Annotated in this window: 54 protein-coding genes (1 of these 54 cut by a window edge); 36 read left to right on the top strand and 18 right to left on the bottom strand. The window is 33.8% G+C overall.

The window, feature by feature from the left end; all coding sequences use genetic code 11:
- Nucleotides 1-245 precede the first annotated feature (245 nt).
- Nucleotides 246-1,037, bottom strand: coding sequence for a tetratricopeptide repeat protein (locus U6A24_RS15810; protein ID WP_324180961.1), 792 nt, complete (start codon nucleotides 1,035-1,037; stop codon nucleotides 246-248).
- The gene (locus U6A24_RS15805) at nucleotides 1,034-1,600 is read right to left on the bottom strand and encodes an RNA polymerase sigma factor (RefSeq protein WP_324180960.1); all 567 of its coding nucleotides are present in this window, start codon (nucleotides 1,598-1,600) and stop codon (nucleotides 1,034-1,036) included. Before U6A24_RS15805 ends, U6A24_RS15810 begins: the two co-directional genes overlap by 4 nt.
- Before the next feature lie 102 nt (nucleotides 1,601-1,702).
- Between U6A24_RS15805 and U6A24_RS15800 the strand changes: the two genes are divergently transcribed.
- From U6A24_RS15800 to U6A24_RS15785, 4 genes are all read left to right on the top strand, one after another.
- Nucleotides 1,703-2,254, top strand: a complete 552-nt coding sequence (locus U6A24_RS15800) for a hypothetical protein (protein WP_324180959.1) — start codon at nucleotides 1,703-1,705, stop codon at nucleotides 2,252-2,254.
- 14 nt (nucleotides 2,255-2,268) lie between these two features.
- Nucleotides 2,269-5,004 (top strand): CHAT domain-containing tetratricopeptide repeat protein, encoded by a 2,736-nt coding sequence (locus U6A24_RS15795; protein ID WP_324180958.1) that lies wholly within the window; start codon nucleotides 2,269-2,271, stop codon nucleotides 5,002-5,004.
- 211 nt (nucleotides 5,005-5,215) lie between these two features.
- Nucleotides 5,216-5,425 carry a hypothetical protein gene (locus tag U6A24_RS15790; protein ID WP_324180957.1) on the top strand — a complete coding sequence of 70 codons (210 nt, stop codon included), beginning with the start codon at nucleotides 5,216-5,218 and terminating at the stop codon, nucleotides 5,423-5,425.
- Nucleotides 5,426-5,690: 265 nt separating this feature from the next.
- Complete coding sequence (locus U6A24_RS15785; protein WP_324180956.1) at nucleotides 5,691-5,879, top strand: hypothetical protein; 189 nt, start codon at nucleotides 5,691-5,693, stop codon at nucleotides 5,877-5,879.
- Between the two features lie 69 nt (nucleotides 5,880-5,948).
- Here U6A24_RS15785 and U6A24_RS15780 read toward each other — a convergent pair whose 3' ends face one another.
- Nucleotides 5,949-8,156: a RecQ family ATP-dependent DNA helicase gene (locus U6A24_RS15780; protein WP_324180955.1), complete on the bottom strand. Its 2,208-nt coding sequence runs from the start codon at nucleotides 8,154-8,156 to the stop codon at nucleotides 5,949-5,951.
- 236 nt (nucleotides 8,157-8,392) lie between these two features.
- Here U6A24_RS15780 and U6A24_RS15775 point away from each other — a divergent pair, with 236 nt between their 5' ends.
- The 4 genes from U6A24_RS15775 (at nucleotide 8,393) to lptB (ending at nucleotide 11,365) form a co-directional block, all read left to right on the top strand.
- Nucleotides 8,393-9,358, top strand: coding sequence for a KpsF/GutQ family sugar-phosphate isomerase (locus U6A24_RS15775; protein WP_324180954.1), 966 nt, complete (start codon nucleotides 8,393-8,395; stop codon nucleotides 9,356-9,358).
- Complete coding sequence (gene tatC, locus U6A24_RS15770) at nucleotides 9,358-10,194, top strand: twin-arginine translocase subunit TatC (protein ID WP_324180953.1); 837 nt, start codon at nucleotides 9,358-9,360, stop codon at nucleotides 10,192-10,194. The genes U6A24_RS15775 and tatC overlap by 1 nt, the downstream gene beginning before the upstream one ends.
- Nucleotides 10,191-10,541, top strand: coding sequence for a carboxymuconolactone decarboxylase family protein (locus U6A24_RS15765; protein ID WP_324180952.1), 351 nt, complete (start codon nucleotides 10,191-10,193; stop codon nucleotides 10,539-10,541). Before tatC ends, U6A24_RS15765 begins: the two co-directional genes overlap by 4 nt.
- An 80-nt stretch (nucleotides 10,542-10,621) precedes the next feature.
- A complete protein-coding gene (lptB, locus tag U6A24_RS15760; protein ID WP_324180951.1) occupies nucleotides 10,622-11,365 on the top strand; it encodes an LPS export ABC transporter ATP-binding protein in 744 nt (247 codons plus the stop codon).
- 1 nt (nucleotide 11,366) lies between these two features.
- On the opposite strand, the gene U6A24_RS15755 is transcribed toward lptB, so the two are convergent.
- Complete coding sequence (locus tag U6A24_RS15755) at nucleotides 11,367-12,125, bottom strand: CDP-alcohol phosphatidyltransferase family protein (RefSeq protein WP_407654060.1); 759 nt, start codon at nucleotides 12,123-12,125, stop codon at nucleotides 11,367-11,369.
- Between the two features lie 135 nt (nucleotides 12,126-12,260).
- Here U6A24_RS15755 and lnt point away from each other — a divergent pair, with 135 nt between their 5' ends.
- The 3 genes from lnt (at nucleotide 12,261) to U6A24_RS15740 (ending at nucleotide 16,371) form a co-directional block, all read left to right on the top strand.
- Nucleotides 12,261-13,841: an apolipoprotein N-acyltransferase gene (lnt, locus tag U6A24_RS15750; RefSeq protein WP_324180949.1), complete on the top strand. Its 1,581-nt coding sequence runs from the start codon at nucleotides 12,261-12,263 to the stop codon at nucleotides 13,839-13,841.
- 87 nt (nucleotides 13,842-13,928) lie between these two features.
- The gene (locus U6A24_RS15745) at nucleotides 13,929-15,797 is read left to right on the top strand and encodes an ABC-F family ATP-binding cassette domain-containing protein (RefSeq protein ID WP_324180948.1); all 1,869 of its coding nucleotides are present in this window, start codon (nucleotides 13,929-13,931) and stop codon (nucleotides 15,795-15,797) included.
- 22 nt (nucleotides 15,798-15,819) lie between these two features.
- A complete protein-coding gene (locus tag U6A24_RS15740) occupies nucleotides 15,820-16,371 on the top strand; it encodes a hypothetical protein (RefSeq protein WP_324180947.1) in 552 nt (183 codons plus the stop codon).
- A gap of 76 nt (nucleotides 16,372-16,447) precedes the next feature.
- On the opposite strand, the gene U6A24_RS15735 is transcribed toward U6A24_RS15740, so the two are convergent.
- The gene (locus U6A24_RS15735; protein WP_324180946.1) at nucleotides 16,448-17,044 is read right to left on the bottom strand and encodes a PAS domain-containing protein; all 597 of its coding nucleotides are present in this window, start codon (nucleotides 17,042-17,044) and stop codon (nucleotides 16,448-16,450) included.
- Nucleotides 17,045-17,287: 243 nt separating this feature from the next.
- Between U6A24_RS15735 and U6A24_RS15730 the strand changes: the two genes are divergently transcribed.
- Entirely contained in the window at nucleotides 17,288-17,974 is a 687-nt protein-coding gene (locus tag U6A24_RS15730) for an ABC transporter ATP-binding protein (protein WP_324180945.1), read from the top strand.
- 810 nt (nucleotides 17,975-18,784) lie between these two features.
- Here U6A24_RS15730 and U6A24_RS15725 read toward each other — a convergent pair.
- The gene (locus U6A24_RS15725) at nucleotides 18,785-18,934 is read right to left on the bottom strand and encodes a hypothetical protein (RefSeq protein ID WP_324180944.1); all 150 of its coding nucleotides are present in this window, start codon (nucleotides 18,932-18,934) and stop codon (nucleotides 18,785-18,787) included.
- Nucleotides 18,935-19,041: 107 nt separating this feature from the next.
- Between U6A24_RS15725 and U6A24_RS15720 the strand changes: the two genes are divergently transcribed.
- Nucleotides 19,042-20,499, top strand: a complete 1,458-nt coding sequence (locus U6A24_RS15720) for a sodium:solute symporter (RefSeq protein WP_324180943.1) — start codon at nucleotides 19,042-19,044, stop codon at nucleotides 20,497-20,499.
- Here U6A24_RS15720 and U6A24_RS15715 read toward each other — a convergent pair.
- Nucleotides 20,476-20,838 (bottom strand): CoA-binding protein, encoded by a 363-nt coding sequence (locus U6A24_RS15715; RefSeq protein WP_324180942.1) that lies wholly within the window; start codon nucleotides 20,836-20,838, stop codon nucleotides 20,476-20,478. The two genes, U6A24_RS15720 and U6A24_RS15715, sit on opposite strands and share 24 nt — an antisense overlap.
- Before the next feature lie 421 nt (nucleotides 20,839-21,259).
- On the opposite strand from U6A24_RS15715, the gene U6A24_RS15710 reads away from it, so the two are divergent.
- Nucleotides 21,260-23,632 carry a TonB-dependent receptor domain-containing protein gene (locus U6A24_RS15710; protein ID WP_324180941.1) on the top strand — a complete coding sequence of 791 codons (2,373 nt, stop codon included), beginning with the start codon at nucleotides 21,260-21,262 and terminating at the stop codon, nucleotides 23,630-23,632.
- A gap of 270 nt (nucleotides 23,633-23,902) precedes the next feature.
- Here U6A24_RS15710 and U6A24_RS15705 read toward each other — a convergent pair whose 3' ends face one another.
- The 6 genes from U6A24_RS15705 to U6A24_RS15680 all read right to left on the bottom strand — a co-directional run bounded on the left by U6A24_RS15705 (nucleotide 23,903) and on the right by U6A24_RS15680 (nucleotide 30,475).
- Complete coding sequence (locus U6A24_RS15705; protein WP_324180940.1) at nucleotides 23,903-24,910, bottom strand: 3-oxoacyl-ACP synthase III family protein; 1,008 nt, start codon at nucleotides 24,908-24,910, stop codon at nucleotides 23,903-23,905.
- A 251-nt stretch (nucleotides 24,911-25,161) separates the two neighbouring features.
- Nucleotides 25,162-25,416, bottom strand: coding sequence for a T9SS type A sorting domain-containing protein (locus tag U6A24_RS15700; RefSeq protein ID WP_324180939.1), 255 nt, complete (start codon nucleotides 25,414-25,416; stop codon nucleotides 25,162-25,164).
- 130 nt (nucleotides 25,417-25,546) lie between these two features.
- Nucleotides 25,547-26,179, bottom strand: coding sequence for a response regulator transcription factor (locus U6A24_RS15695; RefSeq protein WP_324180938.1), 633 nt, complete (start codon nucleotides 26,177-26,179; stop codon nucleotides 25,547-25,549).
- Nucleotides 26,172-28,226 (bottom strand): tetratricopeptide repeat-containing sensor histidine kinase, encoded by a 2,055-nt coding sequence (locus U6A24_RS15690; RefSeq protein ID WP_324180937.1) that lies wholly within the window; start codon nucleotides 28,224-28,226, stop codon nucleotides 26,172-26,174. Before U6A24_RS15690 ends, U6A24_RS15695 begins: the two co-directional genes overlap by 8 nt.
- A gap of 232 nt (nucleotides 28,227-28,458) precedes the next feature.
- Nucleotides 28,459-29,766: an ABC1 kinase family protein gene (locus U6A24_RS15685; RefSeq protein ID WP_324180936.1), complete on the bottom strand. Its 1,308-nt coding sequence runs from the start codon at nucleotides 29,764-29,766 to the stop codon at nucleotides 28,459-28,461.
- A gap of 43 nt (nucleotides 29,767-29,809) precedes the next feature.
- Nucleotides 29,810-30,475: a TetR family transcriptional regulator C-terminal domain-containing protein gene (locus tag U6A24_RS15680; protein WP_324180935.1), complete on the bottom strand. Its 666-nt coding sequence runs from the start codon at nucleotides 30,473-30,475 to the stop codon at nucleotides 29,810-29,812.
- A gap of 259 nt (nucleotides 30,476-30,734) precedes the next feature.
- On the opposite strand from U6A24_RS15680, the gene htpG reads away from it, so the two are divergent.
- From htpG to U6A24_RS15635, 9 genes are all read left to right on the top strand, one after another.
- Nucleotides 30,735-32,621 (top strand): molecular chaperone HtpG, encoded by a 1,887-nt coding sequence (htpG, locus tag U6A24_RS15675; RefSeq protein WP_324180934.1) that lies wholly within the window; start codon nucleotides 30,735-30,737, stop codon nucleotides 32,619-32,621.
- A gap of 155 nt (nucleotides 32,622-32,776) precedes the next feature.
- Nucleotides 32,777-33,010: a thioredoxin family protein gene (locus U6A24_RS15670; RefSeq protein ID WP_324180933.1), complete on the top strand. Its 234-nt coding sequence runs from the start codon at nucleotides 32,777-32,779 to the stop codon at nucleotides 33,008-33,010.
- Between the two features lie 67 nt (nucleotides 33,011-33,077).
- Nucleotides 33,078-33,806 carry a hypothetical protein gene (locus tag U6A24_RS15665; RefSeq protein WP_324180932.1) on the top strand — a complete coding sequence of 243 codons (729 nt, stop codon included), beginning with the start codon at nucleotides 33,078-33,080 and terminating at the stop codon, nucleotides 33,804-33,806.
- Between the two features lie 3 nt (nucleotides 33,807-33,809).
- Entirely contained in the window at nucleotides 33,810-34,073 is a 264-nt protein-coding gene (locus U6A24_RS15660; RefSeq protein ID WP_324180931.1) for a DUF2024 family protein, read from the top strand.
- A gap of 72 nt (nucleotides 34,074-34,145) precedes the next feature.
- Nucleotides 34,146-34,751 carry a MarR family winged helix-turn-helix transcriptional regulator gene (locus U6A24_RS15655; protein ID WP_324180930.1) on the top strand — a complete coding sequence of 202 codons (606 nt, stop codon included), beginning with the start codon at nucleotides 34,146-34,148 and terminating at the stop codon, nucleotides 34,749-34,751.
- 79 nt (nucleotides 34,752-34,830) lie between these two features.
- The gene (locus tag U6A24_RS15650) at nucleotides 34,831-35,817 is read left to right on the top strand and encodes a response regulator transcription factor (RefSeq protein ID WP_324180929.1); all 987 of its coding nucleotides are present in this window, start codon (nucleotides 34,831-34,833) and stop codon (nucleotides 35,815-35,817) included.
- Nucleotides 35,818-35,907: 90 nt separating this feature from the next.
- Complete coding sequence (locus U6A24_RS15645) at nucleotides 35,908-39,117, top strand: glycosyltransferase family 117 protein (RefSeq protein ID WP_324180928.1); 3,210 nt, start codon at nucleotides 35,908-35,910, stop codon at nucleotides 39,115-39,117.
- Nucleotides 39,118-39,209: 92 nt separating this feature from the next.
- Nucleotides 39,210-40,859: a serine hydrolase gene (locus U6A24_RS15640; RefSeq protein WP_324180927.1), complete on the top strand. Its 1,650-nt coding sequence runs from the start codon at nucleotides 39,210-39,212 to the stop codon at nucleotides 40,857-40,859.
- Between the two features lie 146 nt (nucleotides 40,860-41,005).
- Nucleotides 41,006-41,851 (top strand): DUF6503 family protein, encoded by an 846-nt coding sequence (locus tag U6A24_RS15635; protein WP_324180926.1) that lies wholly within the window; start codon nucleotides 41,006-41,008, stop codon nucleotides 41,849-41,851.
- Nucleotides 41,852-41,930: 79 nt separating this feature from the next.
- Here U6A24_RS15635 and U6A24_RS15630 read toward each other — a convergent pair whose 3' ends face one another.
- The gene (locus U6A24_RS15630; RefSeq protein WP_324180925.1) at nucleotides 41,931-42,986 is read right to left on the bottom strand and encodes a M12 family metallopeptidase; all 1,056 of its coding nucleotides are present in this window, start codon (nucleotides 42,984-42,986) and stop codon (nucleotides 41,931-41,933) included.
- Between the two features lie 265 nt (nucleotides 42,987-43,251).
- Between U6A24_RS15630 and U6A24_RS15625 the strand changes: the two genes are divergently transcribed.
- Genes U6A24_RS15625 through U6A24_RS15615 form a run of 3 tightly spaced genes read left to right on the top strand, consistent with a single transcriptional unit; the run spans nucleotide 43,252 to nucleotide 44,689 of the window.
- Nucleotides 43,252-43,713, top strand: coding sequence for a hypothetical protein (locus U6A24_RS15625; protein ID WP_324180924.1), 462 nt, complete (start codon nucleotides 43,252-43,254; stop codon nucleotides 43,711-43,713).
- The gene (locus U6A24_RS15620; RefSeq protein WP_324180923.1) at nucleotides 43,713-44,060 is read left to right on the top strand and encodes a DoxX family protein; all 348 of its coding nucleotides are present in this window, start codon (nucleotides 43,713-43,715) and stop codon (nucleotides 44,058-44,060) included. The genes U6A24_RS15625 and U6A24_RS15620 overlap by 1 nt, the downstream gene beginning before the upstream one ends.
- Nucleotides 44,061-44,077: 17 nt before the next feature.
- Nucleotides 44,078-44,689: an alpha-ketoglutarate-dependent dioxygenase AlkB family protein gene (locus U6A24_RS15615; protein WP_324180922.1), complete on the top strand. Its 612-nt coding sequence runs from the start codon at nucleotides 44,078-44,080 to the stop codon at nucleotides 44,687-44,689.
- Nucleotides 44,690-44,735: 46 nt separating this feature from the next.
- Here the strand turns inward: U6A24_RS15615 and U6A24_RS15610 are convergent, their stop codons facing one another.
- On the bottom strand, nucleotides 44,736-45,149 hold the full coding sequence (locus U6A24_RS15610; protein ID WP_324180921.1) for a hypothetical protein: 414 nt from the start codon (nucleotides 45,147-45,149) through the stop codon (nucleotides 44,736-44,738).
- A gap of 206 nt (nucleotides 45,150-45,355) precedes the next feature.
- Here U6A24_RS15610 and U6A24_RS15605 point away from each other — a divergent pair, with 206 nt between their 5' ends.
- On the top strand, nucleotides 45,356-46,213 hold the full coding sequence (locus U6A24_RS15605) for a helix-turn-helix domain-containing protein (RefSeq protein ID WP_324180920.1): 858 nt from the start codon (nucleotides 45,356-45,358) through the stop codon (nucleotides 46,211-46,213).
- An 8-nt stretch (nucleotides 46,214-46,221) separates the two neighbouring features.
- On the opposite strand, the gene U6A24_RS15600 is transcribed toward U6A24_RS15605, so the two are convergent.
- On the bottom strand, nucleotides 46,222-47,004 hold the full coding sequence (locus U6A24_RS15600; RefSeq protein WP_324180919.1) for a S1/P1 nuclease: 783 nt from the start codon (nucleotides 47,002-47,004) through the stop codon (nucleotides 46,222-46,224).
- A gap of 199 nt (nucleotides 47,005-47,203) precedes the next feature.
- Here U6A24_RS15600 and U6A24_RS15595 point away from each other — a divergent pair, with 199 nt between their 5' ends.
- The 5 genes from U6A24_RS15595 to U6A24_RS15575 all read left to right on the top strand — a co-directional run bounded on the left by U6A24_RS15595 (nucleotide 47,204) and on the right by U6A24_RS15575 (nucleotide 53,095).
- On the top strand, nucleotides 47,204-48,136 hold the full coding sequence (locus U6A24_RS15595) for an alpha/beta hydrolase (RefSeq protein WP_324180918.1): 933 nt from the start codon (nucleotides 47,204-47,206) through the stop codon (nucleotides 48,134-48,136).
- Between the two features lie 41 nt (nucleotides 48,137-48,177).
- The gene (locus U6A24_RS15590; RefSeq protein WP_324180917.1) at nucleotides 48,178-48,984 is read left to right on the top strand and encodes a Cof-type HAD-IIB family hydrolase; all 807 of its coding nucleotides are present in this window, start codon (nucleotides 48,178-48,180) and stop codon (nucleotides 48,982-48,984) included.
- Nucleotides 48,985-49,046: 62 nt separating this feature from the next.
- Complete coding sequence (locus tag U6A24_RS15585; protein ID WP_324180916.1) at nucleotides 49,047-50,882, top strand: M61 family metallopeptidase; 1,836 nt, start codon at nucleotides 49,047-49,049, stop codon at nucleotides 50,880-50,882.
- A gap of 83 nt (nucleotides 50,883-50,965) precedes the next feature.
- On the top strand, nucleotides 50,966-52,270 hold the full coding sequence (locus U6A24_RS15580; RefSeq protein WP_324180915.1) for a DUF819 family protein: 1,305 nt from the start codon (nucleotides 50,966-50,968) through the stop codon (nucleotides 52,268-52,270).
- Between the two features lie 93 nt (nucleotides 52,271-52,363).
- Complete coding sequence (locus tag U6A24_RS15575; RefSeq protein ID WP_324180914.1) at nucleotides 52,364-53,095, top strand: DUF4369 domain-containing protein; 732 nt, start codon at nucleotides 52,364-52,366, stop codon at nucleotides 53,093-53,095.
- Between the two features lie 79 nt (nucleotides 53,096-53,174).
- Here U6A24_RS15575 and U6A24_RS15570 read toward each other — a convergent pair whose 3' ends face one another.
- Entirely contained in the window at nucleotides 53,175-53,933 is a 759-nt protein-coding gene (locus U6A24_RS15570; protein ID WP_324180913.1) for a DUF3667 domain-containing protein, read from the bottom strand.
- Nucleotides 53,934-53,963: 30 nt separating this feature from the next.
- Complete coding sequence (locus U6A24_RS15565; RefSeq protein WP_324180912.1) at nucleotides 53,964-54,224, bottom strand: redox-active disulfide protein 2; 261 nt, start codon at nucleotides 54,222-54,224, stop codon at nucleotides 53,964-53,966.
- Between the two features lie 360 nt (nucleotides 54,225-54,584).
- Here U6A24_RS15565 and U6A24_RS15560 point away from each other — a divergent pair, with 360 nt between their 5' ends.
- From U6A24_RS15560 to U6A24_RS15545, 4 genes are all read left to right on the top strand, one after another.
- Nucleotides 54,585-55,433 carry a DUF5694 domain-containing protein gene (locus tag U6A24_RS15560; RefSeq protein WP_324180911.1) on the top strand — a complete coding sequence of 283 codons (849 nt, stop codon included), beginning with the start codon at nucleotides 54,585-54,587 and terminating at the stop codon, nucleotides 55,431-55,433.
- Nucleotides 55,434-55,845: 412 nt separating this feature from the next.
- Entirely contained in the window at nucleotides 55,846-56,619 is a 774-nt protein-coding gene (locus tag U6A24_RS15555) for a GNAT family N-acetyltransferase (RefSeq protein WP_324180910.1), read from the top strand.
- A 109-nt stretch (nucleotides 56,620-56,728) separates the two neighbouring features.
- Nucleotides 56,729-57,439 (top strand): class I SAM-dependent methyltransferase, encoded by a 711-nt coding sequence (locus U6A24_RS15550; RefSeq protein WP_324180909.1) that lies wholly within the window; start codon nucleotides 56,729-56,731, stop codon nucleotides 57,437-57,439.
- A gap of 135 nt (nucleotides 57,440-57,574) precedes the next feature.
- On the top strand, nucleotides 57,575-57,671 hold the 5' end (the start) of the coding sequence (locus U6A24_RS15545) for a hypothetical protein (RefSeq protein WP_324180908.1). The gene runs 449 nt beyond the window's last position; only the first 97 of its 546 coding nucleotides appear in the window; the start codon lies at nucleotides 57,575-57,577; its stop codon lies off the right edge, out of view.

Here is a 57,671-nt window from a genome sequence, read left to right as displayed (position 1 = left end):
GATAGGTAATTGGTGGTGGTTTTATGAAGTAAACTATTGGATATATTAGTTATATTTCAAATTAACCGTTCTTAAAAAAAGACTAAAATTAAAAATAAGAAAAAAGTTTGTTATTATAGTGATAGAGCGTCAAGAAGTTGTTTCGATTTATTAGTCATCTACAATATCTATATCCTAAGATCACTATAATTACTATAAGACACTATATTGTATCATTGGAAAAACAATTTTACAAAGTCGTCGTTTTATATTTTCTTAATTAACTCTTTTGCTTTTTGGAAGTTATAATTATTCTTATCAGAAGATATATTTTTTAGAGTTTCTCTTAATTTTTCTTTATCACCTTGTTTTAGATACACCAACACCCTATACCAGTTAGCTTTTTTACTATGTAAGGTGTTGGACTTCTCTAGTAGTTCGAATTGGTCAAGGGCGTTTTCAAAGTCTCTTATTTCTAAATAAGAAACCCCTGTATATATATAAGTTAAAGGATCTATAGATTTTACATTAGTACTCTGATAGGTCGAAAATGATTGTATTGCTTCTTCATATTTTTGATCTTCAAAAAATAATTGTGCCTTTTTAACAAGTTCATTTTCTTGCTCTCCCCTTGTAATTAAAGAAGGGATGTTATCCAACTCGACATAGTGGGCATATAATTTATCATATTTCGATTCAGAAAAAATAAAAATAGACAGTAAGATTGCAATAGCAGCTGCTACACCAACAAAATAGAATTTTCTACCACCAGAATTAGAGCGATTTTCGTCAATGACTTCTTTTATAGTTTCTTTTATAGATGCAGCTTCTTTACTTTTTAAGAAATCCCCTAATTCCTTTGCCTCTTCGCCTTTCAGGATACTTTTATCCCCTTCGATCCACTCTTCATCTTTATAGATAGACCTCATATCTCGTTGAAGTTTTAATTCTTCAGCAAGAGTCGCATCAAGGTTCGCCTTTTCTTCGAAAGTTCTTTTTTCTTCTGAAGACATGGCGCCGTCAAGATATTTATCTATTTCCTCCAAAAAATCACTCATACATCTTTTATTTTTTTATATCTCGGGTCATTTTTGATCAATTTGGTTAATTGCGATTTACAATTAAAAATTCGTTGTCTTACCACATTATCTGAATTATACCCCAATTGTTCCATAATATCTTTGTAGGGTACTTTTTGAAAAAACAGTTCGAGTAATTGTTTACAATTATCAGACAAATTCTTTAGCTTTTCCTGAAACAATTCCCATTTCTCCTGCTCTAAAATTGCCATGGTTAATTGGTCTTCTTCGCTAACTAGTGTAATAATTTCTTCTTTTGTTACCACACTTTTTTGCTTTTTTAGCTCCCTTCTCCATAAATTTCTGCAGGTTCCAAATAGATAGGCATCAAAAGAGCTTTCAATAGTAAAAGATTGGACTTTATACCGTGCTATTAATTGCATAAGAGCTTTCTGAAAAACATCTTCAGCATCAACAGTATCTCCATTATTTTTAAGAATAAAGCTTTTGACTTTTGGAAAAACTTTAGAATACAGTTGTTGTATTACCATTTTATTTCCAGAGGCCAACGCTTTTAAAAGATCTTTTTCTTCTTTGGGCATTAAAAAGTCTTTACCGATTATTTTTTTACTTTTGGTTGGTAACAAAATTACAATTAGGAAACATACTAATAAATATAGTAAACTAAAAAAGTATTTAAAAAAATGAAAAAATTAGCCCTTTTAATTTTAGCCACAATTTTTGTAATCGGAATACAAGGTTGTTCAACAAATGAAGAAGAAACTACATCCACCCAACAAGAAAACTCTATACCAGATTATGTGTTTAGTGCGGATTACCTATTAGGCAACAAGAATCTACCTCCGCGTCCTCAAAATAAAAATTTATGCTTTGAAAGAATATTTGTAGTATTTCCTAGCAATTCGACGGATTTAGACAATCTAGACTATCTGGAACGTGCCAGAAGATCCATGTTTAGCGAAATTTTGGCTGCCACTATACCATATTGTGACGATGTTTACGAATGGTATGTTCCATGCAATGAGACCCCGAATAGATATTGTGACCCATTTTTATGCGCTCCACAACGGTTTCCCAAATCAGAAGGTGAAAAAACACATGCTGCAGAAACTTTGAGTCTATCAGAAGATCCTGATGGCGACCCGGCTTGTAATACATGTGATGGCACTTCTGGTTGGGGACGTGCCAACAATGCTTCTTGCGAAGAAATTAAAAGATCTTTATTCCTTCGATAATTCAAAAATCAAGATTGATAAAGAATAATCAAATCATATTAATTCTGATATTTTCATTCCTGGCTTCTTTCAGTAGAGGCCAGGAAATTTCGTCTAAGCTAGATTCCATTCATAAACTTGATGGTTCGGATTACGAAAAACTGGATGTATATCACAATCTTTTCGACATCTATAAAAACAATAAAGATTACACTCAACTAGGACATGATGCTCACCAACTAGCAAAATGGATACATAAAGAAAAGAAGTGGGAAGAAGCTATTGCCATAGTAAAAACAGCATATCAGGCAAGAGAAAAAGCGCAACCTTATGATATTGAACTCCTGAAAAGAAGCTACTATAACTATGCGATCTATAATAAACGATATAATAATTATAGCATTGCAATCGAATTTTTTGAAAAAATGCTGGCTCTCAAGGGCACCAATTTCCTAAGAGGTCGAGCATATGCTATTATTGGTGAGTGTTATAGTATTTTGGGAGATTATTATAAATCTGTTGATTATCAAATTAAATCACTACAAAACTATAGTAAAAGTGATATTAAAAAAGGTAGACTTATTGATGGTAATATCATTATTGCGGTTACTTATGGTTATATTAGATCTGCAGAAAGTTCTAAAAAAGCTATTGAACACCTTAAAGAAGCCGAAACATTATTAAAAAAACGAGCAAAAAATAATCCTTATAAGTTATACCTAATTAACAACAACCTTGGCAACCTGTATTGTGAAGGGGTTAAAACCAAAGATTTAAACAAGTGTATTGAAAGCTATACCAAAGCCTTGGACCTACTAAAAGAATTAGAGCTTAAAGAAAAATACTCTAAACTTTATTATAATTTAGGACTAACATTTATTAAAATTGACAGCTCTCGATCTCAATATTACTTTAATAAAGCATTAAAATACTCAATTCATAACCCTTCTTTTAAGCCTACTATTTTTTTTGGACTTGGATTAAAAGAATTACACCAACAAAACTATGTTAAGGTTCATGAAAATTTTTCAAAAACCTTTTCTTTATTATTTGACAAAGAAGTAGATGATATCTATTGGCTTCCACAAAAAAATGATTTAGAAAAAGTAAAAGACAAAGTTGAGTTTTTAGAACTCCTTAAACGAAAACTCAAAGCTTGGATCGAACTTGGTAAATCCCAAAAAAAATCATCATTTTTTAATGAAGCTATTCAAACAACTTATGCTGCTGATGAGTTAATTAACCTTTTGATTAAGGAAAACTTATCAAGTCGAACGAAGTTGTTATGGAGAAGTCTAGCTTCTGAAATCTACGTTATGGGATTGGAAGCATGTGTTCAGCTTAAAAAACATGATGATGCGTTCTTTTTTATGGAAAAAAGCAAAGCACTACTTCTACTTCAAGAAATTACAAAAGAAAGAACAGAGCTGCCCTTACAGGTTTTAGAAAAAGAAAAAAAGTTAAAAAACGATATTCTTAATCTTAGATTACAGATTAGAGATTCTGACCAAAAAACTGGAGATTCTATCCAAGAAACATTAATGCTAAGTGAATCTAAATTAAAAAAATTCACTGATTCTTTATCTCATTTGTATGCAGGTTATTTTACAAATAATTCTATCCCCAAAATCTTATCACTTCCTCAATTGAGAGTAGATTCTAATGAGGTGATTTTGCAATATAATATGGCAGAAAGAAAAGCTGGTGTTGTACCTGACGCCTATGTAATGTTGATTTCAAATCAAAAAAATGAATTATTCAAAATTGGAAATGTAGACAAATTGCAAAAAAACATTTTTCAACTTAGGAAAATGCTTCGTAAACCTTTTAAAACCGAAGAAGATAAGCAAGCCTACAATAAAATTGCCTATGCCATATACAATTCACTGATCCCTAGTAGTATTCAGAACGATATTTTTGGTAAAAAGCTTACAATTATTCCAGATCACATTTTAAACTATGTACCCTTTGAGGCTTTAATGACAAACCTTAACAAAGACAATAGTTATTTAATCAACCAATCAGAAATTCAATACATATACTCTCTTTCTTTCTCTGAAGAAAATTCGAAAATTAAACGGAACGCAGAAAAAGATTTTTTGGGTGTTGCGCCAATTGAATTTCTAGAAGGCCTTTCTTCATTACCAGAAAGCAAAGCAGAGTTAGACAATGCCCAGGATTATTATTCTGGAAACCTATTATTAAAAAATGAAGCTAATAAAACAAACTTTAAAAAAGAGGCCAAAAACTATAAAATTTTACACTTGGCAACGCATGCAGATGCTTCAGATTCATTAAACCCCTGGATTTCTTTTAGAAAAGATAAACTTATCGAGTTAGAAATAGGCGGAATAGATCATCAAGCCGAATTAGTGGTATTAAGCGCATGCAACACCTCATTGGGTGAAGTTCGTCGGGGTGAAGGTGTTCTGAGTCTGGCGCGAGGATTCTTCAGATCTGGTGCTAATGCGGTGATCCCCTCTTTATGGAATACCAACGATAAAGCTACGGCCACTATCATCTCTGATTTTTATAAAAACCTTAGCGAAGGTAAAACGAAATCTGAAGCACTACGAACAGCCAAACTTAATTATCTTCACAACAATACTGAGGCTGAAGCTTCTCCATATTATTGGGCACCTCTTATACTCATTGGAGATAATGGGACATTGTTGCCCACTTCTAATAATCTAATGCCTTTATGGATAAGTATAATAGTACTTGTATTTTTCCTGGTAATTTATTACTTCTTCCGTCACAAAAAGAGATAACATAGATTACAATTGTATAAGATACTTGAAGGCAATCTTATTTACTTTTTCCTCCAAATCTATATGACAATATGCTTCCTTTTTCAAAAAGAATAAAAAAAATTACTTTTTCGTAGTAACATTTTAAACGCTCGTGAACATAGTAGTAAAGACATAAATCTTGAGTGTCTTTAAATGTTCAAGAAATATCTATTTTAAAAATTTCAAAATCATGTTAAAAAACATTTCAGAATTAAAAGGAGCAATTTCATTAAGTAAAACTGAACAAAAATCAGTTAAAGGTGGAGATGTGCCTAGACCTATCGAAACAGGACCTTGTGGCCCATTAGGAGGTACAATTAACCCAACTACAAACGCTGTATTCTGTGCACAAGTTGGAGGAGTTTATCTAGGAGGAGGAAAATGTATGATTTGTCATTAAATAACCGTACTAAATCTTTATAAATACTATTTGTGGGTATTATTAATGCTATGCTATAAAGTTCCATTAGCAATACCAGCAGTTATAATATGACAAATTAATTGGAAATTTGAGGTAGGCTCAATATATGTGATGGTTCTTAACTTTTTAAATCTAGAACATTATCATTAATAATTTGTCGATCTAAAATAAGCTGCATTCTTGCAGCTTATTTTTTTACTTAAACATTAATTCAGTTTTTATATAAATCATTAAATCAAAAGTTATGATACACAAAATTTTAAACGTACAGGGCACTCAAGTTCTTAGAAAAGATGATCAAAAAACTATTAACGGAGGAAACTTACCTCATTGCTTTCCGTACCTTCCACAAAATGGATGTTTTGTTGGGCCCGAAGAATGTAATTTATGGAACTTACCAACATGTCCAGGGGCTGGAGACGAAGAACTTTAATTGATAATTTATTTTTAAATACGCAAACAGGCTTTGAGTGAACTCAAGGCCTGTTCTAATATATATTTTCTAATTAGCTACTTCGCTTATAAACTTGATCCTATATAAACGAAGCTCCTCATCGTCATAATCCCCGTCAAATTCTTCAATAGCAATGTCTATTTTATCATTCTCGGCTTCCAAAAAATATTCATGAATTTCTTCTTGTTGATCTTCATCAAGAATTTCATCAATCCAATAGGTAATATTAAGCTTGGTACCACTATAAACAATGGCTTCCATTTCTTTTATAAACTCTGGCATTTCCATACCTTTTGCGGCAGCTATATCATCTAGAGGTAATTTGCGATCTACATTTTGTATGATGTATAATTTAAGTCCGCTATTTGCACCTGTACTTTTAACCACAAAATCATCGGGACGCATAATATCATTTTCTTCTACATATTTGGCAATAAGTGCAACAAATTCTTTACCGTATTTCTTTGCCTTCCCCTCTCCGACTCCATGAACATTACTACCAAGTTCTTCTATAGTAATAGGATATTTAAGGGCCATATCATCTATCGAAGGGTCTTGAAAAACTACAAAAGGAGGCACTCCTAACTTTTTGGCTACTGTTTTACGTAAATCTTTAAGCATTCCCACCAACTTTTCATCACTACCTCCTTTTGCTCCTCCTTTTGAAGCTGTTACAATAGAGTCATCTGTGGTTTCATCATATACATGATCTTCAGTCATCATGAAGCTTACAGGGCTTTTTAAATACTTTTTACCCTCTTCTGTGATTCTAATCACGCCATATGTTTCTATATCTTTACGCAAATAACCAGAGACCAGTACTTGACGTACAAGAGCCATCCAATATTTACTATCTCTGGATTTTCCACTCCCGAAAAAAGATTGTTGATGCGTCTTATGGGAAATAATAAGAGCATTACTTTTACCAATAAGCGTATTAACCAGATCTTTTGATTTATATATTTCTCCTGTTTTGCTTACAACTTCAAGCAAAAGTTTTACCTCATCCTGCGCTTCGTGCTTTTTCTTTGGATTCCTTACATTATCATCCATATCTGCACCTTCTCCATTCACCTCATCAAAATCTTCTCCAAAGTAATGAAGAATGAATTTTCTTCGAGAAATCGATGTTTCTGCAAAAGCTACCACTTCTTGTAATAGAGCATGACCTATCTCTTGTTCGGCAACAGGTTTACCGCTCATAAATTTTTCAAGCTTTTCAATATCCTTATAGGAATAGTATGCCAGGCAATGCCCTTCGCCACCATCACGACCTGCACGTCCAGTTTCCTGATAGTAGCTTTCTATACTTTTTGGCATATCATGATGAATTACAAATCGCACATCGGGCTTATCTATACCCATACCAAAAGCTATCGTAGCAACAACAACATCTACATCTTCCATAAGAAACATGTCTTGATGCTTTGCTCTAGTCTTGGCGTCCAATCCAGCGTGATAAGGAACAGCTTTAACTCCATTTACTTCAAGAGTTTGTGCTAGTTCTTCTACTCTTTTTCTACTAAGACAGTAGACGATTCCACTTTTTCCACCATTTTGTTTTACAAAACGAGTAATATCGGCATCTACATTTTTAGTTTTTGGCCTAATTTCATAAAACAGGTTAGGTCTATTAAAGGATGCCTTGAATGTTTGGGCATTGTTCATGCCCAAGTTTTTTAATATATCTTCTTGTACCTTGGGAGTTGCAGTAGCGGTAAGTCCGATAATAGGGATATCCTCTCCTATTCTTTTAATGATATTTCTTAGGTTTCGATATTCGGGTCTAAAATCATGGCCCCATTCACTTATACAGTGAGCTTCGTCTACTGCTAGGAATGAAATTTTTTCAGATTTTAAAAAGTCGACATATTCTTCTTTGGTCAAAGATTCTGGAGCAACATATAACAACTTTGTCACACCATTGGTAATATCATCTTTAACTTTTTTGACCTCAGACTTGTTCAAAGAAGAATTCAAAACGTGAGCAATCCCATTTTCAGATGAGATACTTCGTATTGCATCAACTTGATTTTTCATTAAAGCAATTAGAGGAGAAACTACTATTGCAGTCCCCTCACACATTAAAGCAGGCAGTTGATAACATAGGGATTTTCCTCCGCCTGTAGGCATTATTACAAAGGTATTTTGTTTGTCAAGAATACTTTGTATTACCTTTTCCTGTAGTCCTCTAAATTGACTAAACCCAAAATGCTTTTTTAACGCACTTTGCAGGTCAGTTTCATTCAAACTCATTAAATCTTTAACTTTTATATACCAATTAAAAAAAGGCTCACTAACACAAAAATCTATTTCCCCAAATACAGATTCTGTGGATATTATCAGTTTTAATTTTCGAATGCCAAATATACGCAAAGCATAAATTATTATGCTTTTTTTTGACAGTATTTAAAATTAATCAGGTATTGCATACCTTTGCGTAAATTAAAGATAATAAAATCTTTAGTTATAACACGCAAATTTTTCAAATTTTGAACACCCAAGATACTATAATCTCTTATGCGAAAAAAACGATCGCAGAAGAAGCTGCAGCCATTGCCTATTTAGAACAACTTGTTGATGAAGAATTTTCTAAGGCTGTAGAAACTATACATCATTCGAAAGGACGAGTAATCATTACAGGAATTGGTAAAAGCGCTATCATCGCTACAAAAATTGTAGCTACCATGAACTCTACTGGTACTCCTGCAGTATTTATGCATGCCGCAGATGCCATCCATGGAGACCTTGGAAATATTCTTGAAGATGATATTGTAATTTGTATTTCGAAAAGTGGTAACACCCCAGAAATAAAGGTATTGGTTCCATTGATCAAAAATTTTAAAAACACCTTAATTGGAATAACAGCAAACAAGGAATCTTTTTTAGGTAAGGAAGCTGATTATGTACTACATGCCTTTGTTGAAAAAGAAGCATGCCCTAATAACCTTGCTCCTACTACCAGTACAACAGCACAAATGGTGGTTGGAGATGCGTTGGCCGTTTGTCTGTTACATTTACAAGGGTTTTCTAGTCGAGATTTTGCCAAGTATCATCCTGGAGGCTCACTTGGAAAAAAACTCTACCTGCGAGTAAGCGATATCACTTCAAGTAATGAAAAACCTGAAGTGTCTCCTAGTTCTGACATCAACGAAGTAATTGTTGAAATGACTGAAAAAAGATTGGGTACGACTGCCGTAACCAATAATGGATCTATTATTGGTATCATTACTGATGGTGATTTACGTAGAATGCTTACAACCAATACTTCTTTTGAAGGGTTAACCGCCAAAGACATAATGTCTTCTAACCCGAAATGTATCAATAATGATGCTATGGCTGTTGACGCTCTGGAAATTCTGGAAGAGAATTCCATTTCGCAAATTCTGGCCGAAGAAAATGGAAAATACGTTGGCATTGTACACATCCATGATTTAATGAGAGAAGGTATTTTGTAATGGCAAATAGCACAAAAAAAGATCCTCAATCCATGTCTTTTCTAGACCATCTAGAAGAGTTACGTTGGCACTTAATAAGAGCTACAATGGCAGTCCTAATTGCCGGAATTGCAGCTTTCATTGCAAAAGAATTTATTTTTGACGTCCTTATCTTTGGACCCAAAAAGCCAGATTTTCCGACCTATAAAGGTTTATGTAATTTATCAAAACTTCTGGGTCTGGATGAAAGCTTATGCTTTAAGGAACTACCTTTTAGTGTTCAAAGTAGAAAAGTAGCGGGCCAGTTTTCGGTACATATTTGGACCTCGATAACTGCAGGTTTCATAATGGCATTTCCTTATGTGTTATATGAATTTTGGAGATTCATCGCACCGGCAATGTATGATAATGAACGAAAATACTCCAAAGGATTTATCATAATTTGCTCTTGCCTATTTTTTATAGGTGTTCTTTTTGGGTATTATGTAATAACGCCATTATCTATTAATTTTCTTGGAGGTTATCAAGTAAGCAAAGAAGTTCTTAACGAATTTGACATTGATAGCTATATTGCTTTATTAAGGGCCTCTGTAATTGCTTGTGGATTAATTTTTGAACTACCAGTAATCATGTTTTTTCTCACAAAAGTTGGTTTGGTTACTCCAGAATTCCTGAAAAAATATCGAAAATTTGCCCTGGTAATTGTACTAGTACTTTCCGCGATTATAACACCACCTGATATTGCCAGTCAAGTAATTGTAGCAATTCCTATTTTAATACTATATGAGGTTAGTATTTTTATATCAAAAATTGTAATTAAAAAAGAAAAGAAGAAACTCCAAAAACAATCAACATGAGTACTATAGTTGAAGAATTTAATACCTATAGAGAAAAGATGAATTCCAGAATTCTCGAGGATAATAATAAGGTTATTAAGCGCATATTTAATCTTGATACTAATGCTTTCATGGAAGGTGCTCTTAATGTGAAAACAAAAGAATTACTTGGTTTGGTTGCCTCTGCCGTATTACGTTGTGATGATTGTGTTCGATATCATCTTGAAACTTGTTATAAAGAAGGTTTAACAAAAGAAGAAGTAGTTGAAGCATTGAGTATTGCTACTCTAATAGGTGGCACCATAGTGATTCCACATTTGCGCCGAGCTTATGAGTTTTGGGATGCATTAGAAGCTTCAAATTCTTGAACACAACACACTTAAAAAGAATAGTGTAAATTTATGCGCCAAATTGGCAACACCCCAAATTAAAAGAAGTCATTTTTATTATGAAATTAAAAGCAGATAATTTAATTAAGTCTTACAAAGGTCGTAAAGTGGTTAAAGGGATTTCTCTTGAAGTAAATCAAGGTGAAATAGTTGGTCTTTTAGGACCTAATGGAGCTGGTAAAACGACTTCTTTTTATATGATCGTTGGATTGGTAAAACCAAATGGTGGTAAAATCACACTAGACAATACTGATATCACGAAATACCCGATGTATAAAAGAGCTCAAAACGGAATTGGTTACCTGGCTCAGGAAGCTTCGGTATTTCGAAAATTAAGTATCGAGGATAATATACTAAGTGTATTACAGCTCACTAAACTTTCAAAAAAGGAGCAACATGATAAAATGGAAGCTCTTATAGAAGAATTCGGGTTAGGACACATTCGAAAAAACCGCGGGGATCTTTTGAGCGGTGGTGAACGTCGACGTACGGAAATTGCTCGTGCTTTGGCAACCGACCCTAATTTCATCTTACTTGACGAACCCTTTGCCGGTGTAGATCCAGTAGCTGTTGAAGATATACAACGTATCGTTGCGCAGTTAAAAAATAAAAATATCGGTATTCTTATCACCGATCACAATGTTCAAGAAACACTTGCCATTACCGATAGAACCTATTTGATGTTTGAAGGTAGTATCTTAAAAGCCGGCATACCCGAGGAACTGGCTGAAGATGAAATGGTAAGAAAAGTATATTTAGGGCAAAATTTTGAACTTCGAAAAAAGAAGTTAGATTTTAATTAATCTAGTGTGTTTTTGTTTGTTTTTCTTTAAACACTACAGATATTAAAATATAGAGCAATATTGCTAATGGTATTGCAATGAATTTCAATAAAATTATCAGTATAACAGTAAGTATCAGAAAACCGTATCTGATTTTATTTTCTGCAAAACGCCACGTTTTAAACTTTAATGCAAAAAGAGGGATTTCTGCATTTAACAAAAAACAACTTAGTACAGTAAGAATAATCAAAAACCATTTGTTTATGATCATCTCAACTACCCATGCTTCTTGTTGAAATTTAAGTATTAAAGGTAGGCTAATAATTAAAAGAGTGTTCGCTGGTGTTGGCAGCCCAATAAACGATGTAGTTTGTCGTGTATCAATATTAAAATTGGCCAATCGATATGCCGAAGCTAGGGTAATCAACAAACCAAGTAGTGACAAATAAGACCAATCAAAACTTGCCATAATTTGATCCGAATTCCAAGATCCTGGTATTACATAAAAAGGTTTACCAAAAACCTGAGTTAATAACTGATACATCACTATACCAGGAGCTAATCCGCTGGTCACCATATCTGCCAAAGAATCCAATTGTAGCCCCAGCTCACTTTGAGTATTCAACAATCGAGCGGCCAGACCATCAAAAAAATCAAACCCGATACCTAGCATTACAAATAATGCCGTAAGTTCCAAATGACCTTGAACGGCAAAAATAACAGCAATACTCCCACAAAAAAGATTAAGCAAAGTAATAATATTGGGTATTTGTTTTCTGATGCCCATAAGATTTTCGATTTTGTGTAAAAATAGCAAACTATTGTTACCAAACTTAACAAAAAAGAAGTATTCAATTTTATTAATTGTAACTAAATAAGTTTAATTTCGTTACTATATAGTGTACATCTGTATTATATGAAAAACATCTTACTGTCTATTTCCTCAGGACTTCTTCTCGCAATTAGTTGGCCCACATATGGTTTCCCATTATTTCTTTTTTTTGGATTTGTTCCTCTCTTACTAGCAGAACACAATATTCGCCAAAATAAATACAGTAAAACTCTAGTGTTTGGACTAGCATATCTCTCTTTCTTCATATGGAACATGATAACCACTTGGTGGATTTACAACTCTTCGGCCTTTGGAATGGCAGTTGCAGAAATTGTAAATAGCTTATTAATGACCCTGGTGTTTTTATTATACCATATCGTTGCAAAAAGAGCTTCCTTTTTGATTAGCGCCTTATTTCTTGCTTGTCTATGGATGAGTTTTGAATATTTTCACCTGCAGTGGCAAGTATCTTGGCCATGGCTTAACCTTGGCAACGGTTTTGCCAATTTTCCATCCTGGATACAGTGGTATGAATATACGGGCACTTTTGGTGGCACTTTATGGATTTGGATAGTTAATATTGGTGTTTTTAAAAGTATTTTACTCTTTCTGGAACACAAAGACAAAACCATACTTTACAGATCTGCGATACGCAACGGACTTATTATTTTAATTCCGATTATAATTTCGGTCATTATCCTAAAAACCTATGAAGAAGATGGTGAAGAAATTGAAGTTTTGATTCTACAACCCAATATAGATCCATATACAGAAAAGTACAATACTACTGATAATCGAATTAGTAAGTTACTTACCTCATTAACTAATACGGAGATTACAGAAAACACCAATTTCATATTAGCGCCTGAAACCGTTTTTGCGGATAATAACAGGTTACATAATTTTTCAAAATCGATAGCAAAAAGAACCGGTCAAGATATTGTTAAAGCCTATCCCAACGCACATTTTTTGTCAGGTATTTCATTAATCGACGTATTTAATGATCCTTCGAGAATTCGCCAGCAGACTAATATTTACAAAGAAAATATATTTTATGATGATTATAATTCTGCTTTTTTTGTACGTCCCGATGGCACAGATGAGCTGTATCATAAAAGTAAGCTCGTAGTAGGAGTTGAAAACTTTCCATATCAAAGCATCTTAAAACCGATCGTTGGTGATGTAATGATCGATCTGGGGGGTACCGTAGCCAAAAAAACTACCCAGGATGATAGAGAAGTTTTTTTTACAAGAGATAGTATTGGTGTGGGGACTATGATTTGCTATGAAAGCATTTACGGTGAATTTACAACAGGTTATGTTAGAAATAAAGCCAGTTTTCTGGCAGTCATTACCAATGATGCATGGTGGGGAAATACCCAAGGGCATAAACAACATTTATCCTATGCTAGGCTTAGAGCTATTGAAACTCGCAGAAGTATCGCCAGAAGTGCTAACACAGGAATTTCAGCAATCATAAATCAAACCGGAACTATTGTTGACCAACTAGGATATGAAAAACAAGGTGCCTTAAAAGGTAAATTAAAAACAAATGATAAGATTACTTTCTATGTAAAAGCAGGTAATTATATCGCCAGAATTGCAATTTTTCTTACTGTTTTTATCTTTTTATTTTCTATGACGCGTAGAAGAGGAAAAGTATAAGTCACTTGAATTTTGTTTGGAAACAACACAACTTCATTTCCTTGTGAGTAAGAAACCTTGTAACTTTGCCCTTTTATAAAAATTACCGTGAATTACGTATCTGTAGAAAATATTGCAAAAGCATTTGGCGAACGTGTTCTTTTCGAAGACATTTCTTTTGGAATCAATGAAGGCCAAAAAATAGGATTTGTTGCCAAAAACGGTACCGGAAAAACATCTTTATTAGATATTATTGCCGGTGACGAAGAGCCTGATAAGGGCCAGGTTGTATATCGTAAAAATCTAAAAGTGGCATTTTTACCACAAGAACCCAACCTAGCCCCAAATCTTACCATTGAGCAAACGATTTTTGCTTCAGATAATGAAACTTTGCAGATTATAAACAATTACGAAAAAGCATTACAAAACCCAGATGATACTGAAGCATACCAACAAGCATTCGAAAAAATGGATGCAGTAAATGCCTGGGATTTCGAAACACAGTACAAACAAATTCTATTTAAACTTAAGCTCGAGAACCTCAACAAAAAGGTCAAGGATTTGTCTGGAGGGCAAAAAAAGAGATTGGCTTTGGCTAATATTCTTTTAAGCAAACCAAATCTATTATACCTAGATGAACCCACCAACCACCTTGATCTTGAAATGATAGAATGGCTCGAAGAATATTTTGCCAAAGAAAATTTCACTTTATTCATGGTAACTCATGATAGGTATTTTCTTGAAAACGTATGCAATGAGATTATAGAGCTTGAAAACGGAAAATTATATAGCTACAAGGGCAATTACCAATACTATCTTGATAATAAAGAAGCTCGAATCGCCAACGAACAAACCGCCACCGATAAAGCCAAACAGTTATACAAAAAAGAACTAGAATGGATGCGTCGGCAACCCAAGGCACGTACCACAAAATCCAAATCCAGAATCGATGATTTCTACGAAATCAAGGAAAGAGCCCACAAAAGACGTAATGATCACCAGGTACAACTTGAGATTAATATGGAACGCATGGGAAGTAAAATTTTGGAGCTCCATAAAATATCCAAAAGCTTTGAAGATAACTTGCTTTTAGACAAATTCGAGTATGTTTTTAAAAAAGGAGAACGTATTGGTGTTATTGGCAAAAATGGAACAGGGAAATCTACTTTTTTAAACATGATCACCGGTGCCATTACTCCCGATCATGGTAAAATTGTAATTGGGGACACTATAAAATTTGGATATTATACGCAAGGAGGAATTACAATAAAAGAAGGTCAAAAAGTAATAGATGTAATTCGAGAATTTGGAGATTACATCCCTCTCAAAAAAGGAAGGCAAATCTCTGCGCAACAGCTATTAGAACGTTTTTTATTTGATCGTAAAAAACAATATGATTTTGTAGAAAAGCTAAGTGGAGGGGAAAGAAAAAGGTTGTATTTATGTACGGTGCTGATTCAAAATCCTAATTTTTTGATTCTGGATGAACCTACAAACGACCTTGATATTGTCACCCTAAATGTATTAGAAAACTTCTTGTTAGACTTTCCTGGTTGTTTGATCGTGGTATCTCATGATCGCTATTTTATGGATAAAATTGTAGATCATTTGTTTGTGTTCAAAGGAAATGGAGTAATTCAAGACTTCCCGGGTAACTATACCGATTATCGCGTATATGAAAGTAGCAAAACACCAGAAGTTTCTAACGCTGAAATCAACGAACCCAAAGCAAAAAAAACATGGAAAAAAGATTCCAAAAAAGGGCTTTCTTTTAATGAGCAAAAAGAATTCAATCGAATCGAACGTGACCTGAAAAAACTGGAGCTTCAGAAAAAGGAGATTGAGAATTTGTTTGCAGAAGGTACGCTAGATCCCGAAAAAATAAACGAAGAATCTCAAAATCTTCAGAAAATAATTGAGCAAATAGAAGAAAATGAAATGCGCTGGTTTGAACTTTCAGAATTAATGGAAGAATAGTTGTTTTCTTATGTTTTTTAGAATGCTTCAATATCTAAAATTTCTTTTAAAATCCACCAATCAACATGGGGTACATTCACCTTTTGTATACAATTTGGTCACCAAATGTTTTTACGATAAAGAAAAAACAAAAGCACATAAATCAATAAAAAGAATATGCAGGAAAAATGATATTTCATATAAAAAAGGAAAACTTCTAAATCGTATTCCAAGATATTTTGATTATAAAAACGTACTGGTTCTTGATAATAAAAAAGAAATAACACAAGAACTTTTGTCACTGAATAACCCCATTTTAATTGATCAAAAAATACATCCCAAACGCACTTATGATCTTATTCATTTCACATTACCTCGGTTACAACATTACTTGCGCAATGACGTTCTGTTTTCTTTGATTCACAATGACAGTACTATTATTATTGATTCATTGTACAATTCTAAAGACGAGATTCTTATTTGGGAAGAAATAAAAAGGTGTCCCAAAATAACTGTGACTATCGATACTTTTTATCTTGGTTTTGTCTTTATAAGAAAAGAGCAGGCCAAAGAACATTTTACCATTAGAAATTAAAAAGCCTTAAAACTTTATAGATTTAAGGCTCTTAGTACTTTTTCAAAAATGCTTTTACATTATAATTAAATCTCACTTATCTAAACATTCTTGAAAATATTGTTTTACGTTTATGATATTGTAGTTCTTTAGGATTATAGGGTTTTTTCTCTTCAGAAAAACAAATGTCTTCTATAAATTCGTCATACTTCATTCCTTTTTCTTCTAGAAAACCTATTAAATATTTTTCTGCTGTTTCTACCCCACTCGCTTCTTCAATTGATAATAGCTTTTTGTATAAACTATCTATTTTTTCGATAGTTTTTCTTGGCGGTGCTTTTCTTCGCGCAAAAAAGGAAACAATATCTCCTTCTTCATTTAATTTAACATCAAAATCTGTAATTACCCAATAGTACCTACCATCTTTTGCTAGGTTTTTGACCAAAGCATGTATATTTTTTTTGGACTGTAAATGTTCCCATAACCATTTAAAGATAACTTTTGGCATATCGGGATGACGAATCACGTTATGAGGTTGCCCAATTAACTCTGGTTCCTCGTAGCCACAAATTTCCATAAAGTAATCATTCGCATACTCTATAATTCCTTTTGAGTCTGTTTTGCTCATTATTGTATTTTTAGGATCCAGGACAATCTCTACATTAATCGGTTCGGGGCGTTTTAGTGCTTTCATATTTATTGTTGTTAGTTAAAATATATCACGTACAAAACTATATGCGACACAAATCGCAAAAAATGACCAAAATCATAGTATTAGTAATGAGCTTTTAAAACATAGAATTTAACCCTTCATTAACTCACTTCTTTTTAACACTCAAAACAAACCACAAGAGATTTTTTCGAAGATTGTAACAACTCTTTGTTAGCTGCGTCATATAGTCTAAAATTGTATCTTAACAATCTATAAAGGTTATATATGGAAAACGTCATAGAGATTCGAGGAATTGTAAGAAACTTTCAATTAGGCCAGGAAACTGTATATGTTCTTAAAGGTATAGATCTTGATATACCAAGAGGAGAATATGTAGCCATCATGGGACCTTCGGGATCGGGAAAATCTACTTTAATGAACCTTCTTGGGTGTCTAGACACTCCTACTGCAGGAACATATATATTAAATGGAAATGATGTAAGTCAAATGACCGACAATGAACTTGCAGACATCAGAAACAAAGAAATAGGCTTCGTTTTCCAGACTTTTAATCTGTTACCCAGAACAACTGCATTGGACAATGTGGCGCTTCCTATGGTATATGCTGGAACATCAAAAAAAGATAGAACTGCTCGTGCCGAAGAAGTGTTAACCGATGTTGGTCTTGCAGATCGAATGGATCACAAACCAAATCAACTATCTGGTGGTCAAAGACAACGAGTTGCTGTAGGACGCGCTCTGGTAAATAAACCTTCTATCATTCTTGCCGATGAGCCTACGGGAAACCTCGATTCCAAAACATCAATTGAAATCATGAATCTTTTTGATGAAATTCATAAAGCGGGCAATACCGTTATTATTGTAACCCATGAAGAAGAAGTTGCAGCTCATGCCCATCGTGTAATACGTCTGCGTGACGGTATGATAGAAAGTGATGTAAGAAATAAATAGTTAATCCAAGTTTCCTATTTTTAAATTATATGTTTAGGTTGAAATACCATCGCAAATAAGATAGCTTGACTATGAATCTTGTTTGTATTTAAGATTCGTTTTTTACTCGATAATCCTGCCCTGCCGGCAGTCACGACAAGATTTAAATGCCCCGGGGTAGTTGACTCCGCCCAGAGTGGATCGCAATGACGACGTACCAAACATTACACCCAGTCTTATGCTTGATTGAGAGTCATTACGAAGGGCAACGAAGTAATCTTTTACTATATAATCAAGCTCCCTTGGCTCGGGATAACAGTGTTTTGACTCAACAGATCTTTATCCAGGCCTGAAAAAGTCTCTAAATCCCTCACTACTGAAGCAAAGTTCAGCATAAGCTTCACCCGCTCCCAGAGGAAGAAGGAACTTCACATCATCAAAACCTCATTCCTCACTCCTCATTCCTGTTAAATGGTATACATACCCCACTTATATAAGTACCCCCTCCTACTTGTATAAGTACCCGGGGGTACTTCAATTGTTAAAGGTTCCTGTAGATTTGTCAGGTAGGGTACTTCTCTAAGTGGGGAGGGGGTACTTCAATTGTTAAAGATCCCAGTAGATTTGTCAGTTCACCCACTTATAGTAGTAGGTGCGCCAGGTAGATTGGCACCTCGTCCCGCCTTTTTGGTAGGCTAGCGGGGTATTTTTGTACCTCGGGCCATCTTTTTTGACGATACGCCCATCTTTTTTGACCATGCCCCTACCTTTTTTGCCAATTTGTTGCTATTCAACCGTATTTTCTGGGGTATCGGCCCTGGTGTTCATGCTTTAAGAAAATCTGGCTTTTATGAGTTCGTGCGCATTTTGGGTGCCTTTCATCGGCATTTTTCGGGTGGCATCGGCAAGGCTATAGATCGACAGTGCTACTTGGTATACCTCGCTACCCACAATGGTTTGCGTATCTTTTAACTGGCGCAATAAACTTATCTGCTCTTTCTTTTTAGGAAACTTGGGTTAGTTATACAATTATTATTTTAGGGTTTCAAGTTAATTTGTATTTTGGTAATCCATTTTAACCAAAATTTATGCAACCTATACATATCCTGCTTTTAATTGCAGTGTATTTTGGAGTTCTATTACTTATCTCCTATTTCACAGGAAAAAATGCTGGTAACGAAACATTCTTTAAAGCCAACCGACAATCACCTTGGTATGTTGTAGCCTTTGGTATGATAGGTGCCTCTCTAAGTGGTGTGACCTTTATTTCGGTTCCGGGATGGGTTGAAACCTCTCAGTTTAGTTACATGCAGGTAGTTTTGGGGTATCTGGCCGGATACTTTGTTATAGCCTATATCCTTATGCCTATTTACTATAAGTTAAATGTAACTTCTATCTATCAATATCTAGAACAACGTTTTGGAGTGGTAAGCTATAAAACAGGCGCTTTCTTCTTTTTTATCTCTAGAGTTTTAGGAGCGTCTTTCAGGCTATATTTGGTTGCTATTGTCTTGCAACAATATATTTTTGATGCATGGAACGTTCCTTTTGAAATCACTGTAATACTTTCTATCATTCTTATATGGATATATACTTTTAAAGGAGGTATAAAAACTATTGTTTGGACCGATACGCTACAAACCTTATTTATGCTATTAGCAGTTGGGTTGGCAATTTATTATATTAACCAAAAAATAGGATGGACATTCTCAGAATTTCTTGCTTCAGAAGAATTGACCACTTATAACAAGAATTTCTTTTTTGATAATTTATTAGCAAAAAATCACTTCTTGAAATCATTCTTTGGAGGTATGTTTATTACAATTTGTATGACTGGTTTGGATCAGGATATGATGCAAAAAAATCTAACATGCCGCAATCTAAAAGAGGCACAAAAAAACATGGTCTCTTTTAGTTTAGTTTTGATTGTTGTAAATTTTGTATTTCTTTTGTTGGGGGCGTTGTTATTTATTTATGCCGAACAATTTAACATAGTCACTCCAATAATGGATGGTAAGGCAAAAACAGACTTGTTATTCCCCGAAATTGCTATAAAAGGAGAATTAGGTATTGTACTGGCTATATCATTTATTCTTGGATTAATCGCTGCCGCTTATAGTAGTGCAGATAGTGCTTTAACCTCTTTGACAACTTCTTTTTGTGTGGACTTTTTGGATATAGAAAAAAAGGAAAAAGAAAATCAAACTAGAGTTCGTAAAAAAACTCATGTTTGGATGAGTGTTTTACTAATACTAGTTATTATTGTATTCAAACATGTGCTTACAGAAAATGTTATAAGTAATCTTTTAACGGTAGCTACTTTCACTTATGGTCCATTGCTTGGATTGTTTGCGTTTGGAATTTTTACCAAATACAAAATACATGATAAATATTCCTGGATAATAGCTGTATTATCAGTGGGGATAATAGTAGTGATATGGAAAATCCCGCCAGAATGGTTGGGAGGATACCAAATCGGTTATGAGCTTCTTCCATTAAACGGATTAATTACATTTTTGGGACTAGTATTGATTCGTAGAAAGTAAAACCAATGTACAGGCTACCTCTGCCTCTATATTTGCTTCTTCAAGCAAGTCGTATAACTCTGGATTCTCGGTTCCCGGATTGAAAATTACTCTACGAGGATTAAGGTCAATAATATATTGGTAATACGATTTTTGTCTTAATGGATTCAAGTAAAGAGTAACTGTATCGATACCCGAAATATGACTTAATTCAGTTTTTATTTCAACTCCTGCGACATGCCCTGTTTTCAAACCAATGGCAACTACTTCATTACTACGCTCTATTAATTTATGAATAACATAATTTGAATATCTATCTGTTTTTAAAGATGCTCCCAATACCAATGTCTTCTTCTCCATAAACTTATTTCGAAATCAATTAATGACCCCTAAAATAAGCCTTCAAACGTTAAAAAAGCAAGTCAAAATGTTAAAAATAATGGAAGCATGTAACACAATTAAAACAGCTACGTCTTACTTATAAAAGATATGATTTTTCATAAATTTAGTTAGTTAGTTACTTAATAATAATCAAATTTTATTCATAGTTGATGGTTAGTGTTACTATTTGGTTATTATAGAAAACCGCCCTTCAAAAAAGGGCGGTTTTTGTTTTTAAATCTAATGTTATGTTAAAGTCAATATTTCTTGTAACAGAATTTTCAATCGTTCGTCATATTCGTATACACGCCTAATCACCGTGTGAATGTGCAAAAAATATGCACTTGTATTATGCTATGCAAAGTACAATGTATAACAATTCAATCAAACAAACGACCAGATGAAAACATTCATTCAGAAAACAATTACGCTGTTTTTTTTCTCTTTTTTATGTCTTACTATTCATGCACAACCCAGTGACAAAGCCATTGTTGGAAGCATAAAAGGAAAGGTAATAGACAAAAAGTTACAACAACCAATACCCTATGCTACTGTTGTAATTAATGATGGAGCAAACAAAATTATAAGTGGTGGGATTACAACCGAAAATGGAGATTTCCTAATTACAGATATCCCAAAAGGGAATTATACGCTAAAAGTTCAATTTATTGGATATGCCACTTACTCGGAACCTATAGAGATTTCAAAAAAAAATAGAAATCTTAATGTAGGAACAGTAACACTTGAAGAAGAAGCCGAATCTCTCGATGATGTTACTATTGTTGCCGAAAGAACTACAATAGAACAGAAAATCGATCGAAAAGTTATTAATGTTGGTAAAGATCTTACTACTACAGGGGGTACAGCTGCAGAAATCATGAATAACATACCTTCGATTAATGTAGATCAGGACGGTAATATTGCTTTGAGGGGAAATCAAAATGTTCGTATTCTGGTAGATGGGAAACCCACAAACATGACCCCTACACAATTATTGCGTCAAATTCCTTCTACATCAATTAAAAAAATTGAATTAATTACCAATCCTTCGGCAAAATATAATCCCGAGGGCATGAGCGGAATAATTAATATTGTATTACATAAAAATAGCAACATAGGATTTAATGGAAACATTAATATCGGTGTGAATTTTGACCAAAATGCCCGTTTCAACAATTCGATTGATCTAAATTACAGATCTGGAAAAGTTAATTTATATGGAAATTATGGCGCCAATATTACCAAAAATCTAAACGCTGGGTTTGTTTTGAGAGAAGATCAAAATTATCTTACCGATTTTAGTTTTTTAGACAATAACAAATCTCACTTATTCAAAGTTGGTATCGATTATTATATAAATGATCGTAATACCATGTCTATATATACCAATCAAAATTTATTTGACGGGTTAACCCAGGGGATTACAGATATTACTTTTTTAAATAATGATCAAAATGATCTTCTTCAAGATTTAGTAAGTGATGGTGATAATTTAGGTTCTACTTATAATTTTGACTATAAACACGACTTTAAAAAAGAAGGGCACAATATAGAATTAGAAGTAGATTATAATGTATTTGAAAGCGATAGTGATGATGACTTTAGGTTTGTAGGAGGTGATGGTTCGTTCACCAATTACAATGATCTTATAGATAATGCAAGAGAAAATACAACAATCAACCTTGATTATGTAAATCCATTATCAGAAAAAGCCAAGTTAGAACTTGGTTATGAAGCCCGTTTGAGAAGAACCAATAATGATTATCAATCTACACTTTTTCCTGATTCTGAATATAGCTATGATAGAGACATCCACTCGATATATGCTACGTATGGAAAAAACTTCGAAAAATGGTCATATCAAGTTGGTGCACGATTAGAAAATTATGAAGTAGAGGCTGTTTTTGATGGAGAAAAAATATTTGAGGACGAAATTTTCACGATCTACCCTTCGGCTTATGTCACCTATAAGGCCGGAGAAAAAAACACTTATCAGTTAAGTTATAGTCGCAGAGTTGATCGTCCGGGATTAAATCAAGTAAATCCAATTAGAGAATGGAGCACACCAAGAATTATCTCTATTGGAAATCCGTCTCTAGACCCTCAATTCACAAATTCAATTGAAGCCAATTATACAAGAAGGTTAAAAGGCGGATCTATAACGGGAGGAGTATTTTATAGATTAATAAATGACGAAATTAATCAGACTTTGATAGAAAATCCTGATGTTGAGGAAGGTCAAATATTAACCTTTAGCAATTTTGATGATAATTCGGCTTATGGTATAGAAATTTCGAGTAATTACAGAGTAACAAAATGGTGGAGTTTTAATACGAGTTTTGATCTCTATGGGCAAACACAAAGAGGAATCGTTGAAGGCATCTCTAAAGAAGTTGATGCCGTTATATATAGCTTTAGAATGAATAACAGCCTTAAAGCTACCAAGAATTTAACTTTTCAAGTATTTGGTTTTTATCGCGGTGATCAGGAAGGGGTACAATTTAATACAAAACCTTTCTATTTTATCAATACGGGTGCCCGTTACAATTTCTTGGAAGGAAAAGGAACCGCCAGTATTAACTTTAATGACATTTTTAACACTATGCGGTTTAGGTTTTCAAGTGATAGCCCTTTTCCGCAGAGCGGAAGATTTCAGGGAGAGACTCAAACAGTTTACCTTGGACTCTCATATCGCTTTGGCAGTGGAAAAAATAGAAAAGTTTCAAGAAAACGACGAGATAATAACGAAAAATCTGGAGGAGGTATACTTTAACTAAGTTTTTGATAAAAAAAATGTTAATACTGTAAATATCTTTCAATAATTTAGTTAATTTTATTACCAAACATACAAAAAACCTCTTAAAGTTAAATAATTGTAAAAAATCAGTGTTTTTTGTAACACATTATAATTTACTGCGTTTAATATAGTAGAGTTATGGTTATGATTTATTTGAATTAGCCTTTAAAAAATAATAACCAAGTTATTGGAAAAAAACGCGAAGATATTTAGTCTTCGCGTTTTTTAATTTTTATGATTTTGTTCTTACCACCTAATGATTGCGCTCCCCCATGTAAAACCACTACCAAAAGCTGCAAGAACCACTAAGTCTCCTTCTTTAATTTTGCCTTGCTCCCATGCTTCAGTTAAAGCTATAGGAATAGAAGCAGCTGTAGTATTTCCATACTTCTGGATGTTATTGTAAACCTGATCATCAGATAGCCTAAATTGTTTCTGCACAAATTGAGAAATTCTTAGATTGGCCTGGTGAGGGATCAGCATATTAATATCTGTAGGATTAAGGTCGTTTGCTTGAAGTCCTTCATTAATAACCTCAGAAAAACGAACCACTGCATTCTTGAAAACAAACTGCCCATTCATATATGGGAAATAAGGTATATCTTCCTGTGGGTTTTCTTCCATTATTTCGGGAACCCAATGCTGTGTGCTGGGTCCTAGAACAGATAATTCTTTGGCATGTGCTCCTTCACTATGAAGATGTGTAGAGAGTATCCCTCTTCCTTTTTCTTCACTTCTACTTACTACAGCAGCACCCGCACCATCTCCAAAAATCACAGAAACTCCTCTTCCACGGGTGGTCATATCCAATCCCCCGCTATGGTTTTCACTACCAATTACAAGGACATTTTTATACATTCCTGTTTTAATAAATTGATCTGCCACAGATAATGAATACACAAAACCACTGCACTGGTTACGCACATCTAGTGCAGGAACCGTTTTCATATCCATCATATCCTGCACTTGCACCCCCCCGCCAGGGAAATACATATCCGGACTAAGTGTAGCAAAAATAATTAGGTCTATGTCATCGGTAGTAAGATTCGCTCTTTCTAAGGCAATTTTTGCTGCCTTAACACCCATAACTGCAGTACTGTTTCCATCTCCTTTTTTTATATGTCGCCTTTCCTTAATACCTGTTCGTTCTTGTATCCACGCATCATTGGTATCCATTATTTTCGAAAGATCATCGTTTGTTACTACATTTTCTGGGACATAGCTCCCCAATCCAGATATTTTTGAAGTATACATATAGTAAAGTATTGTATTGTGCTTTATTTTTTGCTTAGTTAAAAACTGGCGCACAATATATGTATTCTTAACATCTTGGTAAAAGAAACGGCAACCATATTATATGCATGCATAATAGTTTTTTGCCTTTGGCTTTAAATTTCAACTACTTGACGCTATACTTCCTAATTGTTTTTCAATTTTTAACAAAACAAAAAGGCTATAAATCTGTATAGATGCATAGCCTTTTTTCCCCCATTCTTCCTAAAACTCTAGAGTCTCAGAAATTTTTTACTTATTACCATTTTATCACTTATAACTTGAACGGTATAGATCCCCAGTGGTAATGTTTGTAATTTGATTGTATTCTTTTCTACCGGATTGTTATTTTGACAAACAACATTTCCTTGTTTATTTAAAACTCGATAAAGGACTTTAGGAGCCTGTGTCTCAAAATCTATATAAACTTCTCCCATTTTGGGGTTCGTATACATCGAAAAAGCTCTTGTATTATCAGCATTAATCATATCTTAATACTTACTTTTATGATTTGAAGCTCGTTTCTTGATTGATGTATACAAATATATTTAATAGACCAATGTAAAAACATACGTAACCCTACGTAATTATTAATTGGATTGGAGCACTCTTGGTGAATTATAAAAGTTGTTCTTTATTTTTTTGTGACCAAATAAGTAAGGAATTGGGTTTTTGGTCAATATCAAGCTTTTTAATAATGTTTGCCCGATGTTTTTCAACCGTTCTTACAGAAATATTTAAGAATTCTGCAATTTCTGAACTTGTCATCTCATCGGCTATAAGTCTTAATATCTTTTTTTCTGAAGGGGTTAACTTTTCAATATTTTTATTTTCATCTGAAACATGTGAAAATCGTTTATATATTTTTTCACTGAAATAAGGTTTACCTTCACACACACTTGCAATACACGCCTCAATCTCTGTCAACGCAAATTCTTTCAGTAAATACCCCATTATATTATACTTTACCGCATCTTCGAAAAGTCTTCTCTCTTTATGAAGAGTATTTAAAATAATTTTTGTAGTGATATTATACCGCTTACAATTTTTGGCAATATCGACACCGGTCATATTAGGCATTTCGATATCCAAAATTGCAATATCGGGTTTCTCTTTCACTATGGCATTATATGCAGATAAACCATCTGTACATGCGGCAATGATATGATATTTTTTTTCTTTTAGGAAATCTTCTAACCCCTTCAGCAATAAAGGGTGATCATCTGCTATAAGAATATTGGGTTTAAGCATGTTTTGGAATATTAAATATAAGTGTTGTTCCCTGATCAATTTCAGAAAGTATATTAAAACTTGCCTTCAAAAATTTTGAACGTTCAGATAATGTTTTTAGGCCTATTTTAGAAAGAGACATTCTCTCTTTAGTGACATCGAAGCCTTTACCATTATCTTTAATCATAATCTCTACATTATCTTCTTTATTCACTACTTTTATTTCAGCCGATCTTGCATTAGAATGCTTAAGAATGTTATTAAAGCTTTCTTGTACCAATCTATAAATATTTATTTCCTTTTCCTGATCAAAAACCTTATCGATATTATCTATTTCTGCGGAAATAAAAATATCATAATTTTCATCTATCATCTCTACACTACTTTCTAAGGTAACTGTAAGTCCAGCCTCTTCTAGTTTGAAAGGGTGTAACGCCCTGGATATGGAACGCACTTCATCAATAACTCCATCAACAACTTTTGCGGTTTTAGAGTCATCATTTTGCAAAACTTTGTTTTTGATGATTAGCAAACTTTGACCAACACTATCATGAAGGTCTTTAGAAATACGTTTACTAACACGTTCTTGTGTTTGCAGTAATTCTTGTAAAAATGATTGTTGTAATCTTTTATTTCGCATTAAGAATACCCTGTTTCTATATAAATAAATCGATAAAAAGAGTAAACTCAGTCCAATTCCTCCAAATATAATGAGGTTCCTTTTGGCTTTATCTTTTTCTTCTAGTATCTCTATGCTTGCTTTTTGAGCTGCAATTTTGCTTTGGTTTTTTTCTGTTTCGTATAGTGTTTGATAATAAATAATACTATTGGATCTTTTTATATTGTATAAAGAATCTTTAAGAAGAACATATCTTTCTAAATGTCTATTAGCATCTACCGGTTTATTAATTTGTTGATATGATCTGAATAAACATTCTTCGACATCAACTTGTGCTTGCGCGTCTTTTCTTCTTTTAAAAACCGCCAATTTATCTTTTAAATACGGAATAGCCTCCTTGTATCTACCTTTTGCCATTTCTAATTCTGACATGGCATCCATATATAATATTTTACCTTCGGGAGAATCTAAAAACCTTTGGTTTTTCCTTATAGTATCGACATATTTTTCTGCTATATCCGGTTGTTTTTTATGTTTGGAATAAAAAACCGAAAGAAAAACCCTGTTATAAGACAACTCAATTGGATTTGAAGCTTTTTTAGAGAATTCCAAGGCCTTCAATAAAGACTGTTCTGCTTTATCGTATTTTTTTTGCTTGGCAAAATCGCGATAATCCATAACCTTTACTCGAGATAAGGCTCCATAATTCTTTTGCTTTTGTTGATCCAGTAGTGCTTTGGCACTTTGTCGCTCTTTTAATGCTTCATCTATCAAAGATAATTGGCTAAAAATATAAGATATACTAATCTTTGAAGATGCAATAGAAGTTGTATCCTTAAGGGTTGTATATAACTCAGATACTTTTTGATAACTTAGAATTGCTTCTGTAAGATTACCCAATCGTTGATAAGTATGGCCAGAAAAGTAAATAGCTTTTGCTTCGGCTATGGTATCTTTTTCTATATGAAATATTTTTGCTGCGTTTTGATAATCAGATATTGCCTTTTCCAGATCTGCAATTTGAAAATTTACAAGAGCTCTATTTGCATACAAACGACCCAAATTAATTCTATTTTTGATCTTACTACTATCTTCAAAAACCTGGTTTACCACTATATTTGCCGAATCTGGCCTATTCGCATATCTAAAATAATGTTCAACAAGTCCGGCGGTTTTCGAAACCGCTAAATCAATACTATCTAATTCTTGGGCTAGGCCAATATATTGTAAAGTATATTTTGAATACTTGTTTTTATAAAAGCCAAAATCTGTGGTTTTAAGTTGTGCTATTTCTTGAGATAATGAATCTAGTAATGTAAGTTTTTCATGGCGATCAACAGTCTTTTCGACTTTATTGACCAATTCTAAAATTGCTTCTTTTTGCTGCGAAAATGTATACAAATGAAGAGTCACAGCAACAATACACATATATATTTTGCTTCTACACATACCAGGGGGAATATTTACAGTCGTGAAGATAAGGATAAATGTATCTTTAGGAAGTTTTTTGGTTTGAAGTTTATTCCTACAAAAATACTAAAGTGATTTACTATCAAAACTGATTAACATCGTATTTATTTTTACAAGATTCCTCCTAAAAAGCGAAAGATGCGCCAACCACAGCGCATCTTTCTAACAACCTAACCAATAAATAAACAAACCAAGCCAGTCGGGCGACTGACTAAAGGTGCTTTTCAAAATTTCTTACTCGAATTGTTGCTTTCAAATCGTGTAACAAATTGTACAAGCCAAAAAATGTTCGATTAATGTACAAGAAGTGTTTACTTCCTCTATTGCCGTTCATTTTTCTTAGCTCGGTATTCTTAGCATATTTTTCACTTAATTCTGTAATCTTTCCCCAAAACTCTTCATTCGAAAAATCAAAAGATGTTTCATTAAAAGGTCGAGTAAAAAGGCTTAACATTTCATGGAACAACTCCGAGAAGAATTTTTGTTCTTCGAGGGTATCATCTTCTCGGAGTATCTCCAATTGAAACATCTTTTGGGCAAAAAAACGGGGATTATCTATATTTTTCTTATCTGCCAATTCGAAATAAGGTGTATAAAACTCTAATGGTACTTTTTTTACACAACCAAAATCTATTGCAATAAGATTGTCGTCTTTATCAACCAGAAAATTACCTGGATGTGGATCTGCATGAACTGCTTTCAGGATATGCATTTGATACATATAAAAATCCCAAAGGGCCTGACCAATTTTATTAGCTTTAGATTGATCGGTGTTTTGCTTTGCAAACTCACTAAGATGCAATCCATCCATCCAATCCATGGTTATAATACGTTCGCTTGATAATTCTTCATAATACTTAGGAAACTTTAGATTAGGTATCAAAGAGCACGCCTGGGTAATTTCTTTACTTTGTTGAACTTCTAAAACATAATCAGTTTCTTCGAGTAATTTTCCTTCTAATTCCTTAAAGTATTTCTCAGAATCCTTTCCCTTTAAATTAAACATTCTGATGGCGATGGGCTTTACCATCGCCAAATCAGAACTTATACTGTTTGCAACTCCCGGGTATTGAATTTTCACAGCAAGTTTTTTCCCATCTTTAATTGCTTTGTGTACCTGACCGATACTCGCAGCATTCACAGATTGAGTTGCAAACGTATCATATAAATCTTCGGGGTATTTTCCGTGATACTTTTTAAATGTTTTTCTTACCAAAGGAGCCGACAATGGAGGTACACTAAACTGCGAAAGAGAAAATTTCTCAACATATGCATTTGGCAATATATTTTTTTCCATGGATAGCATTTGTGCAACTTTTAAAGCACTCCCTTTCAAATTTTTTAATCCATCGTATATATCAGCCGCATTATCTTCATTCAGTTGATCTCTCGTGATACGGGGATTAACAGCTTTCTTACTGTAATACTTCAGATAATTTCCACCTACCTTAACACCAGTCTTAACCAGCTCTGTGGTTCTTCCTAATTTTGTAGTTGGTATTTTATCTATTGTTTTCATTTATCAATACGTTAAAAGTCTACTTTATCTATTAATCCTTACATTAATTAGACATTATTTTTTCCTTCCAAAGAAATTTTCCGAAATCTAATACATTGTTTAAGGGCGTGTTATCAAAAAGATCAAAAATTGTGTTTACAGATTTTTCAATTGCCACATCAGTTTTCTCAAAACTTGGGGATTCATCATCAATCCAGAACTTAAGCAAGAACAAAAACTGTAACCATGCGCCTTCAGAAAATACAGAGACGGGATTTTTAGTAAATTTAAACTGCTTTTCTTCATTATCTTCTTCTATTAAGGAAGCTGCGAAATCTTTTAAATGAATTCTTAATCCCTGTAATTGTTTTAAGTTCTTAAACGGCAGATCCGATTGCTTTAACGTAAATAGAACATAACTACGATTCAAGGTGAGCATCTCGAAAAGTGTATAAAACAAGGTGAGCATTTTCTCTCTCGAGTTAAAACTTGCATATTCATTGTTTTTGGTCATTGCATCTATTGTAGTCGAAAAAAACATACTCCATATACTTTTATTGATGCTTTCTATGCTACCAAAGAATTTGTAAAATTCTTCTTCCTTAATTCTAATATCCTTACAAAACTTATACACCGACTTTGGATAGCCATCATGTTCCAAAGTATAGTTCATATACTCAGAAATAATGTACATGCGATCAATTGTTCTCTTTTTGCTTGAAGATGTCATAATTATCTCTCTTTAATATGGTAAAGATAATAATTGTTTAACTTTTATAACAAAAAGTTAAACAAAAAATATGTTAAAGTTGTTTCATAAAATTTGAAATCTATTTCCCTCACTTTATAAGTCGATGTTTATCGTGAAAAATTACTTGCGAATGGGAAAAAAGATGAGTATAAATGTCAGTTTGTCATAATCGTTCTATTGGTATTTTTTTTGACAATAAAGTCTAGAAAAGACAACAAAAAATTTAAAACCTAATAAAATGGCAACAGGAAGTATTAATGTATCTGTAGAAAACATTTTTCCTTTAATTAAAAAATTCTTGTATTCTGATCATGAGATCTTTTTACGCGAATTAATATCTAATGCGACAGATGCTACTTTGAAACTAAAACATTTAACCAGCATTGGTGAAGCCAAAGTTGAATATGGGAACCCTCTAATCGAGGTTAAAGTAGACAAAGAAAACAAAAGACTGCACATTATCGATCAAGGTATAGGGATGACTGCAGAAGAAGTAGAAAAATATATAAATGAAGTTGCTTTTTCTGGAGCTGAAGAATTTCTTGAAAAATATAAAGACAGCGCAAAAGATTCTGGTATCATAGGTCACTTTGGACTTGGATTTTACTCTGCCTTTATGGTTGCAGATAAAGTAGAGATTATCACCAAGTCATACAAAGACGAGCCCGCGGCACATTGGACTTGTGATGGATCTCCAACCTATAGCCTTGAAGCCCATGATAAAACTGAAAGAGGTACAGAAATCATTCTTCATATCGGAGAAGAAGACACAGAATTTCTAGAAGAAAACAGAATCGGAGAGTTACTGGTGAAATATAATAAGTTTATGCCGGTACCTATAAAATTTGGTACCAAAACAGAAACGTTACCAAAGCCAGAAGATGCCAAAGAAGACGATCCTGCTCCCACCCAGGAAGTAGATAATATTATAAATAATCCCAATCCTGCCTGGACCAAACAACCAGCAGATTTAAAAGAAGAAGATTATAAAGGTTTCTATCGCGAATTGTATCCAATGCAATTTGAAGAGCCATTATTTAATATTCATCTTAATGTAGATTACCCTTTTAACCTTACAGGAATCCTATATTTCCCTAAACTGGGACAAGATATGAATCTGCAAAAAGATAGAATTCAACTTTATCAGAACCAAGTGTTTGTAACTGATAATGTTGAAGGAATCGTTCCTGAGTTCCTTACCATGTTGCGCGGAGTGATCGACTCTCCAGATATTCCACTTAATGTTTCTCGTTCTTATCTACAAGCCGATGGAAATGTAAAGAAAATATCCAGTTACATTACTCGCAAAGTTGCAGATAAGCTAAACTCTATGTTCAAAAACAATAGAGAAGATTTTGAGCAAAAATGGAACGATATCAAAATTGTAATCGAATATGGAATGCTGTCTGAAGACAAATTCTTCGAAAAAGCTGACAAATTTGCACTTTACCCAACCGTAGATGGTACATTCTTGACTTTTGAAGAGTTACAAGAAAAAATTAAAGATAATCAAACCGATAAGGATGATAAGCTGGTAATTCTTTATGCTTCGAATAAAGATGAGCAACATGCATACATAACTGCTGCAAAGGATAAAGGATACGAAGTCTTATTACTAGACTCTCCTATCGTTTCTCACCTAATTCAGAAATTAGAAACCAGTAAAGAAAAAATCTCTTTTGCTCGGGTGGATGCAGATCACATTGATAATTTGATCAAAAAGGATGAGGAAACTATTTCCAAATTATCCGACGAAGAAAAAGAAAGTTTAAAAACAGATCTTGAAAAAGTAATCCCAGCAGAGAAGTATACAGTACAGTTAGAAGCGATGGACAGCAATGCCTCTCCATTTATGATCACTCAACCAGAGTTTATGCGTCGTATGAAAGAAATGCAACAAACCGGTGGTGGTGGAATGTTTGGTATGGGTAACATGCCAGAGATGTACAATCTGGTTGTAAATACTAATCACGAATTGATTGGGCAAATTGCAAATACTAAAACTGATAAGAAAAAGGAACGTTTAATTAAACAGTCTTTGGACTTGGCGAGGCTTTCTCAAAACTTGCTTAAAGGTGAAGAACTAACGGCATTTATAAAACGTAGTTTTGAGATGATAAAGTAAGTATAAAGAAACATAAAACCTATATCAATGAACCGCTTCCCTTCGAAGCGGTTTTTTTATATCCAAAAGTTAAAAAATATTAAAATCTTTTTTTTAGTTAGGATTCCTTACTATATTTGTGATGCAATTGTGCAATAAACCATAAATCAATACAAATGAGTAAATCAATTTTTTATCACGCAGGATGTCCTGTTTGTGTAAGTGCAGAACAGGATATAGTAAACCTAATAGGCAGTTCTGAAGTGGACATTATACATTTAGGTGAAGACCGTTCGCAAATCGAAGCTGCCGAAAAGGCCGGTGTTCAATCTGTGCCCGCATTATTAACCCCAAATGGCAATGTATTACACATTAATTATGGCGCTTCAATGGCCGATGTAAAAGGGTAATTTTTTTAAATTAAATAGTTAGGATTCCTAATTTAAAAGAATCCTAACGATATTAAAAACAATAACAATGAGAAGAGTAATTTTAACTTTAGTAATAATGACTTATAGCATTTCGCTCATAGCATGCGAAAAAAAAGAAAGTAATAATGATGGAAACTTCCAGATTATAGAAGCCTCTATAACACACGACACTAATATAGCCAGTACTATTTGGGAAATCAAAGTAAAAGGAAACGCCGGAGAAACGACTCCCAATCCAGTTGGGCAATTACACGGTGCTCCGGTTTTGGGATATGTATTTCCCACTACACTAAAACCATCAGACGTCGGTTTTAGTCAAACCGATGGGATCTTAGCCCTGGCACTTACCTCCCACCCTGATTTTGATGACACCCCATTATGGGACGAAAATAATGACCGTGCTTATGATAATGATGGTATTGTATGGCATCCGCATTGGGTAGTTCTTCGAAAAGATGATCGAGTATCTGGAGGTTTATCCGTAAAGCAATTCGAAAAAGAAGATAAATCGGTTGTTCTTCCCCCTACCAATCCTGGCATGCCTATGTATATGGATTCTCCCGGTTTTCAGGTAATCACCAAAGGAAATAGTATTAAAGTCTTAATTCCCGATTACAGAATGAACTACCAAATCAAATTTAACTTTGATGCCGTTTCTGCTTATATGCAGGTAAACACAAAAATACAGGACAAACCTATGCTGGGTGTTTACGAAGTATATAGCGTTTTAAGTACCGATCTATCCTTACCGTATAGTGTAACCTCAAAGAAATAAATTATGAAAATAGCAGTATGGGACACTTATGTAAAAAGAACAAACGGTCTACTAATGCATTTTGATATTTTGGTATCTGATACATTAAAAAATAAAAATATCGTCCTTGAGTATGGAAAGAAATACCTAGCATCAAAACCTTTTGAAACTCTAGATTTAACCTCTGAAGAATGCAGATTTTGCCATATTAACCAGGCAAGTTGGGAAATTACAGAAAAGATAAAGGCATATGGTTATGCGATTATAGAAATGGAAAACTGTGAATGATGACACAATAAATAATTAGGATCACTAACTTTGCTAATGAGGAAGACCTTTTCCTCATTAGTTTTTTAATTTATGAACAAGAGTATTTTTAATATCACTTCTCAACAAACAGACCTAGATTCAAAAATAGTAATTGGTCTTGAGCGGATTTCTGAAGCTTTCAGGGCTTTACTCTGGGATCATGCCAAAGCAATAGGGTTAAGCCCCATTCAAATACAAATTCTAATTTTTGTGGCCTATCACACAGAGCACCTTTGCACTGTAAGCCACCTCGCTCAAGAATTTAATGTTACCAAACCCACAATAAGTGATGCCGTAAAAGCACTTGAAAAAAAAGGACTCATTTTCAAAAACAAAACTGTTGCTGACAGCCGAAGCTATTACATTTCATTGACTCAAAAAGGCAAAAAACATGTGTCTGAAACTGAAAATTTTGCAAATCCAATTCAACAACAATTAGAGAAATTCGATGAAGCTCAAAAAGAATCTTTGTTTAACGTTATTACGCTTTTGATACATAAACTTAATAAGTCTGGTGTTTTATCTGTTCAAAGAACGTGCTATGCTTGTAAGTTTTATGAAAAAAGAGAAAAACATGATTATTGTAACCTTATAAATGTAGATCTTAAAAATTCAGATATACGATTGGATTGTCCAGAATTTGAAAAAAAGTTATAATTGAAATATCCAAAAATAAACTTGTCTCGCCTTTGAAAAACTTCTATTTTAGTACTAAATATGTCACTTTGAGATGATAATGAAGTTTAAGTATTTTCTATTAGTATTTTTAGCTCTTCTGCCTAGTATCTCTTTTTCCCAGAACGCAATTTCGGGATACGCTAACATTGAAAACTTGGGAGATTGGGAGCAGAAAATCTACCTCAGCCAAGTTAATATAAATAGTTCTGGACAACAGCATACAGAAATTATTGCTTCAGCTTCACTTAGCGAAAATGGTTTTTTCTCCTTCGACAAAAAGCTTTTAGCTAGCAAAGACAGAATTTATAAAATACATATTAATCCCTTGCCTGCCGAAGAAAAGGAAATCATTTCCGACAAGATCAAAAACTATAAGCTATTCATTTTATCAAAACGAGATAGTATCTTCTTCAAAAAAGGTATTACCCTTTTTGAGGATTATACAACAAATAGTACAGCCAATAATGAATGGAAGAAACTAAAGAACTTCGAAGCCCAGTACGATCTCCAATCTGAAAATTTTGACCCGAAGCAGTATTTACTTGAAACCAGAGGATATGTAAAAGATTCGTTACACATTCTGCTAGTCAAATTAATAAGCATTAAAAAATTAGATGACCAACAATTGCTGGAAACCGATATAAAAGCAAACCCAAAGTATTATCTAGATCTTTTGGCAGAGCTTAAATCTAGTGATTTGGATCCCAAAACTTATCAGTATCTGGAAAGTAAACTTGCTTTTATTACACAACAAATCACCAAACGTAACTACAAAGTAAGTTTATGGTTTAATGGATTAGCAATAGTTACCATTCTTTTGCTTACAGTTCTTATTTTTAGATATCGAAAGAATTCAAAATCCAGAAAAAACATTGAATTAAGTAAGCAAGAAATAGCCGTTAAAGAATTAATTGTTTCTGGTAAGACCAACAAGGAAATCGCAAACGAGTTATTTATAAGCCTTAATACAGTAAAAACTCATATCACAAATATCTACAGCAAGTTGAATATTTCAAGTAGGCGAGAACTACAGCTAAAAAAATAAAATCACCCCGGTACTAGTACCTCTTTCGCCCCTCTAAAACAGAGGAAAACAAGAACTTTTACTTTTTTTTGATTCACAAAATTTATTGACGTGATCAAAAGACAGAGTTTAGAACAACTTCTCCACAAATGGAATAAAATATTAGGATGGGCAGTATTTGCAATCGCATTTACCGTTTATTATTTAACCGTAGAACCTACCAATAGTTTCTGGGATGTGGGTGAATACCTGTCGACCACATCAAAATTGCAGATAGGTCATCCCCCCGGTGCACCGTTGTTTCAAATGATAGGGGCATTTGCTTCAATTTTCGCTATGAGTAAAGAGGATATTGCATTTACCATTAATATGACCTCGGTACTCTCCAGCGCTTTCACTATCTTATTTTTATTTTGGTCGGTTACTTTATTACTAAAAAAAGCTGTAACTAAACAGAACCCTCTTTCAAAAAACAATATAATGGCCATACTAGGTAGCAGCTTTATTGCAAGTCTAGCCTTTGCTTTTACCGATAGTTTTTGGTTTAACGCAGTAGAAGCAGAGGTTTATGCCATGGCTACTTTGATATTGTCCTTACTCTTCTACCTGGGACTTTTATGGGAGCGTGATATGCATACAAAAAGAGGAAATAAATGGATCGTTCTTATTTCATTATTAATAGGGTTATCTTTTGGTGTACATTTCATGGGGTTACTATCGGTACCGGCAATTGGTTTATCATACTATTTTAAGAAGTACAAAAAAATAACGCTACTTAATTTTATTATTGCCAATATTATAGTTTCGACAATACTCTTGTTCATTTTCAAAATACTACTTCCACGCACGTTACGTTTTTTCAGTATTTCAGAAATTTTTTGTGTTAATACCTTAGGGTTACCTTTTAACTCGGGACTTATTGTTGCCGGTATTATATTATTCTTCTTTTTTTATTTAAGCCTGTCCTATACGCGAAAAAAACAATATCTTCATTTAAATACCATAACACTTTGCATTTTATTTATTTTGATAGGATTCTCAAGTTGGATCATGCTACCTATAAGAGCTACGGCTGGTACTGTTATCAATGAAAACGACCCAAACAATGCTCGAGAGCTTCTTGCCTATTACAACCTAGAACAATACCCTAGTATTCCTTTGCTTTATGGGCCTCAGTTTACTGAAATCTATAGCCATCTAGATCCTGAAAATCCGTACCAGGACGACAAACCAAAGTATGAAAAAGATTTAAAAACGGGCAGGTATATTATTGTAAATGATTGGAAAAATGCAAAGCAAAATCTGGATGATTCTCACAAAACTATATTGCCTAGAATGTGGAGCACAGAACACATTGCAAACTACATGATGTTTACAGGGCCAATTCAATTTACGATTAAGCCAGAATATCAAGATCAAGAGGAATTATTGTCCTTAGTAACCAAGTTTAGAAAGGATTATGCCAGTGGAGTCATCGATAATGAAGACTACAATAAGTTTCTACAAAAATTTGGAAATTATCTCGATGTACAAAAACCCAATTTTTGGGATAACGTAAAATATCTGTTCGAATATCAAATAGGCTATATGTATTGGCGCTATTTTATGTGGAATTTTGTTGGAAGACAAAATGACATTCAAGGAGAAATGGATAAACTGAATGGAAATTGGTTAAGCGGTATCAAATTTATTGATGAATTACGGCTAGGATCTCAAGAAAACTTACCCAGTACTGTTCTCAACAACAAAGGACGAAATACATATTACTTCCTCCCCCTTTTATTGGGTTTATTGGGCTTTGTTTTTCATTTCCAAAAAGACAAAAAGAATCTTTGGGTCGTTATAGCATTTTTCCTATTTACCGGAATTGCCTTAAAAATTTTTCTTAACGAAAAACCGTTTGAAGTGCGAGAACGGGATTACGCCTTGGTAGGATCATTTTATGCTTTTGCAATCTGGATTGGTTTTGGAGTATATGCCCTCTATGCCATCCTTAAAGATAAAATACAATCAAAAACGATATTACCTCTTGTTTTTATGGTTTGTCTTATCGGTGTTCCTGGCGTATTAGCTTCAAAAAATTGGGACGATCACGATCGATCAAAGAAATACTCTGCAAGTGCGCTCCCAAAAATGTATTTATCATCATGTCAAGAAAATGCAATCTTATTTACTATTGGAGATAATGACACCTTTTCACTATGGTACTCTCAAGAAATTGAAGATTACAGAACCGATGTTAGAACCGTTGTAGCTACCTATCTAGCTACGGATTGGTATATCGATCAAATGAAAAAAACTGCTTACAAAAGTGCTCCTTTGCCCATACGTTTTTCACATGATTTTTATCGATATGGTAATAACGATGCAATATATTACCAACCGGTAACCCAGGATACAATGCTTATTAAAAACTGGATACATTGGATAAAATCTGAAGATCCCAGAACAAAAGGTGATTTACAAAGTGGAAAAAAAGTCAACACCTTCCCTACCCAACATATTCGAATACCCGTTGATAAAGAAACTGTTCTTCGAAATGGAATTGTAGCTCAAAAAGATGCCGACAAAATCGTTCCGTATATTGATATTGAGCTTACAGGAGATTACTTACTAAAACATAGACTTATTATGTTGGACATTATAGCTAATAATAATTGGGAACGTCCCATTTATTTCTCTGGAGGAAGTTATGGTGATGACGATTATGTCTGGATGAAAGATTACTTACAATTAGATGGTTTGGTTTATAAACTAGTCCCTATTAAAACCGAACGAAATCCTGAAAACCCCTATGAATTTGGGCGAATAGATTCTGATTTGATGTACCAAACTGTAATGAAATGGGATTGGGGTAATACTGAAGATCCAAACATATACCACGACCCGGTTACAAGAAGAAATGCAATTTCATGCCGAAACAGCCTTGGTAGATTAGCACTTACACTAATAGACGAGAAAAAAAACGAAAGAGCCAAAGAAATTCTTGATTTGGGGATCTCAAAAATGCCTGTTGAATATTATGAATATTATACACCTCTTAAAAAGTTTGTTGCTGGCTATTTTAAGATCGATGAAAAAGAAAAAGCACGCCAACTCTGGGAACAAATCACAAAGAATTACCAGGAACAATTACAATATTATGGAAATTTATCACTTGAGGAACAATATGAGTATGCTCAAGAAATAGTTCTTAATATAGAATACTATAAGGATATGATCAATTTATTAGAGAAATATGATCATAAAGATCATACAGATTCAAAAATCGATGAATTTAACAAACATCTTTTGTTTTTTCAATCTCTTTATGGTCACTAAACTTTTATAATGAAAAACTTCTGATTTTTTTTGTAACCAATCCTATCCTTTGGTCGTCATATGACTATTCAGATCAATCAAAAATAAGAACCATGACAAAAACAAAAAACCAATCAATCATTACAATAGTATTAGCAATACTTTTTGTTGTTTCACCATTAATTTCTTTTGCCCAAAATCTTGAAGAAAAATTTGACACATTACTTAATGAAAAGTACAAACCCGATGGTCCAGGGGCTACTGTACTAATATCAAAAAAGGGAGAAATCATCTATCACAAAGCGTTTGGTTTGGCTAATATGGAGCTTGAGACCCCTATGAAAACCGATAACGTTTTTGAAATTGGGTCTATCACCAAACAATTCACGGCAGTAGCAATTTTAATGCTCATGGAACAAGGAAAACTTACAATCCAGGATGAGATCACCAAATTCATCCCTGATTACCCTACACATGGTAAAAAAATAACAATTCATCACCTTCTCAATCATACTTCAGGAATCAAGAGTTATACGTCGATGAACTTATCCGAAATTGCCGCAAAAGACATGACTCCAACCGAGTTGATCGATTACTTTAAAAACGAACCTATGGATTTTGATCCAGGTACAGAATGGAGATATAACAATTCTGGATACATCATTTTGGGATACATCATTGAAAAAACATCAGGGCAAACCTATGAGGACTTTATTGAAGAGCATATTTTCAAGAAATTAAACATGAATGATTCTCGTTACGGGCATAAAGGAGAAATTATTAAAAATAGAGCGTCGGGATATCAAACTCGAGACGGTTATGTTAATGCCAATTATTTAAGCATGACTCTACCCTATGCCGCCGGTTCGTTAATGAGTACAGTAAAAGATCTTCATAAATGGCAAAATGCTATTAATACAAATATGTTGGTTAAAGCGGAAACCATTCAAAAAGCATTTCAAAACACCAAATTGAATAATGGAAAACCTACATATTATGGGTATGGATGGACCGTAAATGAAATCAATGGGACCCCAACGATAGAACATGGTGGAGGAATCTTTGGATATACATCGTATCAGCTGTACATTCCTGATGAAGATGTTCATGCAGCCATTCTTACAAATTGTAATTGCAATAGCCCTACAGACATAACCATAAGACTGGCAGCAATTGCCATTGGTAAGTCATATGATAATAAAGAAAAAATAACACTTCCAAAAGAAGACCTACAACAATTAGTTGGTGTATATGAGTTTGAAGATAGTGCTGTAAGAATTATTACCCTCGAAGAAAATCAATTATACAGCCAAAGAGAAGGCAGTTCTAAGTTTAAAATCTTTCCAAAGAATAAGACAACTTTTTTCTATGACGACAGTTTTTCTGAAATTCAATTCAATAAAAACAATAAGAAAACTGAAGCCGTATTCATCAACAGGATTAACAAGTCGAAAGGAGAAAAAACAGATAGACCTATCCCTTCAGAAAAGAAAGCCATTAAAGTTTCAGAAGATGTTTTAAAACAATATGTAGGCATATATGAAATTAGTAAAGGGTTTGATCTTAAAGTGACCTTAGAAAACGGGAAATTAATTTCTCAAGCCACAGGACAAGGACCTATAGAAATACATGCAGAAACTGAAGCTAAGTTTTTTGTAAAGGAATTTGCAGCCGCTATAGAATTCATAAAAGAAAACGATAAAGTGACTAGCCTTGTCTTACATCAAGGAGGTCAAAAAACACCTGCCAAAAAGAAAGAATAAAATTGAATTCTCCTAAAAAGTGTCATAAGCTATGTTGTAAAAACATAGCTTTTTTTGATGACAAGAATCTGTTACAGTTTTCATAAATGCCATGTTTTCAAATTTGGGTTTTAGTAATTTTAACACTGTAACCAAACTCATATATAATGAAACATTCTTGGATTTTACTGCTTATTATACTCATGGTAAGTTGTAATCAAACTAAAAAAGAGAAAACAACAGAAACAGAAGATAAATCTGAAATGATGCCTGTAGAACCAAATGAAGGCATTGGTGATGGTGCACTATCCATCATAGACAATTATGTTAAAAGTATTGAGCAGGCACATAAAAAAGAAGCGTTTTTAAAGCACAAGGCTATTAGTTTTAATGCTACAATCTTTTTCGGAGGAAAATTGCATTTGGATGGAAAGATAACCATGCTTACCAATGCATCCAAAATTAGAATCGATAAAAAAGATGAAAGTAAACTTATTTATAATGGAGAAAAGGTCTTTTTATGCCCCAAAACTGCAAATGACAAAGGAGCAAGATTTGATATGTTTACCTGGACATACTTCTTTGGTATGCCTTATAAACTAAATGATCCCGGCACACAATGGGAACTAGGGAGCAATAAAGCTCTTGATGGGGTTGATCATCAAACCGCCAAGCTCACTTTTGAACCGGGAACTGGCGATGCACCCGATGATTGGTATGTAATTTATACAGATCCAAATAATAATTCATTAAAAGCAGCAGCATACATCGTTACCTTTGGAAGCGCGGGGGATACTTCTAAGGCAGAAGCCGATCCACACGCAATTCACTATAAAGACTTCACTCTCGTAGATGGCATTCCATTTGCTACAAAATGGGAGTTTTTTGGTTGGAAAGAAGATAAAGGAATGACGAATAAGTTGGGAGAAGCCACAATTACCGATATTACTTTTTTAAACGAAGAAGGAACCATATTTGATACCCCTGATAATGCCAAAGAAATAAACATGTAAGATATTTTCTTTAATAGCAAAACCCTCTGGACAATTAGTTCAGAGGGTTTTTCAATATTTAAAAAAGTGATTTACAAAACTAATTGTTAGCTACGTCGTTCAGGTTGGCAATAGCCTTACCAGGGCTTCTAGAAGATCCACAAGGTCCAACATACTCCCATCCGCTAGAAAGTTTACGCCACAAATTTCCCTGATAGGTTACAAGATCCCCTGCTTGATACGTTTGAGAGCTCGACCAGGGGGCAACACCATCGCAGATATCTCCACCGCCTCCGGTACTAGGATACATAAGGCCTATTCCAGCAATATCTCCAGATGATAATCCATTACGCTGTGCGTTGTAAGTAGATCCGTTTTTTCTTACAATTGTTGGCTGTCCATTGGCCGAAAAGGCATAAGAACCATACAACATTATAGAGTTAAAATCCAGAGTACCCGTATACTCGTCACCATCATATCCTTGCTGAACATAGGTTTGAAAATTAAATGCTCTTCCAGATTGAATATTTTGGAAATTAATCGTGATATATTGATCTCTATCTTTTCTACTTTGCTCATGCCACAAACCAACTGCATGCCCAATTTCATGTATCGTATTCCCCGTAGAGCAACCATTGGCAAGATTAATATTTTGTCTTCCTCCTGTGCGTCCTACAGAAGAAGAACAACCGCTTCCGGATCTAAAATAAATATAGGCAGATTGATTCGTTCTTCTCACAAATGTTAAATCGGTATTTGCTTCCCAATGCGCTATTGCATCGGTTACCCTTCTTTGATTAGGCAAACTGCTTTGTATATCATAATACACCGTATTATTTGGCCATCGCCGGGTAGTACGACCTGTACTTTTACCGCTCATTGATGCTAGATCTTCATTTGTAAAAATCATATCTCCTTCAAAGATATACTTACCATCAATTTCCTCGACCTGAACAGGTTGCCCATACAAATCTACCGTCACAATTTTACCCATTGCCTCTGGGAAAGCGACTTCTTGTCTAAACCCATCAAGTAAAATCTGATCACTGCTTTGTTCTGGTGAGCTATCTGATTGATCTGTCTCACACGAAATAAACATCGAACATGCTGCCAATGCTAATGCACCAAGAGCAGCACTCTTAAAAGTTGTTTTCATAATTAATATATTTAAGTTGAGTCTTTCAAACTTCAAAAACAAGATCGTTATTGTGCTTATTTTGATAATTTTTTGCTCAAAAATCATTTTTATTCAATTTTTATCATTCAACCATTATTTTTTTACGTAAAAACCACGTGTTTATACGATTTTTATAAATTTTCAATAATTTTAATTTAACTATCCAAGATCTTAAAGTTATTCGGCATCCCACTCTTTTTTTGTATCTTTAAGAAGCACAAGTATCTCTTTAAAATAAATTCTCATGACTCCGCTTTTTAAAAAATTACAACTTCCTTCAGAATTAGATGAAGTTTTAATACTCAATGAACCCGAAGGGTTTTGTAAAGAACTAGACTGCCTTAAGGATGTGACTGTAAAAGAATCTTTGATTCAGGTATCCGAAGTTGATTTTGCTATTGTTTTTGTAACAGAAAAAAAGCAAATCGAAAATCGTATTGAGACCGTTTACCCCAAATTGGTAGGTGATGCTATTTTATGGTTTGCCTACCCTAAAAAAAGTTCTAAAAAATATACTACAGAGATAACAAGGGATCATGGCTGGGGCGTGCTTGGTGATTATAACCTAGAACCTGTAAGACAAGTTGCTATAGATGAGGATTGGACCGCTCTACGCTTTAGGAAAGTAAGTTTTATAAAAAAAATGACCCGAAGTAAAGATTTTGCACTTAGTCAGGCAGGTAAACAAAAAACCACCGGAGTTTAATGAGTTGGCATTTATATATTTTATCTGTGATTTTTGTTACCGCAGGTGTTTTTCATTTAATCCGTCCGAAAGCGTTTATGCGTATAATGCCCTTATATATTCCCTATCATCGATTATTAGTATATTTAAGTGGTATTGCAGAAATATTAGCAGGATTAGGAGTACTGTTTATCGCAACAAGAACACTTTCCATCTGGGCCATAATAGCTATGCTTATTCTATTTTTTCCAGTTCACATACATATGCTTATGAATAAAAAGGCCAGTCTTAATTTCCCAAGATCGATTCTCTTCTTTAGATTATTTCTGCAATTTGGTTTAATTTATTGGGCATATCAATATATTTAATTCACAAAACCATATTGATGAACCCAGATTTGTTTGCTTCAGAAAATGAGCCTATTTCTTTAAAAATGCCCGATGCAGAAGTAATCTATTTCCCTTCTTTTTTCAACAAAGTTTTGGCAACCGATTTTTTTGAAAGGTTATCAAAAACTATCAAGTGGCAACAGGACAATATCACCGTCTACGGGAAGACATATCCTCAACCTCGTCTTACCGCTTTGTACGCCATCAATAACAATTCATATCGTTATTCTGGAATTACTATGAATCCCAAACCATTTACTGAAGAATTATTAGCTATAAAAGAAAAGGTAGACATAGCATGTAACGTAAGTTTCACAACATGTTTACTTAATCAATATCGTGATGGACAAGATAGTAATGGGTGGCATTCAGATAATGAAAAAGAACTTGGTACTAATCCAATAATTGCCTCGCTTAGTTTTGGCGCAGAACGTTGGTTCCATTTCAAACATAAAACCGATAAACAGTTGAAACGAAAAATTCTTTTGGAAAATGGGAGTTTACTCTTAATGAAAGGAACCACTCAAGAGTTTTGGTTACATCAAATACCAAAGTCAAAAAAAATCCTCCATCCAAGAATCAATCTTACTTTTAGGATAATTCAATAGAAAAAGGTGATAAAATCTGTCGTGATCCATATCCTATTAAGTACATCTATATTGCTTGATAAAAATTCTTTTTATGATCAAATGAACTTAAATTATCATTGTCGTTTTTAAGTAGAATTAATGAAGTAATAAAAAACCCAAAATGTATTAATGCGCAATATTGATAAGATGCGTCTAGCAAGAAAAGTGTGAAGAAACCAAATAGTCCCAGCGAAATTTTTAATACTTTCTTTTTAAACATCCCTAATATCATAAAAAATCCAATTACAAATTTCTCAAAGGGAACTAAAGGCGCAAATGCCTCTAAAAATTCTAAATCAAAAATTGAAACTCTCTCAAAATACCTATCCAATCTGTTTAGAAAACCAGAATATCGTATAGCATCATAAATACTGGTTAAGACCAAAAAAGCGCCAAATAATATTCTCAATATTGGATATAAATAAGGACCGAATTTCATATAAAGATTTGTGTTAAATTTCAAGAAGCAAATTTAACATTAAACAAATAAATGTTACTTGTAAAATTCAACAGTTAACTTGTAACATACTTTTATAAGTATTTAAATATCAGTACAATCAAACGTTTTCGGGCGTAAATACAAGTAAAAAACATTTGTTAAATTATTGATTTTATTTTCGTAACTTTAAGTGTTAAAAATTGCCTATGAACCGTTACACCTTGCATGAGACTTTCGTAGTTCATCAATATTCTATAGATGAATGGGAAGCAGAACCACACAATCATAATTACTTCGAAATAATCTTTGTAGAAAGAGGAAGCGGATTTCACACCATCAATGGAGTTCGATTTCCGTATAAAGAAAACCACATTTTCTTATTGGCACCAGAGGACACACATCATTTTGAAATTGAAAAGCATTCGAAGTTCACCTATTTTAAGTTTACCGAGCTATTATTTTCGAGTAAAGTGAACTTACCCGATAGGAAATACTGGTTGCAACGCATTGAACAATTGCTTCACCGTCCCAATATTATTCCGGGAGACGTAATTTCACATGAAGAAGATAGAAGTATCATATGGGACATCCATAATGTTGTACTTGAAGAATTTAAAAATGAAAAGATTTATTATCAGGAAATTATTTCGAATGCTATAAGTACTATTTTAAGTATTATCATGCGCAACATTTCTGAAAAATACAACTCTGGTAAAAATGAAATCCTGGTGAGTCATTCCAAAATTGATCAAATCCTTGGACATATAAGGCAAAATGTTTACGATAACGATCTTACCAAAATTAGTTTTCTGGCCAATAAGTTTAATATGTCACAAAGTTCGATAAGCACCTATTTTAAAAGGAAAACAGGTGAATCCATTCATCAATACGTAACAAAATACAAGATGAAACTTGTCGAATACAGATTGCAACATACAGAATTCACAATCGCCGAAATAGCCTATCAATTGGGATACACCGATGAAAGTCATCTTACCAAAACATTCAAGAAACACTTTTTAATGTCGCCCAAACAATACCGGAAAGAATTGATCAACTCTTAATTAATGTTTTATCCAAAAATATCATTTAATACTTTGGCAAGGCGAATACCACCCTTTTGCAGTTGTTTTCGTACTATTGGGAAATTATAATACATATATTCGTATTTTAATTTTTCACCTACGTTGGCTGTAGCATAAACTTTTTTGGCCAAACCTTGTGATTCATGAATCCAATCAAGGATACTTCCTTTTTTTATTTCTTCAATTTGAGTTTCAGACAACTCGTCTCGATTTAGAGATAACTCTGTATAACTCATCCCATAATAATCAATCATATCACTATCCCAAACCCTATGAAGATTGGACCCTTCATTAAACCATTGTATTTGAATATCATTCCCTCCTTTATCTTCTCCTCGGCCTACATGAAGTGGTTGGTGTAAATCGCCAATAAAATGAACCAACATTTTGAGATAAAACTGTCTATCTTCTATGGTTGACGTCGTATCTTTCAGAACAGCGATACATTTGTTAATTCCCTGAACCAAATCTCCAAATTCGCTTGGCTTGTCTTCTCCATACTTCTTATCAAAAGGAAAATTAACATAGTGCCATGGGCTGTACCCTTTGTAATTTTTATCACTTTTTATTTCATCGGCAAAAGTCGAAACAAATGCCAAACCATGACCATCAAGTAATGATGAGATTGCTCTTTTTGCTTTTTTGGTAAGGTGTACTTCAGCAATTTCTCCGGTTACTCTATGACCAGTTTTTCCCCAATCAAATGAAGCTGAAAAAGAGTTTAAAGAAAATAATGTTATAATAATTAGAACTGTATTTCGAATATTCATTATTTAATATTTTGCAGCAAAGATAAAAAAGGGTATGTTAGTGAACGGTTAAAAATTACGAGAAAATCTTTTTATCAAATCTATCTCTTTACAGCAGAGCATGAAACAAAAAGACTTAAATTATACGTAATTTTAAAAAGTAAAATATGCAGTAATTTTTATCGTTTGATATCTACTATTAATTTAATGAGCCCCCGTTATGAAATTGAAATTTTCTTTATTTTTTATTGCAATTACAGCGCTATGTTTTGGTCAGGAAAAAGAGTATAATTCTGCCGTTGTAAAAATCAATAAATATATTGAAGGATCATTGGTTACACCATATTCAGATTCTGATCAGGAGGTTCCTCTAATAATTTTTGTAATGGACGCTGGTGCAGTAAATAGAGATGGTAATGATCGAATGTCAAAGAATGATACTTTTAAAAAGTTGTCTTACGAGCTAGCAAAAGTGGGAATTGCCTCATACAGGTACGACAAAAGATTGTTTAAGATGGATGGCTTGGGGATTCGAGAGCACGAAATTTCTTTTGACCATTTCATAGAAGATGCCAAGTCGGCAATTACGTATTTCAAACAGAATAAAACCTATACCAAAGTCATTGTTTTAGGTCATGGACAGGGTTCCCTTGTCGGCATGGTCGCTGCCAAAGATAATGCCGATGGCTTTATTTCGATAGCAGGGAATGCGCAATCTATCGATCAAGTAATAATAGAGCAAATTTCCAAACAAGCTCCGGGGTTAGATAAAAGCGCAGCGGCAGCTTTTGATCAACTTCGGAAAAACGGAAGAGCTATAGGCTATGAACCCGCTTTAGAATCTATTTTCAGATATGATTTACAACCTTTTATAAAATCGTGGATGAAATATGATCCTTCTCAAATAATTTCTGAGCTTGAAATGCCTATTTTGATATTGCATGGTGATCAAGATATTCAGGTTGAAATGTCACAAGCAGAAAAGTTAAAAGAATCGGCTCCGCAATCAGAATATGTAGCAATTAGCGACATGAACCATATTTTAAAAGAAATTAAAGGGGGGCGTCTGGAAAATCAAAAATCATACAATGAATCCTGGCGTAAAATAATGCCCGAAGTTATTACCAGTATTGCTAACTTTGTAAATCAATAGTTCATATATTAGCATAGCATAACCCAAATCCAAAGCACATAATGCAACACCGCATTGTCTTCTCAGATATCGATGGCACCTTATTAAATCCAGAAAGAGAACTTTCTGCACTAACTATTTCTGAAATAAAGAGAATAAAAGATTCGATTCCTGTAATATTAATTTCTTCCAGAATGCCAAGCGCAATGACGCACTTACAAAAGGAATTAGACATATTGAATCAGCCCCTAATATGCTATAATGGTGGTTTAATTCTTGTCGATAAGACTCCAATTCATTCTACAGTAATTCCATTAGAAATTTTGGAAGAACTTGCGATTTTCAACAAAAGTCAAAAAGTACATTTAAGTTTATATCATAATGACGATTGGTTTGTTCCCGAAATGGATTTTTGGGCCAATAGAGAAGCTAATAACACCAAAGTAACCCCAATAGTTAGATCTACCAACGAAGTTGTTCAAGATTGGAAATCACAGCAAAAAGGGGCACATAAAATTATGTGTATGGGAGAAGAAACATACATAGATGATGCCTATTCTTTTTTACAAGAAAATTTTGCCGACAAATTGCACTTGTATCGCTCTAAACCTACGTATATTGAAGTCGCTAACAAGAATATTTCAAAACTAACCGCCATTGAGGTTTTGTTACAAACACATTTTAACATTCCAATTACCCAAGCTGTAGCTTTTGGTGACAATTATAATGATGTTGAAATGATTAAAGCTGTTGGTACGGGAGTTGCCGTGGCCAATGCCAAGCCCGAAACAAAAGAAGTAGCTAATGTGATTACATTGCCAGGAAAAGAAGATGGGGTAGCTATGTTTATCAAAAATAATATTAAATAACCGTGTCAAGAATTATAAAAGTAAGCATAAACCTAATCTTTGCCATATCTATATGTAATGTCATGGCAAGCTGTAAGGCTTCAGAATCTATAGTTACACCAAAGGTTTCAGCGGTAACGGTATCAATAGATCTGGTTAATGTTGTTGACGATAAGGTTAAAGTCGAAATACAAATTGATAATATAAGTACAGATACCATAAGCTATTATATACCCAAAATTGTTCCGGGCACGTATCAAAACAACAATTATGGCAGATATATTGACGATTTTAAAGCTTTTAACAAAGAAGGAAGTACTTTGGGTAGTCAAAAACATGGAGATAATAGATGGAAAATAAGTAGTGCCAGACAATTGCATAAGATCTCCTATTGGGTGAATGATACTTTTGATTGTGAAGAAACGCATGATATTTTTTCACCGACAGGTACCAATATCCTCAAGGATAAAAACTTCGTTTTAAACCTGTATGCATTTGTTGGATATTTTGACAAATTCAAAGAAACACAATATAGGCTATTCATTAAGCGCCCTAAATCCTTGGAGGCCTCTACCTCAACAAAAAAAATAATACCAGAAAATCCTGTAGACAATCAAAATTATGATATAGACCGTTTCATTTTCAAAAGATATGCCGATGTAGCCGATTCGCCCATCATGTATTCAGATCCTGATCAAGTAACATTTACGGTAAATGGAATCGAAGTACTTTTAAGCGTATATTCCCCAGGAAAAATTCACACGGCAGCTCGAATTATGCCGCAAATGGAACGCATGATAAGAGCTCAACGTAATTTCCTTGGAGATATTAACGCTACCAAAAAGTATAGCGTATTATTATACCTTTCGTCAACAAAAAAAGAGGATGCAAAAGGTTTTGGTGCCCTGGAGCATAATACCTCTACCGTAGTTGTATTACCCGAATCTATTTCGAAGAAAAAATTAAACGAATCCCTTACCGATGTGGTATCACACGAATTTTTTCACATCGTGACACCATTAACAATTCATTCTGAAGAGATTCACGATTTTGATTACAACAATCCCAAAATGTCTGAACATATATGGTTGTATGAAGGAACCACAGAGTACTTCTCGTTGTTGTTTCAAATTACTCAGGGGTTGACTACAGAAGAAGAGTTTTTGGAAAGGCTTCTTGAAAAAATTGAAATCTCTAAACAATTTGATGACACTATGTCTTTTACCACTATGAGTAAAAACATACTTGCAGCACCCTATCGGGAAAATTATAGAAATGTTTATGAAAAGGGTGCCTTGATTTCTATGTGTATCGATATTATTATGAGAGAAAAAAGTAATGGTGTTTATGGTGTACTTGATCTTATCAAAAACCTATCCAATAAGTTTGGTGCCGATACCCCTTTTAAAGACAAAGAACTTATTAAAACCATAAAAGAAATATCTTATCCTGAAGTTAGTGATTTTTTAGAAAATCATGTCGTAAACAATCAGCCAATTAATTATGGTTTTTATCTTAATAAAGTAGGAGTTATATATAGTACCACCAATGTACCCTCTTCCTATTTTATTCATGAACAGCAACCCCTTGTAAAAGGTTTGGAGGGGTCAAAAGAAATTGTTTTTGAATCCAATATTACCCTAAACAGCTTTTTAAAAAACCTGGGAGTACAAGGAGGGGATATTTTGCAGGACATAAACAACAAAACCTACACGATTAAGAATATTTATGACCTCTTTGGTGATTCCAACCAATGGAAGTTAGGCGATGATATTAGTTTTCGTATAAAACGAGGAGGCCAAGAAGTAACTCTTACCTCAAAGGTTATTGAACCCACTATGGAAAAAATCGTTTTACAACTCGATCCCTCTGCTTCAGAACAACAGGTAGATTTGTTCAAAAAATGGATAAATGATTAAAAACTTTCCTTTAGATCTTGTTTGGTCTTTTTTAAAATAATGTATTTTGCACTGCTTATTCTAAAAAATTAAACACTCGATTTATGGAAAATGTTCCTTTTTTCACAAATGACACCATTGTTTTCGCAATTTTAATGCTTTGTTTAGGACTTGTATTTTACACCTCATCACTGCAAACAAAATTCTGGAAAACCTTCTACAAGTTTGTTCCTGGTATATTATTGTGCTACCTCTTACCGGCTATCTTTAATTCTTTAGGTATTATTTCTCCAGAATGGAAAGAACTTGATGCTAACGGGCAATTGGTTGAAAAATCGTCGAATGTTTACTTTATCGCAAGTCGGTATCTATTGCCGGCCTCGCTGGTACTAATGACTTTGAGTATTGATCTTAAAGGTATTTTTAATTTGGGGCCAAAGGCCCTGATTATGTTCATAACCGGAACTTTAGGGATTGTTATAGGTGGACCAGTCGCCATCTTACTTATCTCTATATTCTCTCCCGAAACAGTAGGAGGAGCCGGATTTGATGCTGTTTGGAGAGGATTATCTACCCTTGCAGGAAGTTGGATCGGTGGTGGAGCCAACCAAGCAGCCATGCTCGAGATTTATCAATACAATCCCGATAAATACGGGGGTATGGTATTGGTAGATATTGTAGTTGCCAATTTATGGATGGCCATTTTGCTAATTGGTATTGGTAAAAGCAAAAAAATAGACGCCTGGTTAAAATCTGATACTAGTGCCATAGAATCTTTGAAAGAAAAAGTGTCAAGCTATGCCGATAGCATTACGCGCAATCCAACGTTAACCGATTATATCATTATGCTTTCTATAGCTTTTGTTACCGTGGGTGTAGCGCATTGGGGTGCGGGAGGTATTTCTAACCTGTTGTCCAACAATTTTGAAGTTTTTAACGATAAAAGCTCTGCTTTGGCTTCTTTTACTTCAAATTTTTTCTGGATGGTAACCATTGCTACGGCTATAGGAATTATACTGTCATATACCAAAGCCAGATTGTATGAAGGTGCCGGAGCCAGTAAACTAGGAAGTATTTTTATTTATATCCTTGTGGCCACTATAGGAATGAAAATGGATCTGGGTATGATTTTCGAAAACCCAGGCCTTATTGCCATCGGTCTAGTTTGGATGACAATACATGCGCTGCTTCTTATTGGAGTCGCAAAAATCATAAGAGCACCCTACTTTTTCCTGGCCGTTGGAAGTCAAGCCAATGTTGGCGGAGCTGCCTCGGCCCCTGTAGTTGCAGCTGCCTTTCATCCTTCATTAACAACGGTTGGCGTACTTTTGGCTGTATTTGGATATGTAGTAGGAACATACGGAGCCATTTTGTGTACTATTTTAATGCAAATTGCCTCAGGAAGTTAGACACAAAGTAAGGGTATTATGACGTTTGGGCGACAACTATTTCAAATAAAATATGCATCTTTGTAGCCCTATTTAAAAAGCAAAAAATCATTGATGAGACATTTTTCGATCCTAATATTGACGGCTATTCTTTTGGTAAATTGTTCTGCTCCCAAAAAAGAAGGAAACGTTACCGTAACGGGAAATATAAAAGGCTTGAAAAAGGGCACCTTGTATCTGCAGCGCATACAAGATACTATGTTAATAAATGTAGATTCTGTTATCATTGATGGAGATGCTCAATTTTTAATGAAATCTACTGTTACCGAACCTGAAATTCATTTTCTGTATCTGGATAAAAAAGATGGAGCGCAATACAATGACCGTATCGATTTTTTTGCTGAACCTGGAGAAATTTCTATCCATACTTCTTTAAATGATTTTGAAAAAGACGTTCGCATCACAGGTGGAAAAAATGAAATGAAGTTTCAGGAATACAAGAAGATGCTTAAACGTTTTAACGAAAGAAACCTAAGACTTATCAAAGAAGATTTTGAAGCCAGTAAGCAAAAAGATGAAGAAAAGTTGATGGCAAACGATAAAGCATATAAAAACTTATTACGACAAAAATACCTATATACGATCAACTTTGCTATCTACAATAAAAAACTAGAAGTTGCCCCATATGTAACCCTCAGCGAAGTATATGATGCCAACATAAAATATTTGGATACTGTGGCAAAATCGTTAAGCCCCAGAGTTAAAAAATCTCTTTACGGAAAACAACTTTTTGACTACATCGCAGATCGAAAAGCCAAAGAAGCGGTGGCCCAGGAACAGCAATAGGTAAGGCTTGTTCTATTCTTTTTCTTTGGTTTCACTTTCAAGTTTTGTGTGATTCCATTTTTCGGTATTAGATCCAATACTATTTAGAAAAAATAAATATCCCCATAATAAACATTACTGCCGCGGCACTCAATAGAATATAGTACAAGAAATAAACCAATATAACCCTAAAGACAATTTCGATCCACTTTTCTTTATCAAAAAATTGAAAAAAGGTCCAGAAGGCAAACCCTACAGAAGCTATAAAGAAAAGTAATGGAAAATAGTAGTCCCCAATTCCCAAAACATATTGTATCCCAATAAAAACAGCATATATTATGGCTTGTTGCCCGGTTATGTATGAGTTTAAAACAAAATGTTCGAAATAATTATATTTCAATCCCAAAAATGCTATGTACGACGCAAATGAATATAAAGGTAAGAACAATAAGGTAGTATAGGCATGATTACTCGTCATCCATTTGAAAGTGTTTGTAACTTTCGAAAAATCCTGGTTAGTCTTGGCAAACCCATCCGAAAATCCATTTATAGCCTCTACCAAAAATGTATGTTTTTCTATCAATCCCGATAATAGAAAATAAACAGTAGACCATAAAAACAGAAACGCTATGGGCCTAAAATGATTTTTTCTCTTACCATGTAGATATTCTCGAATACTATGACCAGGTCTACTACATAATTCTTTTATCGTAAACACCATCCCATAGTTAACCTGAAAAACACTCTCAGAAAACTCGTTGATTAGATAATCAAAATTGATTTTCTCTACCCTACTACGCTGGCCGCAATATCCGCAGAAATTACCTTCATATTTGTTGTTACAGTTTTTACAGTTCATGCGTGTTTTAATATTCCTTCAATAAACAGATTAAGAATTTTCTCTAGAATCTAATTCGGCTTTAATTTTCTTCATCGAAATAAACTGTAAAGGGAGGATTGCACTGCAGGAAATAGCCACCATGAGTAGCGGAATAAAAACTCCCTTTTTATCTGTTGCAAATAATCCATAAAAGACCAGAGCAAACAAAAGGATTAATGTCCCAATTAAAGTCCCAGTAATCGCTTTAATTACTTTTAATTCGGATTGAAGTTTTTCTGAAGATTTACTCTTTATATCATTTTTTTTCATACCATGTATTCCGTTTTGTAAAATGTATTGTTTGTTGTATTTGGTATTCCAAGGTCGCAATATACTACATACTTTTATTTGTTTGGATACAGGATTATCGATACTGCTTTGTTTTTATAAGTTCTTGATTTTGGATACAAGGATATTATCTTCCAATTACTCTTTATGAAATAGGACCTATTTAAAAACTACACTAACAGCACAAACCTCAAAAAAAGGGGATTATCTATTCATTTTTGAGAAACAAACAAACTATAAGTATTATATTTACAAGTATTTGCTATCTACTGTATAGAACAAAAGTACACGCATTCTTTATACAATTATTGGCAGAAGTTCAAGACTAAAATTACAAACAATATGAGGTCATTTATAAACATTACTATCTGTTTTTTACTTCTTACAGGCTGTAACAAAACAAAGGAAATCGAAGAGAAAAAAAAAGTAAATACTAACCCAAAGATCTCAATATTAGGGGTATTTCATTTTGCAGGAACATCAGATTTCTCTTCAGTTGAATTTGAAAGTCTCGAGTCAGAAAAAAGGCAGAATGAGATTAAAGATGTTGTAGAAAAGCTTAAAGAATTTAGACCCACTAAAATTATGCTTGAATTTCCATCGGCTACATCAGAATATTTAGACAGTTTATATACTGAAACTTTACATGGAAATCGTGATCTCACCATTAATGAAATAGACCAATTGGGATTTAGATTAGCAAAAGAGTTACATCATAATCGTATCTATTCTATAGATTATAAGCTTGATCTTCCTTTTGGTGAACTTGCTGAGTTTGCTGAAAAATATGATAAAGGGAGATATGAAAAAATGATTAGCGCTATCAAAGCACAAGACGAAAAGGAATCCAAATTTTTAGCAGAAAATTCAATATTAAATTACCTTATATACCGTAATTCTGAGGAAGAAGATATTAGAAATAAAGACCAATACATAAATAAAACAGCAAAATTCGTTAATGACTCCAATTACATTGGGGCAAAATTCGTATCCAAATGGTGGGAGAGAAATATTTATATGATGACCAATATTGATCGATGGATTACTTCGAATGATAGAATTTTGGTCATTGTCGGTGCTGCTCACAGAGCTGTACTAAAAGATTTTTATCAAGATAGAACAGATATTGAATATGTAGAAATCAGAGATTACTTAAAGCGTAAAACCATCGCCAACAATAGCCAAAAGTAATTGCTTGTTTTAGATACTTATGAAAATCGCAATTGAGACGATTGCAAAGAATTAGCAGAGGTAATCTTCTTTTTTGACAAAATGTACAATCAATTCAAACAAGTAACAATAACAAACCAAAATTCATTTAAAGCTATTTTCTAATGAATGTTTGGATTTGAAAAAAATAAATAAATGCTTAATAAGTAATGTATTGAAAACACTTATCGCACTGAAGAAAAAAAGTCTTTTTCTGCTATTAGATCAACTTTATGAAAATTTCAACAACATTTACATAACAAATACTAGGGCATATGCCTATATTTGATTGCCTGAAGGTATCGTACAAAATCGATACTTTGGTAATACTTACAAAGGGTTCAGAGGCACATGCCATACCTGGACATTAGACTTCATTTGAAAACGGTTAGAAATGGCAAAATTCATCGAATTAAATACAGAAAACATTTCTTCAGAACATATTTGTTGTGCCATATCGGATAAGAAATGTGCAGATAGTTATCACGCAAAGAAGGATTGGTTAAAAAAGGAGTTTAATAACGGTTATGTTTTTAGGCGACTTGATGAAAGAGCTAAAGTTTTTATAGAGTATGGACCCGCCGAAAATGCCTGGGTTCCAATAACTGCCCCCAATTACATAAACGTTAATTGTTTTTGGGTATCAGGTAAGTATAAGAAAAATGGGTACGGAAAAGCCCTTTTGCAATCTGCAATTGAAGATGCGAAAAAACAAAATAGAAATGGACTCATAACTGTAGTAGGAACAAAAAAATTCCATTTTATGAGTGACACCAAATGGCTATTGCGACAGGGATTTAAAGAAATAGAAAAAACATCAAGTGGTTTCAGTTTGCTTGCATTAAAATTCGACGATAATGCTATAAACCCTAAATTCAATAACTCGGTAAAAAGTGGTGCATGTCCAGACAAGAAAGGAATTGTTGTTTATTATTCAAACAGATGCCCCTTTGCAGAATTTCACGCTATGAACTCGTTGGCTGAAACTGCAGAAAAAAGAAATCTGCCATTGAAAGTAATCAAGCTCAAAACAATGGAAGAAGCCCAAAAGTGCCCTAGTCCTGCCACCATTTTTAGTCTGTTTCTAGATGGTAAATTTATGACCAACGATCTAAGTGTCTGCATGGATAGCAGATATGACAAAGTGATTACTAAATCCAAAAAATAAAAAACAGGAGCTTAACAATGTATACGCTTTAATGCTTGGTAAACGCTTTCAATATGCATATACTACCGTGAGCTATTACAACCCGATTAAGTTTAAAACAAATACAGAAATGAAAAAAATAGCTTTTATACTTACATTTTTACTATGTCTTGGATGTAAAAACAATCATCCCGTTTCAGATACCGATCAAGGGAAAGAAAATGGTCATGAGCAACATAAAGAGAAGCCATCGAAACCTGGTGCCGCTAATGAGCATATGCACCGATCTTCTGTTAAAGATTTAATCGAACGATTTGAGTCCCCAGAGAGAGATGCCTATCAACACCCTCAAAAAGTATTGGAGTATTTGGGCGACATACAAGGGCAAACCATCATGGATATAGGAGCCGGTTCTGGCTATTTCTCTGTAAAATTAGCAGAAAAAGGAGCAACAGTCATTGCTGCCGATGTCGATGAGGAGTTTCAAGAGTTTCTAAAAAATAGAATCACAAAAAACAATCTAAAGAACATTGAAACCCGCAAAATTCCCTACGACTCTCCTAACTTAACAGAAAATGAGGCCGATATGGTGTTCATTGTTAATACATACCATCATATTGAAAACCGCCCGACATATTTCACCAAAGTAAAAAAGGGCACAAAACCCAACGGAACGTTGGTTATTGTTGATTTCTTTAAAACCGATACTCCTGTAGGTCCTCCCGCAGACCACAAATTATCTATCGATGTGGTTGTTAACGAATTAAAAAAAGCAGGGTATACGGCTTTTACCGTAAACGTAGATTTGCTTCCGTATCAATATATTATTAAAGCAAAGTAACGTTATTATGTATAAAAGACAGCTGCTCGATACACATGAACACCATTAAAACACATTTGGGTGAGCCATTGCACTTAATACAATAAATCATATAGCCATGAGGTAATTCTACTAAATCTTTTTAGCTGTTTTAAAATGAGAGAAATAGAAAAAATTTGGCTAGAAACGGGCTATAAGTGTTTTGCTTATAACGGTCCAAAAGAACTTAAGGTAGAAAGATTATCCAAAGAAA

It is taken from the genome of Aquimarina gracilis (assembly GCF_035285365.1).
GTDB classification, from domain to species: Bacteria; Bacteroidota; Bacteroidia; order Flavobacteriales; family Flavobacteriaceae; genus Aquimarina; species Aquimarina gracilis.
This window is presented reverse-complemented; position numbering and strand designations above follow the sequence as displayed.

Coding starts and splice junctions, on each gene's coding strand:
- U6A24_RS15810 (WP_324180961.1), bottom strand. CDS start 1,037: ATGAGTGATTTTTTGGAGGAAATAGATAAATATCTTGACGGCGCCATG.
- U6A24_RS15805 (WP_324180960.1), bottom strand. CDS start 1,600: ATGCCCAAAGAAGAAAAAGATCTTTTAAAAGCGTTGGCCTCTGGAAAT.
- U6A24_RS15800 (WP_324180959.1), top strand. CDS start 1,703: ATGAAAAAATTAGCCCTTTTAATTTTAGCCACAATTTTTGTAATCGGA.
- U6A24_RS15790 (WP_324180957.1), top strand. CDS start 5,216: ATGTTAAAAAACATTTCAGAATTAAAAGGAGCAATTTCATTAAGTAAA.
- U6A24_RS15785 (WP_324180956.1), top strand. CDS start 5,691: ATGATACACAAAATTTTAAACGTACAGGGCACTCAAGTTCTTAGAAAA.
- U6A24_RS15780 (WP_324180955.1), bottom strand. CDS start 8,156: ATGAGTTTGAATGAAACTGACCTGCAAAGTGCGTTAAAAAAGCATTTT.
- tatC (WP_324180953.1), top strand. CDS start 9,358: ATGGCAAATAGCACAAAAAAAGATCCTCAATCCATGTCTTTTCTAGAC.
- U6A24_RS15765 (WP_324180952.1), top strand. CDS start 10,191: ATGAGTACTATAGTTGAAGAATTTAATACCTATAGAGAAAAGATGAAT.
- lptB (WP_324180951.1), top strand. CDS start 10,622: ATGAAATTAAAAGCAGATAATTTAATTAAGTCTTACAAAGGTCGTAAA.
- lnt (WP_324180949.1), top strand. CDS start 12,261: ATGAAAAACATCTTACTGTCTATTTCCTCAGGACTTCTTCTCGCAATT.
- U6A24_RS15740 (WP_324180947.1), top strand. CDS start 15,820: ATGCTTCAATATCTAAAATTTCTTTTAAAATCCACCAATCAACATGGG.
- U6A24_RS15735 (WP_324180946.1), bottom strand. CDS start 17,044: ATGAAAGCACTAAAACGCCCCGAACCGATTAATGTAGAGATTGTCCTG.
- U6A24_RS15730 (WP_324180945.1), top strand. CDS start 17,288: ATGGAAAACGTCATAGAGATTCGAGGAATTGTAAGAAACTTTCAATTA.
- U6A24_RS15720 (WP_324180943.1), top strand. CDS start 19,042: ATGCAACCTATACATATCCTGCTTTTAATTGCAGTGTATTTTGGAGTT.
- U6A24_RS15715 (WP_324180942.1), bottom strand. CDS start 20,838: ATGGAGAAGAAGACATTGGTATTGGGAGCATCTTTAAAAACAGATAGA.
- U6A24_RS15710 (WP_324180941.1), top strand. CDS start 21,260: ATGAAAACATTCATTCAGAAAACAATTACGCTGTTTTTTTTCTCTTTT.
- U6A24_RS15705 (WP_324180940.1), bottom strand. CDS start 24,910: ATGTATACTTCAAAAATATCTGGATTGGGGAGCTATGTCCCAGAAAAT.
- U6A24_RS15700 (WP_324180939.1), bottom strand. CDS start 25,416: ATGATTAATGCTGATAATACAAGAGCTTTTTCGATGTATACGAACCCC.
- U6A24_RS15695 (WP_324180938.1), bottom strand. CDS start 26,179: ATGCTTAAACCCAATATTCTTATAGCAGATGATCACCCTTTATTGCTG.
- U6A24_RS15690 (WP_324180937.1), bottom strand. CDS start 28,226: ATGTGTAGAAGCAAAATATATATGTGTATTGTTGCTGTGACTCTTCAT.
- U6A24_RS15685 (WP_324180936.1), bottom strand. CDS start 29,766: ATGAAAACAATAGATAAAATACCAACTACAAAATTAGGAAGAACCACA.
- U6A24_RS15680 (WP_324180935.1), bottom strand. CDS start 30,475: ATGACATCTTCAAGCAAAAAGAGAACAATTGATCGCATGTACATTATT.
- htpG (WP_324180934.1), top strand. CDS start 30,735: ATGGCAACAGGAAGTATTAATGTATCTGTAGAAAACATTTTTCCTTTA.
- U6A24_RS15670 (WP_324180933.1), top strand. CDS start 32,777: ATGAGTAAATCAATTTTTTATCACGCAGGATGTCCTGTTTGTGTAAGT.
- U6A24_RS15665 (WP_324180932.1), top strand. CDS start 33,078: ATGAGAAGAGTAATTTTAACTTTAGTAATAATGACTTATAGCATTTCG.
- U6A24_RS15660 (WP_324180931.1), top strand. CDS start 33,810: ATGAAAATAGCAGTATGGGACACTTATGTAAAAAGAACAAACGGTCTA.
- U6A24_RS15655 (WP_324180930.1), top strand. CDS start 34,146: ATGAACAAGAGTATTTTTAATATCACTTCTCAACAAACAGACCTAGAT.
- U6A24_RS15650 (WP_324180929.1), top strand. CDS start 34,831: ATGAAGTTTAAGTATTTTCTATTAGTATTTTTAGCTCTTCTGCCTAGT.
- U6A24_RS15640 (WP_324180927.1), top strand. CDS start 39,210: ATGACAAAAACAAAAAACCAATCAATCATTACAATAGTATTAGCAATA.
- U6A24_RS15635 (WP_324180926.1), top strand. CDS start 41,006: ATGAAACATTCTTGGATTTTACTGCTTATTATACTCATGGTAAGTTGT.
- U6A24_RS15630 (WP_324180925.1), bottom strand. CDS start 42,986: ATGAAAACAACTTTTAAGAGTGCTGCTCTTGGTGCATTAGCATTGGCA.
- U6A24_RS15625 (WP_324180924.1), top strand. CDS start 43,252: ATGACTCCGCTTTTTAAAAAATTACAACTTCCTTCAGAATTAGATGAA.
- U6A24_RS15620 (WP_324180923.1), top strand. CDS start 43,713: ATGAGTTGGCATTTATATATTTTATCTGTGATTTTTGTTACCGCAGGT.
- U6A24_RS15615 (WP_324180922.1), top strand. CDS start 44,078: ATGAACCCAGATTTGTTTGCTTCAGAAAATGAGCCTATTTCTTTAAAA.
- U6A24_RS15610 (WP_324180921.1), bottom strand. CDS start 45,149: ATGAAATTCGGTCCTTATTTATATCCAATATTGAGAATATTATTTGGC.
- U6A24_RS15605 (WP_324180920.1), top strand. CDS start 45,356: ATGAACCGTTACACCTTGCATGAGACTTTCGTAGTTCATCAATATTCT.
- U6A24_RS15600 (WP_324180919.1), bottom strand. CDS start 47,004: ATGAATATTCGAAATACAGTTCTAATTATTATAACATTATTTTCTTTA.
- U6A24_RS15595 (WP_324180918.1), top strand. CDS start 47,204: ATGAAATTGAAATTTTCTTTATTTTTTATTGCAATTACAGCGCTATGT.
- U6A24_RS15590 (WP_324180917.1), top strand. CDS start 48,178: ATGCAACACCGCATTGTCTTCTCAGATATCGATGGCACCTTATTAAAT.
- U6A24_RS15585 (WP_324180916.1), top strand. CDS start 49,047: ATGGCAAGCTGTAAGGCTTCAGAATCTATAGTTACACCAAAGGTTTCA.
- U6A24_RS15580 (WP_324180915.1), top strand. CDS start 50,966: ATGGAAAATGTTCCTTTTTTCACAAATGACACCATTGTTTTCGCAATT.
- U6A24_RS15575 (WP_324180914.1), top strand. CDS start 52,364: ATGAGACATTTTTCGATCCTAATATTGACGGCTATTCTTTTGGTAAAT.
- U6A24_RS15570 (WP_324180913.1), bottom strand. CDS start 53,933: ATGAACTGTAAAAACTGTAACAACAAATATGAAGGTAATTTCTGCGGA.
- U6A24_RS15565 (WP_324180912.1), bottom strand. CDS start 54,224: ATGAAAAAAAATGATATAAAGAGTAAATCTTCAGAAAAACTTCAATCC.
- U6A24_RS15560 (WP_324180911.1), top strand. CDS start 54,585: ATGAGGTCATTTATAAACATTACTATCTGTTTTTTACTTCTTACAGGC.
- U6A24_RS15555 (WP_324180910.1), top strand. CDS start 55,846: ATGGCAAAATTCATCGAATTAAATACAGAAAACATTTCTTCAGAACAT.
- U6A24_RS15550 (WP_324180909.1), top strand. CDS start 56,729: ATGAAAAAAATAGCTTTTATACTTACATTTTTACTATGTCTTGGATGT.